Origin of the sequence: Asticcacaulis sp. AC460, from assembly GCF_000495795.1 — a bacterium.
GTDB lineage: Bacteria > Pseudomonadota > Alphaproteobacteria > Caulobacterales > Caulobacteraceae > Asticcacaulis.
Window position 1 is genome coordinate 1 of record NZ_AWGD01000008.1, and the last position, 57,671, is coordinate 57,671.

Below are 57,671 nucleotides of genomic sequence, written 5' to 3' on the forward strand. Positions count from 1 at the left end.
CTTCAGGATGTGTCTGAGCAGCCCGCGCTGCTGAATCTGCTAACTAATGCCGCCAAGCGGCGGGTTCAGATCGATCCTGAAGTTCGTGTCTGTTCGTGTGGTTCGTGGTGAATCCCTATTCCACCTCAGCCAGGGCCGCGCGCAGGGTTTCGACGATCCGGTCGATATGCGCCTTTTCAAGAATTAGCGGCGGCGACAGGGCGATGATGTCGCCTGTGACGCGGATCATCAGGCCCTTTTCGAAACAGCGGTCGAAGGCCTCGAAAGCCCGCGCGGTCGCCGCACCCGGCCGCGACGCCAGCTCGATCCCGCCGACCAAGCCCAGGTTGCGGATATCGATGACGTGCCGGGCATCGCGGAGGGAATGGATCGCCTCTTCCCAATAGGGCGCCAGCGAGGCCGCCCGGGCGAACAGGTCTTCTTCGCGATAGACCTCAAGCGTTGCCAGGCCGGCGGCGCAGGCGAGCGGATGGCCGGAATAGGTATAGCCGTGGAAGAACTCGATCGGCGTATCGGCCATCTGCATGAAGGTGTCGTAGATCCGCGTCGACACAGCCACGGCGCCCATGGGGACGGTAGCGTTGGTGATGCCCTTGGCCAGGCACATGATGTCCGGCCGCACGCCGAAATAATCCGCCCCGAAGGCTGCGCCGAGACGGCCGAAGCCGGTGATGACCTCGTCGAAGATCAGCAGGATATCGTGTTTGTCGCAGATGGCGCGCAGGCGCTGAAGGTAGCCCTTGGGCGGCGCCAGCACGCCGGTCGATCCGGCCACAGGCTCGACGATGACAGCAGCGATCGTGCTGGCGTCGTGCAGGGTGACGATGCGTTCCAGCGTATCGGCCAGGTCTGCGCCGTGTTCGGGCTGGCCCTTGGTGAAGAGGTTGCCTTCGACGCCGTGGGTGTGGGGCAGGTGGTCGACACCCGACAGCAGGCTGCCGAAATACATGCGATTGCGGACGATTCCGCCGACCGAAATGCCGCCGAAGCCGACGCCGTGATAGGCGCGTTCACGTCCGATCAGCCGGGTGCGGGCGCCATGGCCGCGGACTCTTTGATAGGCGAGGGCGATCTTCAGCGCCGTGTCGGCCGATTCGGAGCCGGAATTGGTGTAGAAGACGCGCTTTAAGTCATAGGGCAGGATCTTCGACAGCTCGTGGGCGAACTCAAAGGCCAGGGGATGCGCCATGTTGAAAGTCGGCGCGAAATCCATTTCCGCCGCCTGTTTCTGGATGGCGGCCGTGATCTTTTCGCGGCCGTGGCCGGCATTGACGCACCATAGGGCGGAGGCCCCGTCCAGGATCTCACGGCCGTCGGCGTCGGTATAAAACATCCCCTTCGCGGAGGTGAGCAGTTTCGGCTTTGCCTTGAACACCTTATTGGGCGTAAATGGCATCCAGAAATTATCTAAGACGGGGGCGTTCATAGTGGTTCTCTTATCGGCGAAAGCGCGTATATTGTGATCACATCGACGCCGCCGATACAAGAGGCAGGACGAAGGAAATGAGTGTAGTCAGTCTGGACACGGCGGGCGGGGACGGAAAGGTCCACGACCAGGTCTATGACGCCCTGGCCGACGCCCTGATCAAGGGGCAGATACCGCCGCTAAATCCTGTGTCGCTGCGGACCCTGGCGGCAAACCTGGGTGTATCGCCCATGCCGGTGCGGGAAGCTGTGCGGCGGTTGATTGCGGAAAAGGCCTTGGAACTTCAAGCGTCTAACAAACGTTTACGGGTACCGGACCTGACCGAGAAACGCGTTTTGCAGTTGATGAAGGCGCGCGAATGGGTCGAACCGGAACTGGCCGCCTTGGCGACGCCGCGTATGACCAAGGACGCTATTCGGCGACTTCGCGACGATGACGCCAAGCTGATGAAGGCGCTGTCAAGCGGCGATGTCGGCGGCTACATGCAAGCCAACCAGGATTTTCACTTCTGCATCTATGCTCAGGCCGATGCCGATCTCTTCTACGACCTGGCGCGGACCCTGTGGTTGCAGGTCGGGCCGTTCATGCGCGTGGTGTTTGGTCGATTGGGGACGGTGCAACTGCCCAAGGACCATCACCAGGATATGATCGCGGCTTTCGAAAGTGGTGACCCCGAAGCGGTGCGCGTCTCGATGCAGGCGGACGTTCGCGAAGGCATGGAGATGATGCTGGACGTCATCCGATCACGCGCTGAACCTGAACCCAAGCGCCGGCGGGCCCAGTCAAAGTAAAAAGCAGGACCATAAACTCTGCGTGTGCGGCTTGACTTTGCCGTGGTCCACAGTGTGTAAAGTGTGATCACAAGCTAAGGATTTTGCCATGCCTGTTTCCGCGCCGCAACCTATTGCCGAATCGCTCGATGGCGTTCTCGCGGCTGTCGCCGCCATCGCCAAGCCGGACAAGGCGCTGATCGAAGGGCAGGAAACGGCCTCGGCGTCTGGGCGGACCTTTGATAATCGCTCGTCGCGCGACGGTACGCTGATCAACAAGATCGCCGCGTGCGACGGTACCGATGTCGATCGCGCCGTGGTGTCGGCGCGGACGGCGTTCGAGGACGGCCGCTGGCGCAAGCTGGCGCCCAAGGTCAGGAAAAAGATCCTGCATCGCCTGGCCGACCTTATGGCGGAGCATGCTGAAAACCTGGCGTTGCTGGAAAGCCTGGATACTGGCAAGCCGATCTCCGATGCTCGCAATGTCGATATCCCCCTGGCCATCCAGAGCACGCGCTATTACGCAGAGGCCATCGACAAGGTCTATGGCGAGGTCGCGCCGACGCCTTCCGACCGCCTGTCCTATGTCGTGCATGAGCCTCTGGGGGTGATCGGCGCCATCGTGCCGTGGAACTTCCCGCTGCATATGGCGATGTGGAAGGTCGCGCCGGCCCTGGCCATGGGCAACAGCGTGGTGCTGAAACCGGCGGAACTGTCGTCGATGACCGCGCTCTATACGGCGCAACTGGCTTTGGAAGCCGGGGTGCCGCCCGGTGTTTGGAATGTGGTCACCGGCCTGGGCCACGAAGCCGGCCAGGCCCTGGCATTGCATATGGATGTGGACATGATTGCGTTCACCGGTTCGGGGCCGGTGGGGCGGACTTTGATGCGGGCCTCGGCCGACAGCAATCTGAAGCGCGTGTCGCTGGAACTGGGCGGCAAGTCGCCCCAGATCGTTTTTGCCGATTGCGATGACCTGGATGCGGCGGCATCGAATGCCGCCTGGGGCGTCTTTTATAACCAGGGTCAGGTGTGCACCGCGGCGTCGCGGTTGCTGGTCGAAGAGAGCATCAAGGACGCGTTTGTCGCTAAGGTCGCGGCGGTCGCCAAGTCGATCCGCGTCGGCGATCCCTTTGATCCGAAAACACAATTCGGCGCCATGATCTCGTCGCGCCAGATGCATACAGCGCTGGAATATATCGAACGCGGTCAGGCCGAAGGTGGGCGGCTGGTCATGGGCGGGCATCAAATCCATGCCGACAGCGGTGGCTACTATGTCGAGCCGTCGCTGATCGACGGCATCACCCCGGCCAATGTCCTGGCTCAGGAAGAGGTGTTTGGCCCGGTCCTGTCGGTGTTGACGTTCAAGGATGAGGCCGAGGCCTATAAAATCGCCAATGACACGGTGTTTGGGCTGGCGTCCGGGGTGTGGACTGCCAATATAAACAAGGCCATGCGGGCGGCGAGTGCGCTGAAAGCCGGGTTGGTCTGGGTCAATGGCTGGGATGCCTGCGACATCACCTCTCCGTTCGGGGGCGTGAAGCAGTCCGGTTTCGGCCGCGACCGGTCGCTGCATGCGCTTTACAAATATGCCGACCTCAAGGCGGTCAGCATCAGCTTCAAGGCCTGATCATGCAACTGACTGATAAACAACGCGATCTTCTGGGCGATCTGATTTTTATGGAGCAGGCGGCCGACCGTTTCGCCGTGCTCAATCCGGCGACCTGCAAGCCTCTGTGCTATGTGAAGGCGCAGGGCGGCGACGAAACCCGGGCAGCGATCGACGCCGCGGAAGCGGCATTTCCGGCGTGGTCAAAACAGCCTGCAAAGGCGCGTTCAACACTTCTCAAAAACTGGAACAGTCTGGTTTTGGCGCATCAGGAGGAACTGGCCCTGCTGGTCACCCTGGAGCAGGGGCGGGTGCTGAAGGAGACGCGCGGCGAGGTCGCCTACGGCGCGTCTTTTATCGAGTGGTTCGCCGAAGAGGCGAAGCGCGCCTATGGCCGTACCATCCCGGCGACGCTGCCGGGCAAGCACCTCCAGACCATCCGCCAGCCTGTGGGTGTCTGCGCGGCGATTACGCCGTGGAACTTCCCGATCTCGATGATCACCCGTAAGGTGGCGCCGGCTTTGGCGGCAGGATGTACGGTTGTCATCAAGCCGTCGGAAGAGACGCCGCTGTCGGCTTTGGCCTTGCTGGTCCTGGCGAAACAGGCCGGTATTCCGGATGGCGTGATTTCGATGATCACCTCGGTCAAGGCCAAGGAGGTCGGCGAGGTCATGACGTCCGATCCGCGCGTCAAGAAGCTGAGCTTTACGGGTTCGACCCCGGTGGGCAAGCTGCTCTATGCCGCCTGTGCACCGACGATGAAGAAGGTGTCGATGGAACTGGGCGGCAATGCGCCGTTCCTGGTGTTCGACGACGCCGATCTCGATGCGGCCATTGAAGGCGTGCTGGCGTCGAAATACCGCAATTCCGGCCAGACCTGTGTCTGCGCCAACCGTATCCTGGTCCAGGCCGGCATCTATGACCGGTTTGCCGCGGCCTTGGTCACCAAGGTCAAGGCGATGAAGCTGGAGCCTGGCTGGCAGGATGACGCCACGCTGGGGCCGCTGATCAATCAGAGAGCCATCGACAAGGTGCAGCAGTTGGTTGACGACGCTGTGGCCAAGGGCGCCAGGATCGAGACCGGCGGCAAGGCGCACGACCTGTTCTATGAGGGCAGCGTGTTGACCGACGTGACGCGCGACATGGAGATTTTCGACGTCGAGATCTTCGGGCCGGTGGCGCCTTTGTTCAAGTTCGACACCGAGGACGAAGCCATCCGCCTGGCCAATGACACGCCGTTCGGGTTGGCGGCCTATGCCTATACCCGCGATATCGGCCGCGCCATGCGCGTGGCAGCGCATCTCGACTACGGCATGGTGGGGATGAACGACGGTATTATCTCGACCGAGGTTACGCCGTTCGGCGGTGTCAAGGAGTCCGGCATCGGCCGCGAAGGCGCCATCGAGGGCATGGAAGAATATCTCAATATCAAATACATCTCCTACGGCGGTTTGGGGGACATTTGACGCTTCAGGATTTCATTTCGCAACAACGCGAAGTGTTTGCGTTGGCGCACCCACAGTCCAAAGCCTTGTCCGAAAAGGCTTCGGCGTGGCGCGGAGGCGTGCCCATGCACTGGATGCGGGACTGGGCGTCAACGTTTCCCATATATGCGAAGTGTGCTTCCGGCGCCACTTTGACGGATGTCGACGGCATTGCGTACGACGATTTTTGTTTAGGTGACACACCGTCGATGTTCGGCCATGCCCGGGCCGAGCTGGCGGCCGCCGTCGCTGACCAGGCAGGGCAGGGCGTTGGCTATATGCTGCCCATGCCGTTGAGCAATGTTGTCGGTGACCTGTTGTGTGAGCGCTTCGGCATGGATCAATGGCAGGTGGCGACGACAGCGTCGGACGCCAACCGTGCCGTCATCCGCTGGGCTCGCGCCATTACCGGGCGCGAGCGGATCCTGGTGTTCGACGGCTGCTATCACGGCATGGTCGAGGACTGTTTCGTCGCGCTGTATGACGGCGTGCCGTCGAACAAGACCGGCCTGATCGGGCAGGTCCACGACCAGACGCAGACCACGACGGTCATTGCGTTCAATGACCTGGCGGCTTTGGAAGCGGCCCTGGCGACAGGTAATATCGCCGCTGTCCTGGCCGAGCCGGTGATGACCAACTGCGGCATGATCCGGCCGGATGATGGGTTTTTGCAGGCGTTGCGCGATCTGTGCACGGCGCATGGCACGCTTCTGGTCATGGATGAGACCCATACCCTGTCGTCCGATCCGCGCGGCTATTGCGTCGCGCACGGCCTGAAGCCCGACATGTTTGTCGTCGGCAAGGCCATCGCCGGTGGTATTCCGGCCGCGGTGTGGGGTGTGACGGCCGAGGTCGCTGCGCGCATGGACGAGGCTCAGGCGCGGATCGGGCCCGGTCAGTCGGGCATCGGCACGACCTTGTCCGGCAATGCCTTGGTGATGCGTGCCATCCACACGGTCCTGACGCAGATCGCCACCCAGCCGGCCTATGATCATATGCTGGCGGGCGCCGAATATCTGGTTGCGGGGCTGGATCGGGTCATTGCCGGGCTGCCGTGGTGCACGGTCCATGTCGGCGCCCGGGTGGAGCTGGTTTTTGCGCCGGAACCGCCGCGCAATGCCGAAGAGATGCGCCGCTATCTCGACCACGACCTGCTCGACGCCTTTCATCTGTTTCTGATCAACCGCGGCGTGCTGATTGCGCCGTTCCACAATATGATGCTCATCTCGCCGCAAACGCAGACTCAGGCTATCGATCGGCTGGTCGACGCCGTCGCCGCTTTTGCGCACCATTACAGGGAATTTTCATGAGCCTGCCGCCGCACCCCATGGTCGCTACCGTTGATGAGGCCAAGGCCTTCCTCGATGCCCATCCGCATATCGTCTATTTCGAGATCCTGTTCACCTCGATGACCGGCGTGCCGCGCGGCAAGCGCCTGCGCCGGCATGAACTGCTGCCGATCTACGAATATGGTCGTTTCCTGCCGGGCTCGATCCTGGTGGTCGATACCCTGGGCGCCGACTGCGAAGACACCGGCCTGGTCTGGGAAGACGGCGACGCCGACCGTGTGGCGCGGCCGGTGCCGGGCACGCTGGTGCCGGCGCCGTGGCTGGGCGACGATGTCGGCCAGGTCATGTTGTCGCTGTACGAACTGGACGGCACGCCCAACGACCTCGACCCGCGCCATGTGTTGCAGCGCGTGCTGGACCGCTACAAGGCCGATGGCCTGACGCCGGTGGTGGCGTGCGAGCTGGAATATTATCTGGTCGATATCGAGCGCGGTCATGACGGCGAACTGTTGCCGGCGACCAGCTTCACCACGGGGGAGACGCCCAAGGGCATCCAGGTCTACGGCCTGCCCGAGATCGAGGCCCACGGCGACTTTTTCCGGCAATTGTGGGAAACCGCCGACATCCAGAACATCCCGCTGGAAGGGGCTATTTCCGAATTCGCGCCTGGCCAGGTCGAACTGACCCTGAAGCACAAGCCTGATGCCTTAAGAGCTGCCGACGACGCGGTGATGTACAAGCGCCTGGCCAAGGGTGTGGCCTTGTCGCTGGGGATCGAAGCGACCTTCATGGCCAAGCCATGGGCGGACCGCGCCGGTTCGGGCTTCCACGTCCATATCAGCGTCGCCGACAAGGACGGAGCGAACCTGTGCGCCGACGCCGATCCGCAGGGCTCGCCGTTGCTGCTGAACATGATCGGCGGGATGAAGGATCACTTGGCCGACGTCATGGGTATCCTGGCACCCGGCGCCAACAGCTACAAGCGTTTCAAGGCCAATTCCTATGCCCCGGTCGGCCTGACCTGGGGGGTGAATAACCGCACGGTGTCATTGCGCGTCACCGCCGGCCCGGCCCATACCCGCCACGTCGAACACCGGGTCGCCGGCGCCGACGGCAATCCGTACCTGGTCCTGGCCGCCATCCTGGCCTGCGCCCATTACGGCATCACGCAAAAGACCGATCCCGGTCCGGCGGTGGTCGGCAACGGCTATGCCGTGGCCGCCGAAACCGGCGCGACGCTTCCGACCAACTGGTTCGCGGCTGTGGACTATCTCGACAAGTCGGCCGTTCTGCGCGACTATCTCGGCGACCGCTTTGTCGACATGTATGTCAAGGTCAAGCGCACCGAACAGGCGCGCTTCTATGAGGAGATTACATCGCTCGACTACGACTGGTATCTGCGCAACGCGTAGTGAGCAGGCAAGGGGAGGGGACTGTGACATCGCGACGTTCCATACTGGCCGGCCTGGGCGCCGCGGCCGTCGGCTTCATCCTGTCCGGCGGGGCGCAAGCCGCCGGCAAGAAGCTGAACTTTCTCAACTGGGACACCTATATCGGCGACACCACCCTCAAGGACTTTCGGCGTGAAACCGGCGTTGAGGTCGACATGTACTTTTTTCAGACCAACGACGAGCTGTTCGCCAGGATGAAAGGCGGCGATTCGGGTTTCGATGTCATTGTCCCGTCGGACGACAATCTGAGCCATATGATCGCCGCCAATCTCTTGCAGCCGCTCGATCATCAACGCCTGCCCAACTTCGCCAATATAGATCCGGCGTTTCGCAATCCGCCTTACGATCCCGGCTGCCGTTATGCCATGCCGTTCAGCTGGCTGATGCTGGGGATCGGCTATCGCAAGTCGATCATGCGCGCAGGCGCCGTGCCCGACTCGTGGGGCTGGCTGTTTGACAGCAACATCTATGACGGCAATGTCGCCCTGGTGGGCGATCCCTTGCCTCTGTTTACGGCAGCGTCCCTGTATCTCGGTCATGGCGCAGACGGCCTGACGCCTCAGGTGATCAGCGACATCGAAGCCCTGCTGAAGCGGCGCAACGCGACCTATCACCAGGATGACGGCCAGGATCGTTTGCTGGCGGGCGAGGTTGAGCTGGTGATGGAGTATAACGGTGACATCGCGCAGGTGATTTCGATCGAAGCGAGCGTTCTCGCCGACGGTGACCTTGGGTTCGTTGTGCCGAAGGAGGGCGGGTTACTGGCGGCCGATAGCTGGGCCATTCCGGCCAATGCGCCCAATCCCGAGGCAGCCCACGCCTTTCTGAACTTCATGCTGAGTGTCGAAGGCGGCCGCGACATCATCAAGACCATCATGTATCCCACGCCGAACGCCGCCGTGCGCGCAGCCATGCCGCAAAGCTATCGCGATAGTCCCGTCCTGTTTCCGCCGTTGGGCGCGTCGGCTTTCGCGAAGCGGCCGGGCGACGATATTGTCGCCCTGGTCGAGGCGGCGTGGAGTCGCGTTATGGACGAGGCCGAATGAGCACGCAGGTGCGAGAAAACAGCGTTTCGTCCGTGTTGTGATCACATTAGGGGATTGACAGGTTGTTAATCCCGTATTCCTCTGGCGTCGGATATTTGCTGCAGCTTCACAAGGAGACCGGGTCCATGGGTGCCAATCGCTTTGATATGTCGCGTCGTTCCATCCTGGCCGCCACGGGCGCCGCCGCGGTGGGGATCACCTTCACCGGCCTGGCGGGCTGCGATGCGCAAAAGCCCAAGAAAAAGCTGAACTTCTACAACTGGGACACCTATATCGGCGAAACCACGCTGAAGGATTTCCAAACCGCGACCGGTACCGAAGTCAACATGACCCTGTTCGCGGACAACAACGAACTGTTCGCCAAGCTGAGCGCCGGCAATCCCGGCTATGACGTGATCGTGCCGTCGAACGACTTCGTCACCCGCATGGGCCAGGCCGGCATGCTGACGCCGCTGGACCACACCAAGATCCCGAACCTGAAGAACATCGACGCCGCCTTCATGAATCCGGACTACGATCCGGGCCGCAAGTTCTCGGTGCCCTATACCTGGCTGGTGCTGGGCCTGGGCTACAACACCAAGACCATGCGCGACGGCAAGGTGCCGGATTCGTGGAAGTGGGTGTTCGAATCCGATGCCTACAAGAAGAAGATCGCGTGGCTGGGCGAACCCGGCGACCTGATCCGTCTGGGGGCCAAATATCTCGGCTACAGCGTCAATGCCATCGACGACAAGGTTCTGGCCGAGGTCGAGGCCCTGCTGACCAAGCAGGTCAAGCGCGGCAATATCCTGAAGTTCCACAGCGACGATGGTCAGGACCTGCTGACCGGCGGCGAGGTCGACATCGTCATCGAATACAATGGCGACATCGCCCAGGCGAAGAAGGACTTCCCTGACGTCGATTTCGTCATTCCGAACGAAGGTTCGCAGCTCAACTCCGACTGCCTGTGTATCCCCAAGGGCGCACCGCTGCCGGAAGAGGCCCATGCCTTTATCAACTACATCCTGGACGCACAGGCCGGCGCCAATATCTCCAAGAAGATCCTGTATCCGACGCCGAACGCAGCCGCCAAGGCGCTGATGCCCGACGATTACAAGAACAACCCCATCATCTTCCCGCCGGCCGACAAGCTGGCCAAGTGCGAATACGCTACCTTCAAGGCCGAGTTGGCGCCGAAGTTCGACGAAATCATTACCCGCGTGCGTGCCGCTGCGGGCATGCCGGCGGAAGAAGAAGCCTGATTAACACCAACACGGAAGGGGAGCGGTCATGGAACAATCCTGGCGCCAGGCGAAGAGTATCTTCTTCACCCTGCTCAGCGCACCGCTGGTCTGGCTGGTCCTCTTCTTCATGGTGCCGCTGGGCATTGTCTGGCTGTACAGTTTCGGTCAGAACGAAGGCCTGGTCGGGATTGCCTTTACCGGCACCTGGGCGAACTATCAGAACGCCTTTTCGCCGCTGTATCTGAACATCTTCCTGAAGTCGTTCTTCATTGCCGGCATCACCACCCTGCTGTGCCTGATTATCGGGTTCCCGGTGGCCATGGCCATCACGTTTGCGCCTGAACGATGGAAGCCGTGGCTGCTGCTGCTGATCATGCTGCCATTCTGGACCAATCTGCTGATCCGGACCTATGCCCTGATCGCGGTCCTGAGGACCAAGGGCTTCGTCAATATGGGGCTGGAGACGATTCACAACGGGCTGAATGCCGTCACAGGCGGCGCCATGGGGACGTTCGAGCCCCTGATGCTGCTCAACAACAATTTCGCCGTCGTCTTCGGCCTGGTCTTTGTCAACCTGCCGTTCATGGTGCTGCCGCTTTATTCAGCCCTGGACCGCCTGGACCGGTCGCTGCTGGAAGCGTCGCTGGATTTGGGCGCCGGTCATATCCGCACCCTGTTCAATGTGATCGTACCGATGGCCGGGGCGGGGATCGCTTCGGGCGTGCTGATTACCTTCATCCCGGCCCTGGGTTCCTATCTGACGCCGGATCTGCTGGGCGGGCCGGATTCGCAGATGATCGCCAACGTCATTGAATCGCAGTTCAAACGCGCCAACAACTGGCCGTTCGGGGCGGCGCTCAGCTTCCTGCTGGTCTATCTCACCTTTATCGCCATCGCCATCCAGGGCGTGTTCGAAGCCCGCGCACGCAGGAGGACGGCATGACGGACGCTGTCGTGAATTCCCCGGCTGTGAAACCGCGCAAGATGCCGCCGGGGCCGCTGGAATACCTCAAGCGCTGGCCGATCCAGGCGTGGCTGGTGGTGGTCACCATCTTCCTGTACGCGCCGCTGATCAGCATGATGGTGTTCAGCTTCAATTCGACGCGGTCGACGACCGTGTGGAAGGGCTTCTCGCTGAAATATTACGAGCAGGCGCTGCACAATGACAGCCTGCTGGTCGCCTTCGGCAACTCCCTGACCATCGCCCTGTTTTCGACCATCCTGTCGGTGGTTGTCGGCGCCATGGCGGCCATTGTCCTGTGGCGCTTCCGCTTTGCCGGCAAGACCCTGTTCGACGGCGCGCTGGCCGTGCCGATCGTCGTGCCGGAAATCTGCATGGGCGTCGGCATGCTGGTCTTCTTCGCCAAGGTCCTGCCCTGGCCGGTCGGTCTGCCGTGGCCGTTCAACCTGGGCGCCATTATCATCGCCCACGTCTCGTTCAGCTTCCCGTTTGTCGCCGTGGTGGTGCGAGCCCGCCTGGGCAGTTTCAACCGCGAACTGGAGGAGGCGGCCAAGGACCTGGGGGCGTCGGAGTTCCGCGCCCTGATGGATGTGGTCATTCCGCATATCCAGCCGTCGCTTATCGCCGGGGCGCTGCTGGCCTTCACCCTGTCGCTGGATGACTTCGTCATCACCTTCTTTACGGCGGGACCGGATACGGTGACCTTCCCGGTCAAGGTCTATTCAATGGTGCGGTTCTCGGTGACGCCCGAAGTCAATGCCGCCTCGACCATACTGATCGTCGTGACGGTCCTGCTGACCTTCCTTGCCCTCAAATTCCAGGGCTCCAGCGCCCTGACCGCCGGCCATGACGGCGGCGCCGGAGAAAAGAAATGACAGTTGTCCTAACGCTCCGCTCCTTGAGGACGAAATGACTAAACCGATCATTCAGTTCGAGAATGTCTCCAAACGCTTCGGCAAGGTGTCGGCGGTCGACAATGTCTCGCTGACCATCAATGAAGGCGAGTTCTTCTCGCTGCTGGGGCCGTCGGGCTGCGGCAAGACGACGCTTTTGCGCATGCTGGCCGGGTTCGAGATGCCGACCGAAGGCCGGGTCATGATCGACGGCAAGGACATGTCGACCACGGCGCCCAACCTGCGCCCCGTCAACATGGTGTTCCAGTCCTACGCCGTCTTCCCGCATATGACCGTGCTGGATAATGTCGCCTACGGCCTGAAGATGGATGGCGTGCCCGGCGATGAGCGCCGCCGCCGCGCCGAAGAGGCGCTGGACCTGGTCAAGCTGGGCGGGTTCGGGCCGCGCAAACCCGACCAGATGTCGGGCGGCCAGCGGCAACGGGTCGCGCTGGCGCGGGCTCTGGTGAAGAAGCCGCGCGTGCTGTTGCTGGATGAACCGTTGTCGGCGCTGGACGCCAAGCTGCGCGATCAGATGCGCACCGAATTGGCGCTTCTGCAGGAGAAGGTCGGCATCACCTTCATCATGGTCACCCACGATCAGGATGAAGCCCTGGCCATGGCCACGCGTTGCGCCGTCATGAACCGCGGAATCCTGCAGCAGGTGGCGACGCCGTCGGACCTGTACGAATTCCCCAATTCGCGCTTCGTTGCGGACTTCATCGGCAGCGTCAACATGTTCGAAGGCACGCTGGATGTCGACGAGCCCGACCACGCCATCGTCAACACCAAGGATGTCGGGCCGATCTATCTCGACCACGGTGTGACCGGGGCGACGGGCACGACGGTATGGGCCGCCGTGCGTCCGGAAAAGATCGAGATGCACAAGCGTACCGACAAGCCGCCCAAGGTCGATGATGCGCCTGAGGGGTATAATGTCATTGCCGGGGTGGTGAAGCACCTTGTGTATCTGGGCAGCGAGACCATCTTCGAGATCGAGATCAATGGTGGCAGTCTGGTCAAGGTGGTGCGGCCCAACCTGACGCGTTGGGACCAGGAGGATTTCACCTGGGATGAAAAGGTGTGGTTGAGCTTCCATGCCTGCTCGCCGGCGGTGTTGTTGAGCTGATTGAGCCGACAGTAAGATACCCCTCCACCGCTTCGCGGTCCCCCTCCCCACTTCGTAGGGAGGAGGGAGCTTGGACATTCCATCGGGTTTCAAACGTCTGACCGGGACAGCATCATGGAAGCAATTGTCGTACGGCCGTGGCGACCGGAAGATGGGCCGGCGGCGGCGGAGTTGATCCGCGGTATTCTGAATGAGGAGTTTGGTTTTGCGACCACGCGCGCCGATCTGGGCGATGTCGAGCACAATGCCTATGGTGACGGGCTGTGGGTGGCGGAGGACGATGGCTGCATCGTCGGTACTATAGCACTGCTGGTTTATGGCGAAACGCACGGCGCGCTGCGGCGGATGTTCGTTGCGCCCGATCGGAGGGGGGCAGGCCTGGGTATCGGTCAGGCCCTTATGGAATCCTTACTTGCGCAGGCGCGGCTGCGCGATCTGGATGATGTCAGTCTGGGCACGCTTGCGAAATTTGACCGGGCACTCGGCTTTTACGCGAAAAATGGCTATGTCCAAATCCCCCGTAATGCGTTACCATCCGGTTTTCCAGCCATGCCGCTGGAAGATATTTTTTGCCGCCTGGACCTGAGAGCATGACGGACAAGCCTGTCATCGGCATCATGGCCTGCAACCGCACCGTCGGTGTGGAGAACGCCCATGCGGTGATGGAGCGTTATGTCCGCGCGGCCACCGTCTATGGCGACTGTCACGCCCTGTTGATCCCGCCGATCGGCGAGGGGGTATCGCGAACCCTGACCAGCCGCTTGGACGGGTTGATGCTGACGGGCTCGCCGTCCAACCTGCAACCGCATCTTTACGGCAGCGATTCCTGCGCCGGACCGTTCGATACCGGTCGCGATTCGGTGTCGCTGGCCATGATCGAATGCATGATCACAATCGGCAAGCCGGTCTTCGGCATCTGCCGTGGATTCCAGGAAATCAATGTCGTCCTGGGTGGCACCTTGCGCACCGATGTCGGGCGCGGCGAGCATGGCCTCCTGGCCCATCATGCGCCCGATGAGGTGTCGTTTGACGCCATGTTCGACCACGGCCATGACGTCAGCCTGACGCCGGGCGGGATTTTGCAAGGCGTTTACGGCGCCAGCAGCATGTGGGTCAATTCCGTGCATTATCAGGGCGTTGATCGTCTGGGCGAAGGTTTGGCCGTCGAGGCCGTTGCGCCGGACGGCCTGATCGAAGCGGTCAGCGCCAATATCGGTGGCTGTCAGCTTTTGGCCGTCCAATGGCATCCGGAATGGCAGGTTGAGCGCCATCTACAGAGCCAGCAATTCTTCCGGCTGATGGGACGCGCCCTGCGCGGTTTGTCCATCGCTGCGCCGGTGGCTGAACACGCATAATTGTGATCACAATATTGACTTCTGGGGCGTTTTGCAACAGATTGGCGCTCAGTCTAGAATGAGTGCGCCATGACCCTGCCTGTACAAAAACCGATCCGCAATTACGACGTCGAGGAACTGCGTCGTCTCGACCTGGCGCACCATCTGCCGGCCCAGTCGGATTACAAACTTCAGCGCGAACTGGGCGGATCGCGTATGATAACCCGCGCCGAGGGCTGCACCATTACCGACGCCGAGGGCAAGTCGCTTCTGGACGGCATGGCCGGGCTGTGGTGCGTTAATGTCGGCTATGGCCGGGACGAACTGGCTCGCGTCGCCTACGAGCAGATGCTGGAATTGCCCTACTACAACACCTTCTTCAAGACGGCGACGCCGCCGCCGGTGCGACTGGCCGCCAAGATCGCCGAGAAGATGCAGGCCTCCAATCCGGCCCTGACCCACGTCTTCTTCAACTCTTCGGGTTCCGAAGCTAATGACACCATCTTCCGTCTGGTCCGCCACTATTGGGCGCTAAAGGGTGAGCCGAAACGCAAGATTTTCATTTCGCGCAAGAATGCCTATCACGGCTCGACCGTGGCCGGCGCTTCGCTGGGTGGCATGACCTTCATGCATGAGCAGGGTGACCTGCCGATTCCCGGCGTTGAACATGTGTTGCAACCCTACCATTTCGGCGAAGGTTTCGGCGAGGATCCGGATGCTTTTGCGACCCGTGTCGCCGATTCCATTGAAGAACGAATCCTCAGTGTCGGGCCTGAAAATGTCGCCGCCTTTATCGGTGAGCCGGTGCAGGGCGCCGGTGGAGTGATCATTCCGCCCGACAGCTACTGGCCCAAGGTTGAGGCCATCTGTCGCAAATACGGCATCCTGCTGATCTGTGACGAGGTTATCTGCGGCTTCGGCCGGTTGGGGCATTGGTTCGGCCATGAGCATTGGGGCGTCAAGCCCGACCTGATCGCCATGGCCAAGGGCCTGTCGTCCGGCTATCTGCCGATTTCGGCTGTGGGCGTGTCGCAGGAGATCGTCGATACCCTGGTCGAAAAGGGCGGCGATTTCGTTCACGGTTACACCTATAGCGGCCATCCGACCTGCGCCGCTGTGGCGCTGGCCAATATCGAAATCCTGGAAAACGAGAGCCTGATCGAGCGGACACGCGATGTCACCGGGCCTTATCTCGCCAAGGCTTTGAAACGCCTGGAAAACCATCCGCTGGTCGGGCAGGCGCGTTCGCTGGGCCTGATCGGGGCTGTGGAAATCGTGTCGGAACCCGGTACAAACAAGCGTTTTACCGGAGCGGAAGGTACGGCCGGACCGATCGTGCGCGACCTGTGCATCAAGAATGGCCTTATGGTGCGCGGTATCCGTGACAGCCTGGTCATGTGTCCGCCGCTGATCATCACCGAGGCCGAGATCGACCGGATTGTTGATATCATGGTGCAGTCGCTGAATGAGGCGGAGCCGGTGTTGAGGGCGTTGTAGGGGGTATCGGGGAAAGCTCAGCGGAGGCTGAGCGTTCCTATACCCCTCCACCCCTTCGGGGTCCCCCTCCCCACTTCGTAGGGAGGAGGGAGATCGGAATTTCGTATGTTCTGGTTCTGCAAACTCTTGCGTACGGTTGGCCGGCAAGGCATTTATCGGGTATGAAAAACCAAATCAGCTGGCTGTTTATCGGCCTGCTCGCGGCCTTTGCCGGGGCAGGCTTTCTTCTTGCCGTTCTGCCCACCCTGCCGATCCTGACCTTCACCTTCGTTCTGCTGGGCTGGATCGTCAGCCTGTGCCTGCACGAATACGCCCATGCGGTGACGGCTTTGAAGTTCGGCGACTACACCATCAAGGACACGGGCTATCTGACCCTGGATCCGCGCCACTATTTCAACGGACCGACGTCGATCGTCCTGCCGATCCTGGCTCTTGTCATGGGCGGGATTGGTCTGCCGGGTGGGGCGGTCATGATCCGTACCGGCCTGATCCGCAAGAAGTGGCAACAATCGGCTGTGTCCCTGGCCGGGCCGGCGGCGACCCTGGTGTGTGCCGCCCTGGTTTATGCCATAGCCATCGCGTTCAATGGCTTGCCGGAACTGTACATCGGCCTGATGGTGCTGTTCTTCTTCCTGTTGACCGCCTTCATTCTCAACATGTTGCCCATCCCGGGCCTGGACGGTTTCGGCGCGCTGGCGCCTTATCTGCCGGCCAAGGTGCGCGACGCCGTTCCGCCGCAATTGGCGGGCCTGGTCACGGTAGGGTTGCTGCTTCTGGTCTTTTTCTTCGGCGGTTTCATCATCATGCCGATCATGTTCGGCATCACGGCGGCGCTGGGGATCGACCTCTATCCGGTTCTTGTCGGTCTGCAACGGTTCAAGCTCTGGTAAATCCACACCTTACGATGTTTGTCATTTGAACCCCGGACGGGAAGCGCCGAAGGATAACGGCGTTTCATTCAGGGATGTTCCATGACCCGTTTTTCGAATTCCGTCTCCCGCCGTGCCGCCCTGATGGGCGTGGCCGGCACTGCGTTTATGGCCGCCGCGCCGGCCTTTGCCGCCAAGAAGGACAAGGCGCCTTCGTCGGTCACCATCGGATCGGCGGCCGACGGGCTGGCCCACGCCGACAGCCTGTTGACGCGGTACGGCAAGCTGGCCATTCCGGCCGGCGGGCGGGTTTTGCCGTTCTTCCAGGTCGAACTGGTCGAGGAGGCCGGTGAGCGGGTCGAAGACCGCAAATATCACGCCAATGCGACGGCGGATTCGACCTTCCAGGTGGCGGGAATTCCCCAGGCCGAGGTCCAGGCGGCTGTTGACCGGCTATATGTTCAATATATCGAAGGCCTTAAGGCGGCCGGCTATGTCGTGTTGACGCAGGCGGATGCCGAGGCCAGCGAACATTGGCGGCAGTTGAAGCCCGGCCTGAAGCCGTCGCCCTTTGCCGCGGAGACCGGCAAGCGCGGCAAGTCGACCTTCTATGGGCCGGGCAGCGAGGGCATCTACCTGGCCGCCGGAGATTTGCGCCTGTTCGGCGGCGGGAACGTGCTGAGCGGCTTCGCCAATGTCGGAGGCGCCATGGAGCAGGGAACCAGCGAGTATTATGTTCCGACCGAGCTTCAGGCGGCGATGCTGGGCATCGAACTGGCGGTAGGGTTCGTCGATATCAAGGGCGAAGGCGGCGGCAAGTATTCCAACATCTTCGGCGACGGCGCGGTCAATATCAAGGGTAACGCCGCGATGACCGTCATACCCGAGCGGTCTCGGCTGTGGTTTATCCAATATCCCGGCTCTGACAAGGGGCGGCAGGAGCTGGTGCTGAGCAAGACGGTGCTGCCGGCGGTCAATCCGATCACCGGCACGACCGACGTCACCAGCAAAGGACAGAAGCTGGGTGACGCAGCCGGCACGGTGATCGGCATGTTTACCGGCACAGGCGGCGCCTATTCGACCAAGACCTATCGCATCGATATCGACGCGGCGGCTTTTCCCGGCGCTTTGGAGGGCAGCCTCGGCGGCGTTTCCGCCGCCATGGTCCAGCGGTTAACCGGCTTGCCGTCGGCGCCGGCGGGCGGCAAGCGTTAAACCGGCTTCTGCAGGATGATGCCGTACCAGCCGAGACCGGCATAGGTCTCGTAACCCGGCGTCTTGTGGAAGGCGATCATGGTGCCGTGGGGGTCGCTGTAGTGGCCGGACAGCTTGCCTTCGGTGTGCAGGCGGACATGTTCGGTCAGCAGGCCCTTGCCGTCGGATGAAGCGATAACCAGGCCCTGGGCGTCGACCATCAGCACGCGGGTGCGGGCCTTTTCCTCGTCGGACAGGCGCACGCCCTTGGTGATGCTGGCAGCCTGGGGCTGCCAGTCGAAATGGATGCCCAGTATGCCGACCAGTTCGCCATTGACGTCGCCATTGCGGCGGACGCCGGTGGCGTAGGTGGCGATCTGGGCGTTGCCCAGCAAGGGTTCGGTGGTGATGTCGGCCACCGCGAAATCGCTGCCCGAGCGTAGGGTAGCGGCGCGCGAGAACCACAGCCGGTCATGGACATTGCGGCCGATGATATGGTGGCGGTCCGGCCGGCCGTTGGCGATGACATTGCCGTTCAGGTCGCACAGCCACAGGTCGATATAGACGGTGTAGGAGTCGAGGATGACGCCCAAGCGCTGACAGGCATAGGCGCGGCTTTCCGCCGTCGGGATGACGGCGTGGTTGACCAGGGCCGAGTCCGTCGCCCACCAGCGCACATCGCAGGTCCGTTCGTACAGGTTGCGGTCGATCAGCTCGATGGCGTTCAGCGCCAGGTCGGTCAGGCGGGCCCCCTGGCTCTGTCGCGCCAGGGACTGGGTGAGGGCGTCCAGGGTGACGATTTCGTCGCCCAGATCCTTGGCCAGGCCTTCGACCTCGCCGGAAATGCTGCGGACTTCGTCGGCGACGACGGAAAATCCCGCGCCCTTGTCGCCGGCATGTTTGGCCTCGATCAGGGCATTCAGGGCCAGGATACGCAGTTTCGACGTGACCTGGCGGATGTCGCGGACCTTTTGCCCGGTCACCGTCTTGGCGCGGGCGGTTTGGGTGATGATGTCGGCCAGGGAAATATTCTGGGATACGCTACTGTTTACGCTACTGGCATGTACGGGGGAGGACATGACAAGCTCCTTTTGCGCTGCAACATGTCCATGGATCGGCGGCGCAAGCTTAACGCGCGGTTAAAAATTTCCGCTGCGGAAACTATTCCATAGGTGGAATTGGTATTATCGGGCGCGAGTGTCACGCAAATGTCGCGCAAGGTTTAAACCGCAACCATTTACTGGCTTTGCGGCGGTCAGGCGGGCTTCTGCACGATGACGCCGTACCAGCCCAATCCCTTATAGGTTTCGTAGCCCGGCGTGCGGTGGAAGGCGGTGACCGTGCCGTCGTGGTCGGTGTAGTGGCCGTGGTCGCGGCCTTCGGTCTTCAGGTTCAGGGTCTCGTTGAGCGACGCCTTGCCGTGGCAATCGGCGATTATGCGGCCGCGGGCGTCGGTCAGCATGACGCGGGAACGTTTCCGATCGTCGGCGGAAAGCCGCGCCCCCTGGGTGATGGCCAGGGCCTGGGGCGCCCAGTCGAAGTGGATGCCCAGAACGCCCAGCAGCTTGCCGTCGGCGTCGCCGTTCTCACGGACACCGGTGGCGTAGGTGGCGACCTGGGCGCCCCCGAGCCACGGATTGGCGGTGACGTCATCGACGGCGAAATCGTTGCCCGTTGCCAGATTTCGTGATTTCTGGAACCATGGTGCATTGGCGACGCTGCGGCCGGCGACGTCGTAGGTTGAGGGCCGGCCGTTGGCGATGACGTGGCCGTCGAGGTCGCAAAGCCACAGGTCGAGATAGACGGTGTAGGCGTCGAGGATGACGCCCAGCCGTTTTGAAGCGTGGCGGCAGGCCGACTTGTCGTGGCTTTGGGCGGCGTCGACAAAGGCCGAGTCGGTCGCCCACCAGCGCACGTCGCAGGTCCGTTCATAGAGGTTGCGGTCGATCAGCTCGATGGCGTTGTGCGCGAGGTCGGTCAGCCGATCGCCCTGGCTGGCCTGGGCCATGGCCTGGGTCAGCGTCTCCAGGGCGTTGATCTCGCCCAGCAGTTCGACGGCGAGGTCCCTGGACAGGACTTCGACGCGGCCGGAGATGGCCTTGACCTCGTCGGCGACGACGCCGAAGCCGGCGCCCATGTCGCCGGCGCGGCGGGCTTCGATCAGGGCGTTGAGCGCCAGCATCCGCAGCATGGAGGTGACCGAGCGGATGTCGTTGACCTTGCCCGACATTATGGTGCGCGCCCGGGACGAGTGGGCGATGATTTCGTTCAGACTAACGCTGGACTCTTGCACAGTACCTCCCCAAACGATTGCACCGCACAATAGGTAGGTTTTCGAAGGTTAAGAGAATCTTAAATACGGTATTATGTGCAACCGATTTTGGCCATTGGGCCGTCCATTGCCTAAAGCCTGTCGCGCAGCGCGTAGTAGCTCAACCCTGCCACGAGGGCGGGCCAGCGCAGCATGCGGCCGCCAAAGAAGGCCGGGGTGGGAAGACGGCTCAACAGGTCGAGATCGCGCGAATCACCCGTGATGGCGCGGGCCAGCAGCTTGCCGAAGTAGGGCGCCAGGACGACGCCCTGGCCGCTGTAGCCGGCGCTGACGAAGACGTCGGGCGCCAGTTGCCGGACAAAGGGGGCGCGGGTCATGGTGATGGCCAGGGTGCCGCCCCAGCCATGGGTGATCTGTAGGTCGACGAGTTGCGGGTAGATTTTCAGCATGTTGCGGCGGACTAAGGCTTTGATGTCCTTCGGGAACCACGGGGTGTAGTTCTCGCCGCCGCCGAACAGCAGCCGGTTGTCCGGCGTGCGGCGCCAGTAGTTGACGACGAAACGCGAGTCCGAGGCGGCGAAGTTGCTGCGCAGGATGGTGTGGTCGGGCAGGGGGGCGGTGACCAGGATGAAATTGTTGATCGGCATCACCCGGGCGTCGATCTGTTCGCTCAGGCCTTCCATATAGCCATTGCCGCAGATGAGGAGGCGTTTGGCTTTGATGCGGCGGCCATTGGACAGGGTGAGGTTGGTGCCGTCGTAGCGGAGGACGCGGCTGTTCTCGTAGAGTTTGGTGCCGTGGGATTGGGCGGCGCGGGCCATGCCGAGCGCCAGCTTAAGCGGGTGAAGGTGGCCGCCGCCGCCATCGAAAATGCCACCGTGATAGACGTCGGTGCCCAGTTCTGTGGCGGTTTCGGCTTGGGTCAGGAAAGCGAGTTTGTCGTAGCCGTAGCGTTTTTGCACGAAGTCGGCATAGGCGCGGTCGTCGGCTTCGAAGCGCGGCTTGTGCCAGGCATGGACCAGGCCGGGTTTGAAGTCGCAGTCGATATTGAGCGCGTCGAGGTGGGCGCGGGCGTCCATGGCCATGTCCCAGAACTGGCGCGCCATGTCCTCACCGAACATGCCCTCCAGGGTTTCGGGATCCAGGCGCTGGCCGGTATGGACCTGGCCGCCGTTGCGGCCCGACGCGCCGGAGCCGATGCGGCCGCCTTCGAGGACGGTGCAGTCTATGCCCTGGCGCGACAGCTCCAGGGCGGCGCCCAGGCCGGTATAGCCGCCGCCGATGATGGCGACATCGGTTTCGATATCGCCTTCGACGGTGGGGAAGGCGGGGATGTCGGCCGTGTCGGCGTACCAGGACTCGACCGGGTGACCGGTATTGCTCGTCATTACACGTTCAGCAGCAGGAATTCACGTTCCCAGGGGCTGATGGTCTGCATGAAGGTCTCGTATTCGAAGAGTTTGACGCGCGAATAGGCGGTGACGAACTGCGGGCCCAGGATGTCGATGATGGGTTGGGCGCGCTCCAGCTTGATGATGGCCTGGACCAGCGAGTAGGGCAGGTCGCCCTGGGGGAGGGTCGAGGCGTCGTGGCTGACCGGATCGGCGGGCTTGAGCTTATCGACCATGCCGAGATAGCCCGAGGCCAGGACGGCGGCGATGGCCAGGTACGGGTTGGCGTCCGACGACGGAATACGATTTTCCAGGCGGCGGTTGGCCGGGTCGGCCGGCGGCACGCGCAGGCCGGCGGTGCGGTTGTCGTAGCCCCACTGGGTGTTGACCGGGGCGCCCGAGCCGCGCGAGAGGCGGCGGTAGGAGTTGACATAGGGCGCCAGCAGCGAGGTGATGGCCGGCATGTATTTCTGCTGGCCGGCGATGAAGGAGAAGAAGGCCTCGGTCGGCTCGCCGGTCTTGGGGTCCGAGAACAGGTTCTGGCCGGTCTTGGCGTCGACGATCGACTGGTGGATGTGCATGGCCGAGCCCGGCTCCTGAGCCATCGGCTTGGCCATGAAGGTGGCGTAGATGTCGTGTTCCAGCGCTGTTTCCTTGATGGTGCGCTTGAACATCAGCACCTGGTCGGCCAGTTCCAACGGGTCACCGTGGCGCAGGTTGATTTCCATCTGGGCGACGCCGGATTCGTGGATCAGGGTGTCGATTTCCAGGCCCTGGCTTTCCGAGTATTCGTACATGTCCTCGAACAGGGCGTCGAACTCGTTGACCGCCGAGATGGAATAGCCCTGGCGGCCGGTTTCCGGACGGCCTGAGCGGCCGATCGGCGGTTTGAGGGGGTAGTCGGGGTCGACGTTCTTTTCGACGAGGTAGAATTCGAGTTCCGGGGCGATGACCGGTTTCCAGCCTTTGGCGGTGTAATAGCTGAGGACGCGGCGCAGGACCTGGCGCGGGCTTTCCTCGACCGGGCGGCCGTCGGGATGGAAGGCGTCGTGGATGACCTGGGCCGTCGGGTCGTGGGCCCACGGCACGGCGGCCAGGGTGTTGAAGTCGGGCTTCAGGAAGATGTCGGTGTCGGACTGGACGGTGCCGACGACGCCTTCAAGGTCAGGGTAGTCGCCGGTGATGGTTTGATAGAAGACGGCCAGGGGCAGGTTCATATAGGGGGCGCTGAGGAACTTCTTCGACGGCATGATCTTGCCGCGCGCCACCCCGGCCAGGTCGGGGATCAGGCACTCGATCTCCTCGATATTCTGGTTCTGCAGCCAGCCGCGGGCTTCTTCGAGATCGCGGGCGCCGCGTTTGGCAAACGACAACTTGTGGCGTTTGTTCTTGGATTTCATATAGCTGTCGTGCGACATTTTCATCTCGGGACTCAGGATTGCTGATCATGACACTCAACCGAGCATTTGGAAAATCAACCAAATGCGACCCGTGGTCCGCGGTGTAACCGCCGGAGCGTCGTGAAAATTGTGATCACAATATGCCAGAGTAAAGAGAGGCAGGCAAGCCGTGGCCGACATCATTTCCATCACAGACCCGTCAGACGACCGGTTACGGCTGTATCGCGACGTCAAGGACCGCGACCTAACGGGCAGGGATGGGTTGTTCATGGCCGAGGGCAAGGTGGTGATCGAACGGCTGTTCCGCTCGCCATGGTGCTTTTGTATCAGTGTACTAACGACGTCGGAGCGGTTGAAAACGCTGGATATTTCACAGGCGGGTGACGTGCCGGTCTATGTTGTCGAACAGGCCGTCATGGATCAGGTGGCGGGTTTTGCGATCCATCGCGGTTATCTGGCTTTGGGCCGGTATGCCGGCCCGGCGGGTTTGGGAGAGGTCTTGAAGCCGGGCCGGGCGCGGGTGTTGGCACTGTCGGCGATTGCCAATACAGACAATATGGGCGGGTTGATGCGCAATGCCGCCGCGTTCGGGGTCGATGCGGTGGTGCTGGATGTAGCCTGCTGCGATCCGCTGTACCGCAAGGCCATCCGAGTCAGCGTCGGTGGGGTGTTCCAGGTGCCGCATGTGCGGGTGCCGAACCTGATCGAGGCCCTGGCAGAGCAGGGATTGTCGCCGTATGCGCTGAGCCCGTCGGGAACGGTTGCGTTGGATGAGGTCGTGCCGGGGATGCGGTCAGCGTTCCTGTTCGGGGCGGAAGGGCCAGGTTTAACGGCCGAAGTCATGGCTGCCTGTACGACGGTGCGAATCGCTATGCATGGCGGGTTTGACAGCCTGAATGTGGCGACGACCAGTGGGATCGTGCTGTATCATATGTGCCGGTAGGAGGGAGTTACTCTGAAAAAGGGGGGCACCCTGTATTGACACTGTTGCGAGATTTAATTTACGCAATTGACAACCTGTCCCCGAAATTCCTATATCCTTATACCAGTGTAAATATACTTTTTACTTCGCTTTTTCTAGCTCACCCCTGGTATAACGTAAGGGTGGAGTTTTGGGGACAGGTTGTCAAATATCAAAATAATGGCAGGCTGTCGTTCTTTTGCTCCGACTTGACCTTTGGTTTAGGGCCGCGTTTTTGGGGTGAGAGCTTTTTGCCTGACGCCTGCTCCAGGTGCTCGATCCATGCCCTGCTCCCGACCGGCCGGCCCGTATGTTCGGACATCAAAACCTCAGACCACAAAGCATGATCCTCAGGCACATCCGCAAGGAATGCGGAAAAATCGCCAATGCGATCCAGCCCTGGAGCGACCGTGACGTGACCCGAATCCATGCCCGCGATGTGCGCTTGTGCACTCGACCATGGCCACGCCTCAGCCTTGGCGGTTAGCTTCGCCTTGACCGGATTGAGCGCGACATACCGAAACGCCGCCATCAGATGATCTTCGTCCATGGCGACGGAACCGAAGCGCGCCTGGAAAAGGTGCCCGCTCCACCGCCCCCGTGTGCCGACAAAGGCCGTGTAACGGCGATGGGCCTCACCGACCGCCCGCGCCAATCCGCCTTCGTCGGACGGCGTCAGGATAAGGTGGACATGGTTCAGCATCAGGCAATAGGCCCAGCACTCGACGGCGTGTCGCCGCAGTTGCGCGCTCATGAGATCGAGATAGATCTGTTCGTCGCCCGCTTCGAAGAATATCCGCTCGCGGCGATTGCCACGCTGCGTCACATGGTGAGGAACGCCAGGAATGACCATAGGGCAAGACGAGCCACCGGTTCAGCTCCGGTTGCTGAGGCCGCCACACTAACACGCGAGGTAAGTTAGGCAATTGACAACCTGTCCCCGAAATCTCCCTTATGGTCCCTCCTCCTCGATAGGTAACAGTCAAAACGGCCGCCACCGATACGTAGGAAGGATAAATCAATTACGCCATGTCCCCGAAATCCTGTCCCCGAAACCTCCCGAAATCCGTTTTCATCTTTAGTCTTTCGGTTGTTCGCCCAAAATTCCTATTTATCGATTATTGAACTGAGAACGCATCCAGAATAAGCATCTACCTCAACCAAACGCCTCCCACCGAGCGACGGACTTGAATAGAAATCCGCCGGATAGGCTTCCAAACGCCACTTCCGCCCCACAAGTTTCGCCTCAAAAGGTCCCAGATCGTTCAAATCATCATCACCCGGGAATGAGCGGTAAAACTGCATGGCTGCCTCTATGGCTTCGTCAGCACTAATAATGTGGTCCAGGCTCCTTACATCATCGTGCAAGCAGCTGTACCCGTATATTACGCCGCTTTCTTCCGAAGCTATGTCCCCCGACGTCATCATGGCAAATATTACAGCAAATTCAACTAACAATGTTTGCCTCCAACTACAGATTTATACCAATTTTTTCGAGCTGTTGTATAGCTGTGGTTTCGGGAATACGTGTCGCCGAAATTCAAATTCAGGATTTATGTGCTAATTTCCTGAATATTCGGTCCCGCGCAACTAACGATTCTGTGCCTTCTTTTCTCTTTGCAAAGCTCCTCCAATCAAAAATCCGATAATGGAAACGACTAAAATAACAAAACTCACATATATGTGCTCCCTCTTGGCGTTAACCAGCTGAGGAAAATGGTTTATAGTCAAGATCCAAAATATATTCACGATGAAGAGAGATATGGAGGCTCCTCTTATAATGTTACCAGGTCGTCCATCGCCTCCAATTTTTTGTTTTTCGGGCCATATATTTAATATAAATATAAGAATGATTGCTGTTGCCCAGAGTATATATTTAAGTTTTCCGCTTGAATATTTTTCATCATAGGCCGGCAGGGCGAAGGCCAGCCACAAAAAGACGCCTTGCACCGACCATAGGAACGACCGCATCACTTTTCCCGCTTTAACAGTTTATCAAAACGAGCATATTCTTTTCGGCAAGTCCAGCGTGCATTTTTGATGCCGATCTCGTCGAGTACGGTGCCAAAATGTTCCCGTCCGTCGATGCGCAGCCCTCAGCCGCCCGCCCGGCGCCGACGACTTCGAGCGGCACGGCGGTATGACCGTCATGTCGGACACCTGGCGGGGACGTGAACCCCTCAGTTATGCTATCGCTTCCGGGTATGGCCTTCCGCCGACTCACCTTCGCCGAGGATTTCCGCATGATCACCTCCCGTAGACACCTGCTTGCGGCCGGGGCCGCCGCGTCCATGACGCTGGGGCTGTCGGCCGCTCCGGGGCAGGCGTCGAATGCGGCGCGTTTTTCGCTCGCCTTCGCCCCCCATGAAGGCAGCTTCGCCAGCCGCGGCGGTCTCATCGAGCAGATCGCCTATGCCGCCGACCAGGGCTTCACCGCCTGGGAGGACAATACGGCGCGCGACCGCCCCGTCGCGCAGCAGGAGCAGATGGCCAAGGCGCTGGCGCAGCGCAACATGACCATGGGCGTGTTTGTCGCCAGCATGCCCAAATGGGGGCAATCACGCCCGTGGCTAGGCAGCGATGACGGCAGCGAACGCGAAGCCTTCCTGGCCGATATAGCTGCGTCGGTCGAGGTCGCCAAACGTCTCAATGCGACCTGTATCACCGTCGTGCCCGGCTTTCTGGCTCCCAAGGTCCCGGTCGATATCCAGACCGCCCGCATTATCGACCTGATGCGGCGCGCCGGCGACATCGCGGCGCCGCACAACCTGGTTCTGGTGATAGAGCCGTTGAATACGCTGACCGACCATCCGGGTGTGTACCTGCAAACCATCGCCCAGGGCTATGCCGTGGCGCGCGGGGTCAACAGCCCGGCGGTCAAGATCCTCGCCGACCTGTATCACGCCCAGATCCAGGCGGGGAACCTGATCCCGACGCTGGAGGCCTGCTGGAGCGAGATCGCCTATCTCCAGTTCGGGGACAATCCGGGCCGCAAGGAACCGACCTCGGGCGAGATCAACTACCACACCATCGTCAGGTGGCTGCGTGCGCACAGCTTCACTGGGGTCATCGGAATGGAGCACGGCAATTCGCTAAGCGGACGTGAGGGCGAAGAGCGCCTGGTGGCGGCCTATCGCGAGATCGACCGCAGTTAAGTAAGGTCGAGTCGCAGGTCGGTCGCCGGGGACGCATGACGATGCCCGGGGGCGGGCGGATGGGGTGGGCGCTGCGATTTTTTCTGATGTCGATGCGGCATTTGGGCAACAGGCCATGCGTCCTGGGGCCTCGGGTCTCGCCGCCTCAGTCCTGTGAGGCCGACCCGACTTCCTTTTGTTATATAAAACTATTTGCCATTAATGAAAATTGAAATCGATTTGTTCGGGCATGCCCCAGGCCGGGTCGTGCCTGTCTGTCTTTGCGTGAAATTTAAATTCTATAATTTGAACCACTTGACATTTTTGTTTCATTTTGATCATTTCCATATGTGAAACCAGCTTTCATTATGCAGCCGGGCGTGATGCCCGTCTCCGCCTGGAAGCTGGCCATGACCAAAAATTTTCTCAGGTCCACACGCCTGACCGTGACGGGTTGAGGTGGTCGGAATTCAAAAAATGGAAGGAAGCAGTTCGTGCCTTTAGATAATATCCCGAGCAACCCGGCACACCGTGCAAAGGCCTGGAAACTGGCGCTGTTGGGCGGGTCCATGCTCATCGCCGGTCTTCACACGGTCGCCCACGCCCAGGACGCGGCGCCGTCGCCAGCGGCCGATGAGGTCGTCGTCGTGACCGGCTTCAAGAAAAGCTATGCCGACGCCGTCCGTTCGAAAAAGCAGAACATCGAAATCACCGATGGTATTTCCTCCGACGGTCTGGGCCGCTTCCCGGACCTGAATGTCGGCGAAGCTTTGCAACGCATTCCCGGCGTCCAGATCAACCGCGAAGCCGAAGGGCGCAACGCCACCATCAACCTGCGCGGCATGCCGGGCTCCTACGCCCGGACGACGCTGAACGGTGTCGCCTTCGCGGCGCCGCCATCGCTGGCCAACGACCAGGGCTCGCCGCTGGGCGCCTTCAACTCGGACATCTTCTCGGCCTTTGTCATCGAGAAATCGCCCATGGCCAATGCCCAGTCGGGCGGCCTCAGCGGCAATGTCGACATGCAGATCGCGCCCGCGCTGTCGCGCACCGAAGGCGGCATGGTCAAGGTATCGGCCGAATATAACGAACTGGGCGGCAGCGTGGCGCCGGCCATGACGATCGGCTACAACAAGCGTCTCAGCAGCGACCTGGCCGTGTTTGCCACCTTGGCCTACAAGAAGGAAGACTTCCGCCGCGACACGCTGCGTTACAACGGCTACAGCCGTCTGACGCCGGGCCTGACGGGGCTTAGCAAGGCCGATTTCGCCACGACCTATGGCCAGTATTATTCGGCCTCGCCGTGCCCGTCGTCGGGCTCGTTCTGCCGCTCGCTGGCGGACGTGCTGGGTACGTCGGCTTATAATTCCAGCGCGACAGGCACCAAGGGCAATACCGGCGTCTACGCGCTGGACGCCATCCGCCAGTATACCCGCGAGAACAAGGGCGATCTGGTGACGGCGACCGCAGGACTCGAATGGAAGCCCAACGATAATACCAAGATGGGGATTATCGGGTACTATTCGGACCGCGACCTGCCCAAGACGACCCAGTATTTCCTGATCAATGCCGTGTGGGACGGCGCCGGCACGATCACGCCGTCGGGCACACCCGCCCAGATGTCGGATGGCCGCTGGCTTTATGAAACGGCGACCTACAACAACTTCCCGGCCAAGTCGTCGACGCGCCTCTATTCGCAGCATCAGCAGGCCCAGGGCTTCGTGGCCAATCTGGACTGGAGCAACGACCTGTGGAAGGTCAATTTCGTCGTCGCCGGCTCCAAGGGCTCAAACTCATCGCTGGAAACGGAACTGGATCTCCAGACCAACCCGGTTTCGGGCGGGAGCAATGGCATTTCGGGGACGCTGACCACCGGCTTCGGCGAACTGGACGGCTTTGCCTATTCGGTCACGCCGACGCCGCAGAACCAGGTGTTCAACAACGGCTGGACGTGGCAGGGGGCCAATGGCGATCCGGAAGGCTATCTGCGGTCGAACGGCCTTTACTACCTCAACATCTCCGGTTCCGAGAGCTTCGCCGACCAGACGGTCACCTCCGCCCAGGTCGATATCGAACGCACGCTCGACTTCGGTCCGGTCACCGCGATCAAGGGCGGCCTGCGGCTGGAAAAGAACCAGTTCGAGTCGCATGGCTTCCGCAACATGGCCTACGGCGCGCAACTTCAGAACATCACCAGCGACATGCTGCATACGCCGTCGTTCGTCGGCGATTTCATGAACGGTGACGCCCGGATCAGCCAGAACTGGCAGGTGATCGACGCCGAACGCTTCATCGACGCCGTGACGCCGGTCGACGTCTATCAGGGGGGCGGGCTGACGACGCGCGGCTTCAACATCCTGTACCGCGACGGCGCCTTCGCCGACAACAATTACGAAACGCAGAACGCGCTGAGCCAGGCCTATATCCAGGTCAAGTACGACACCGAAGTGCTGGGGCACCGTTTGCGCGGTAATATCGGCACGCGCTACGAAGCCACGGACAATACGATCGATTCGCTGGACGTGATCCGGCCGTTCACCGGAGTCGCCGGTTCGTTGTCGGACTTCAAATGGCAGCGCATCGAGAACAAATATCACTACTGGCTGCCGTCGGCGATCTTCGCGCTGGATCTGAAAGACGACCTGATGCTGCGCGGGGCCTACTACAAGACCTATGTCCGGCCGCAGGACCGCCAGTTCTCGCCCGTCACCCGCATCGGTGAGCGCCTGATCAACTCGCAGCAGACGACCCCGAACATGTCGGTCTATGATGCGTCGGTCCGCATCGGCAATAACAAGCTGCAGCCGTACCTGGCCGACTCGGTCGATGTCTCGCTGGAATGGTACAACCGACCCGGCGGCCTGCTGGCCCTGGCCTATTTCCGCAAGGTGATCACCGGCCGCATCGTCGGCACGTCCGACCCCGCCATCCTGTGCCCGTCCGATGGATCGACCTGGGGCTTCGGTCCGCTGTCGTGGGACGGTCAATATTGTACCGCGACCAGCCTGGGCACATCGACCAGCACCACGCGGATCTACGCGTCGGGCAACTACAACCTGGACCGCGAAACCACAGTCGAAGGGTGGGAGTTCAACATCCAGCAGAACCTGGACTTCCTGCCCGGCTTCTGGAAGAACTTCGGCGGCAATTTCAACTATGCCTATACGGACTCCAAGAGCCCGGCGATTGCGCCTTTCCCCGGTATTTCCAAGCACACCGCCAACCTGATCGGTTACTACGAAACGCCGAAGTTCGGCATCCGGGCGGTTTACAACTACCGGACCGACTACCCGCTGAACGCCAACGGGACCTATACCGGCGGCGCCCGGTCCGTGAAGGCGCGTGGACAGCTCGACCTGTCGGCCTCATACAACCTCACCGACCGCTTCGCCCTGTCGCTGGACGCCTACAACGTCACGAACGAGAAGCGTTACGAGTATGAGAATGACCTGCGCGTCGTCCGCTGGATCGACTACGACGGCCGCAGCGTCACCCTGACGCTCAGAGGTACCTTCTGACGCCTGCTCCCTCGGCGGGCGCTACCCCGGCACCCGCCTTTCCCCACGTCGCGACGGGCCAGGCAAGAACGTACACTCTCCTGTGGCGCCTATCCCCTGATCCGCCGGACGTGCGACTTGGCCTGACAATCGCCCATTGTCAGGCCACTTTTTTCATCGCGGAGACACCCGGATGGCGCAACACCCCGGCAAGGCGGTTCGCAAAGTGGTCATCGCCGGCGGCGGCACGGCCGGATGGATGTGCGCGGCCTGGTTTTCGAAGATCCTGCGCGACGACATAGACGAGATCATCCTGGTCGAGAGCGAGGAGATCGGCACTGTGGGCGTCGGCGAAGCCACGACCCCGTATATCCGCGTTTTCAATCATCATCTCGGCATCGACGAGGATGCCTTCATCCGGGCGACCCAGGGCACTTTCAAGCTCGGTATCGAGTTCGTGGACTGGGGGCGGCGCGGTCACACCTATCATCACCCGTTCGGCGCCACCGGCCGCGAGTTCGGCTCTTTGCCCTTCCATGCCATCTGGCTGAGGGACGTCCTGGAGCGCGGTGGTTCTGACGATCTGGGGCTGTATAACCTCCAGGCGATGGCGGCGCGGCGCGGCCGGTTCATGCGGCCGCAGGGGCAGAACTCGCCCCTGGCGGGGATCGACTATGCCTTTCACTTCGATGCGGGACTGTATGCGCAGACCCTGCGCCAGTTTGCCGAGGCCCGGGGTGTGCGCCGTATCGAAGGCCGGATCGAGACGGTCGAACTGACTGATATGGGCAATATCCGCGCGCTTCAGCTCAATGAGGGGCGCCGGGTCGAGGGCGATCTGTTTATCGACTGCACGGGATTTCGGTCGTTGTTGCTGGGGGAGGCGCTGCAGACCGGCTTCGAGGACTGGAGCCATTGGCTGCCGTGCGACCGGGCCTATGCCGCCCCGACGCGCCGGGCGGGAGCGCCGGCCCCCTTTACGCGTTCGACGGCGATGACCGCGGGCTGGCAATGGCGCATCCCGCTGCAGCACCGCGACGGAAACGGCCTGGTCTTCGCCAGCCCTTTCCTGTCCGAAGCGGAGGCGCTCGATGGTTTTCTGGCCAGGCTGCCGGATGGCCGCTTGAGCGACCCGAAGCTTATTCGCTTCAGGACGGGGCGGCGCAAGGTGTTCTGGCATAAGAACTGCGTTGCGATCGGGCTGGCGGCCGGGTTCCTGGAGCCGCTGGAATCGACGTCGATCATGCTGATCCAGAACGGTATTGCGCGGCTGCAGTACTACTTTCCGGACACCGGGTTCGATCCGGCCGATATCGCCGCCTATAACCGGGCGATGAGCCGGGAATATGACGACATCCGGGACTTCCTGATCCTGCATTACCATGTGGGTGAGCGCGATGACTCGGAATTCTGGCGTTACTGCACGGGCATGCCGGTACCGGACAGCCTGGCGCACCGCTTGGAGCTGTTCCGCAGCCGGGGGCGGATACCGGAAGAACGCGGTGAACAATTCCGGCTGAACAGCTGGCTGGCGGTCATGTGGGGGCAGGGGCTGCGGCCAAGGTCGCCGGATCCGTTGACGCTGAGTCTGGACGGTGACGGGTTGTCACAGTGGCTGGGGGATGTCCGCGAGGTTATCGCCCGGTGCTGCGATATCATGCCGGCGCATGAGGACTTCATTTTGCGGAACTGCCGCGCTGCGGTGATCCAACGGCAATAGCTGGACATACTCTACCGAATTGGTAGAGAATGGCGTGTTGATGCTGAAAGGACCGTCGGATGCGTTGGATGGCAATCATTATGGCTGTCGGTTTGATGGCCGGCCTTGCGGGCTGCGACCAGAAGCCGGCCGCGCCGACGGAACTGGCCGCCGTGGGCGTGGAGATCGCCTGGCGCGAAGGCGATGTCGATGACGCGTTGGCCGAGGCCAAAGAGAGCCACAAGCCGGTGTTGCTGTATTGGGGCGCCAAATGGTGCCCGCCGTGCAACCAGCTCAAGACCACCCTGTTCAAGGACCGCGCCTTTATCGCCCAGACGCAGAAGTTCGTGCCCGTCTATCTCGATGGCGACACCCAGGGCGCCCAGCAGTGGGGCGAGCGGTTCGGCATCAGCGGCTATCCCACCATCATCGTGCTGCGGGCCGACGGGTCCGAGATCACGCGGCTGTCGACGGCCGCGAAGCTGGCCGAGGTGTTGAAGGTCGCGGCCGGGCGGACGACCTCGATCGAGGCCTTGTTCGAGACGGCCGAAAAGACGCCCGAGGCACTGTCGAAGGATGACTGGGACTTGCTGGCCGCCTTCGACTGGCAAAACGATCCCAAGCACTTCGGCGATCGGGCGCGGACGGCGGCGCTGCTGGAGCGGTTGGCCGGAGCGGCGCCGAAGGGGCCGTTGCAGCGGCGATTTGCTTTGTTGGCGCTGGCGGTCGCGACGCAGAAGGGGGCGGACGGTACATATGCCCTGAGTGCGCAACAGCAGGCGCGGATCGAAGCGGTCGTGCCGGCAATCCTGAAGACGCCGCGCGAGGTCGTCGCCAATCGCCGGGAGTTGAGCGGCTCCATTGCGGCCCTGGTCGCGGCGCTGCCGGATGCGCCGTCGCGCGGGAAGATCGGCGCGGCCCTGATCAAGGCGCTGGACCGGGTTTATGGCGACAAGAGTTTGCCCATTTCCGACCGGCTGGACACGACCTATGCCGATATCGCGCTGGATAAGGCGGGGGAGGAGGCGGTTTCGCAGCCCGTCCTGGAGAAGGTGCGGGCACGGGCGGCCTGGGCGGATGAGACGGCCAAGGATGCCATGGTGCGCCAGTCGGTGATCTCGACCGCGGCTGATTTGCTGCATGAGGCGGGGGATGCCGCCGGGGCGAAGCGTTTGCTGGAGGCCGAGCTGAAGCGGTCGGCGTCGCCGTACTATTATATGCTCGATCTGGCCAGCCTGGCCGAGGATGCCAAGGACAGTCCGGCGGCGATCGGCTGGGCGCGTCAGGCGTATGAGACATCGCACGGTTCGGCGACGCGGGTGCAGTGGGCGATCGAATATTCCAAGACGGTGCTGCGTCAGGCGCCCGACGACAAGGCGGCGGTGGAGGCCAGCGCCCAGGCAGTGATCGATGAGCTGGGGCAGAATTCCGGCAGCTATTATCAGCGCACGCGGGTCAAGGTCGGGGCGTGGGGTGGTTTGCTGCGCGACTGGAGCCAGGCGCACGACGGTGGCGCCGTGCTGGCACGGCTGGATAAGCGGATGGCCGGGGTGTGCGAAAAGCAGGGCGAGGCGGCGCAGACGTGCCGCAAGTGGGGACAGGCGGGGTAGGGTTGCAGATCCGGATGGCGTCGTGTAGCCCCTGTTGTTCCAGGAGGACGATATGGTGCGCGCAATTGCCTTGGTTCTGATGTTGTTTGTCGCCACGGGGGCGGAAGCCGGCGACTATCAGAGTTCTCCTCCGCGCCGGCCCGCGGTCGAAAAGGACTGGGGGCAGTGGCTGGGGCCCTATCGCGCCGGCATCGTCGCCAAGATGGGCGAGGATTTCGGCGAGCAGTATATCTATGCCGGTCAGAACGCCGCCCTGGCTGCGCCGGCTGTGGGTGAACAGCGGGTGGTGTTTATCGGCGACTCGATCACCGATCGCTGGAACCTGGCGGCGTTTTTCCCCGGCAAGTCGTACGTCAATCGCGGGATCGGCGGGCAGGTCACGCCGCAGATGCTGGTGCGGTTTCATGCCGATGTCGTCGCCTTGAAGCCCGAGGCCGTGGTGATCCTCGCCGGGGTCAATGACATCCATGGCGCGCTTCAGGTGGAGAGCGACGCGCAGATCGTCGCCAACTATCGCGCCATGGCCGAGATCGCCGATGCCAACGGGATAAGGCCGGTTTTTGCCTTGATCCTGCCGTTGAACAATTACACGCCCAATGCTGCCGGTATGCTGGAAGAACGTAGTCCGGAGCGGATTGCCTGGCTGAATGCGTGGTTGTCGCAGTTCTGCCGGGAACGGGGTTACGGATTGATCGATTACGGGCCGGTCTTGCGCGACGGGAAGGGCTTGCTGAAGGCCGAGTATACGACGGATGGAATTCATCCGAATGATCAGGCCTATGGCGTGATGGCGGACGTGGCTGAGCGGGTGATTGAAGAGACGATGAGGAAGAAGGTCAGTCGCCGCACCACTACGCCATGAAACGGTAGGGTATCAGGATTGCCTGTTTAGGCAATTGCGTCAGGCGAAAGACGCGTCATTCTACGTGTTGTGGCTAACGGAGGCATAGAGTCTCATGGACAGGCGTAAACTGGGGGCCGGCATGGCCGCAATCCTGCTCGCGGCCTGCGCCGGAAGTGCTCTGGCGGACGACAGACTGCCGGCGGGCGCCTATGTCCTGACCTATGACGGCCAGGCGATCGCCATCGAGCTGGGCGAGCAGGGCGAAGCCCGGGTGTTCGTTGTGGAGGTCGAGGAGGTGGCGACGCCGTTGAAGGTGGCGCTGACTTTCGACGGCAAGGGCGGCGTTAGCGGCAGCGGTCCGTTCAGCGGTGGGGTGTGGACGTGGAGCGGAACCTTCGACGGCCAGAAGATCAGCGGGACGACCACCTTTACCTACAGGAGCGCCAGCACAGCGGCGGCTTTCGAGATTTTCCCGCGAAACCAGTACGGGAAGGCGTTGGGATTGGGGCAGGGCGGCCGGAAGGCCAAGGCCCCCAGAAGCCGAAAGGCATAGGCAGGCAAGATGAGCATCCGGACATTTCTCACCTATTCGCTTCCGCTTATGGCGGTGATGGCCGCCGGACCGGTCATGGCTGGGACGCCCACGGCGGAGGCAGCGGCAGCGGCTTTGCCTATGACCGTGACAGCCGGACCGAAGGGCAAGGCCAGCGAGCCTGAGCGGCACAATGTCACGCAAGGTACGATCGGTAACGGGATCAGCCTGATGGCCCAGGCCGGGGCGCAATATTCCATCATCAACGATCCGGAAAAGATGGACACCACGGGCGTCAGTATCGAGGTGCAACTTATCACCGTGGAAATGGCGCAGATGACCGCCCTGCCGCCGGGGACCGTGCCGACCCAGACCAGCGATTCGCCCAATGGTTGTCATGACAGGGTCGAGCAGGTCGCCGGCGGCATGATCGCAGAACACTGGTGCGACACCGAGGTGCCTTCGGCGGAATATGTCCTTCGCGGCGGCACGGTTTACGTCACGGTCCATGTCAGCAATGGTTCGCGCGCAGACGCCCGGCGCATCGCCGAGGGTGTGCATGCCACGGCCAGCGGGCAAGGATCGTAAGTATAGGCTCGTAATTTGGATAGTTTCTTCCAAAAACCGTCTTGCCGGTTTTCCCGTGTGGTATAACTATGCTGGTCCGTTCATAGGGCCGGGGAGCATATGGGCCGCATCCTTCTGATCGATGATCATCCGTTGTTTTGCGACGGCTTCAGCGCGACCTGCGGTGCCCTGCGGCCGCAGTTCGAGATTGCCTGCGCCGCCTCCATCGGCCAGGCCATTACGGTGCTGGACCGGGAAGGGCCACCGAACTGCATCCTGGTCGACCTTGCGCTGCCGGACGGGTCCGGGTTCGATGCGCTGGGGATACTGGCGCGGCGCGACCCGCTGACGCCGCGGGTCATCATCTCGGGGCGGGACGATCCCGCCGCACGGGCGCGGGCCCTGAGCCTGGGGGCGTCGGGTTTCATCTCAAAAAGCCAGAGCCCGCAGGCCATCATGGCGGCGCTGGATATCATCCTGTCGGGCGGGCTCTATTTCGATGAGCCGCCGGTCGGCGATGCCTTGACGCTGCGCCAGCTGGAGGTGCTGGAACTGCTGGCGGAAGGGTGCGCCAACAAGGAGATCGAGACGCGGCTGGGGCTGGCCGAACGGACGGTGCGGGCCCACCTGACGGAAATCTTCCGCGCCCTGGGCGTGACCGGCCGGGTCAAGGCGGTGATGGCGGCGCGGGCGCGCGGGTTGGTGCCATGACGGGCGCCGGGCCGGACCCGATCTCGGCGGAAGCCATCCGCACCCTGTACCGGCAGGTGCCCAACTCCTTTGCGGCCGCCCTGGTGGTGACGGTCTTCATGGCCTTTACCGCCTGGCCGTACAGCCAACCCGTGGCGGTGATCGGGTGGCTGGTGGTGCAGGGGCTGAGCCAGGTGCTGCGGCTGGTGCTGTTCCTGGCCTACCGGCGGCGCAATCCGGCCGAGGGGGAGCTGGCGGTCTGGGCCGGACTCTATACGGCCTATATGGCGCTGGCCGGGATCATCTGGGGCGCCACCATCTTTCTGTTCGTGCATCCGGCCGAGCCGATCACCCTGGCCCTGACCCTGTGCGGACTGTACGGGATATCGGCCGGCAGTGTGCCCGGCAATGCTTATAACCTGCCGGGGTGTTATGCCTTTGTCGGGACCATCTTCGCCGTGGTGTTGGTGCGGATGGTGATGCTGGGCGATTTCGGCCATGTCGTGCTGGGCCTGGCCTCAGCGCTGTTCGCCGTCATCATGATCCTGTTCGGCCGGGTGCAGAACCGGACCCTGCGCGACGGTTTCGCCATCCGTTTCGAGAATGTGCAACTGCTGGCCGAAGCGCGCGCGGCGCAGGGGCGAGCGGAGGCGGCCAGCCTGGCCAAGTCGCAGTTCCTGGCGGCCGCCAGCCATGACCTGCGTCAACCGTTATATGCGCTGAGCCTGTTTTCCGGCTCGCTGACCTCGATCGCGCTGGACGCCGACGGCAAGGCTCTGGTCGGGCGGATCCAGGACAATATCGCGGCGATGGAAACCCTGTTCAATGGGTTGCTGGACCTGTCGCGGCTGGATGCCGGCGCGGTGACCACCGATGTCCAGCCGTTCGCGGTCCAGCCCCTGTTCGACCGGCTGGAGCGCATCTTTGCCCCGGCGGCACGGGCCCAGAGCCTGACCCTGAGCTTTGCTCCGACGCGGGCGTGGGCGTTGGGGGATGCCGTGCTGAGCGAGCAGATCCTGATGAACCTGGTCGCCAATGCTCTGAGGTACACACCGGTTGGCGGGGTGGCGGTGGGCGTGCGCCGCAGGGACGCGGGGCTGGAATTTCAGGTGGCGGACACCGGCCGTGGCATTGCGGCGGAGGACCAGGCGCGGATCTTCGACGAGTTCGTACAACTGGGCAATGTCGAGCGCGACCGTAGCAAGGGGCTGGGGCTGGGGCTGGCCATTGCGGCGCGGACAGCGCGGCTGATGGATAGCCGCATTACCCTGGCGTCGCGCCCCGGCAAGGGATCGCGGTTCGGATTTTGCCTGCCGCGCGCGGTTGCCGTCCCTGGCGGCGTAGCGGGGCAGGTTGGGGGCGAAAAGCCGGTGCAGGCGATCAGGGTGCTCGTGATCGACGATGACGAGGCCATCCGCCATGCCCTGGGGTTGCTGTTCCAGCAGTGGCAGGTGGCCTGCGTGTTGACGGCGGATGTGGCGGCGGCGCGCGGCGCGCTCAGCGACGGTGGTTTCGATGCCGTGCTGTGCGATCACCGGTTGCGCGAAGGCCATGCCGGGCTGGACTTCCTGCTGGAGCTGAAGGCGGAGGGACGCGGTGGGCTGTGCCTGGTGACCGGCGATGTCGATCCCCAGGTTATCCGCCGCGCCCATGAGGCCGGGGTGTTCTTAGTCCAGAAGCCGGTCGATCCGGCGCGACTGCGGGCGCTGCTCAACCACCTGACGGCGGTTACGGCTTGAACACGAAGCTGTGGTTACCGCCCTGGGTGAATTCGATCCGCGCCACCTTGGTGCCCTTAGGGACATAGACGGCCAGGACCACGGTCTGCTTGTCGCCGTCCTGGCCGGCGCCGGCAAAGCCCGGCTGGACGGAGGTCAGTTCCTCGGTCAGGGCCTGACCGCTGTACCAGGACTGGCCGTTGACGTCATAGACATAGACGGAGGCCTGGGCGGGCCAGGCGCGCTGGCCCAGGGCGCCGTTGCGGACCTGCCAAGTGGTGACGAGGTATTCGTAGTTGTCGCCGGGTGCTTCGCCGTCGACCGGATCGCGCGAGACGCGGACATCGGCCAGGTTGATGTCGACCACGCCGGCCGGATACCATTCGCCCGCTACGGCCGGTACCTTGTCGGGGAAGGCGATGCCGTCGGCCGACAGGTGGCCAGGGAGCAGCGTCACGGGCGCGGTTTTCAGGTTGTAGACGTTCTCGCCCGAGGCGTTGGCGATGCGCAGTTCCTGCACCGGATAGGCGGCGGACATGAGGTTGACCGTCTCGAAGGCGATGGTCTCACCGGGCAGGATGCCGACCTCGGACTCGTTGCGGTCTTCGGCGCGGTAGCTGGCTTCGCTTTGGCGGATGCCGCCCTTGGCGTCGCGCGCCGTCGCCGTGAAATAGTGGTAGGGCAGGCGGATTTCGTGGTCGCTGACGTTGGTGACGTCGAAGGTGGCGATCAGCAGTTTCTGGCCCTGGCCGGGGACGATTTCGCTCGACGAGCTTTCCGCTTCGGTGACGGCGTAGCGTTCGGCGGAGTAGCGCACGCCGGTCAGGGTGAGGGCCAGGTTGCGTTCGGCGTCGACATAGTAGGTTTCGTCCATGACGGCGGCGGTCGAGGCGGGCTGGATGGCGTCGGGATCGACGGGCGGCCGGGGTTTGTCGTCTGCGGGTGGGGGCTCGTCGTTGGTGGTGTCGCCGGGCTTGGGCAGGACATAGCTCAGGCTGGGGGTGTCGGCGCTGAGGGTCAGGCCGGGACGAACCGCATGAGCGCCGCCGGCCGCCAGGGCGGTGTTGATGCGGACCGGCCAGGCGGCGGCAAAGTGCAGGGTGAGGCTGGGGGTGTCGGTTTGATTGGCGGCCAGCAGGGTGATGTCGAGCGGCACGAAGGTTTCGGGGTTGTTGGGGACGTAGCCGGCCGTCGCCATCTGCTTCTTGCCCCAGTCGAGGATGTCGCCCGGCGCCGTCAGCGAGCCTGCGTAATGCTCAAAGGTCATGGGGGCGGCGGTGATGGTGAAGCGGCGGCCGGGTTCGCGGTCAGGGGCGTAGGCGACGGACACCTTGGGGCGCGAGGTGATGGCCTGGATCTGCGGCTGTTTGAGGCCGGTTGCGATCAGGCGGAAACTGCCCTGAGGCATGCGTTTCGCCACGCGGTTGGGTAGGGTGCCCGATGCTGTCGAGTCTTCGAGGCTGAGGGGTGTCAGGGTGATGTGGAAGGTCGCGTCCTGTTTGCCGCCGGCGTCCAGTTGCGGAAATTCGATGGCAATATCGTGGGTGACGATGCGGGTCGCCGACTGGATCTGAAAATTGGTGTTGCTCTGGAGGAGGACGAGATCGGGATAGAAGGCGCGTCCGGCGATCATGTCGGAGAATTCCGGCGCGGCCAGCAGGAACTCGCTGGCGTTCATGTCGAATTCCAGCGGCGTGTAGCTGGTGGCCTTGCCGGTCGCACGGATCTGGTCGCCGCCGGAGACATTGGCGATGCGCAGGGTTTTTCCGTTCAACTGGATCGCCACGGCGCCGTCAACGCCGCGGTTCTTGACCAGGGCCGCGCTGACCGGGTTCACTCCGATGACGGCGAGCAGGCAGATGAGGGCAAGAGCGATGAAAGGGCGCATCCCGTTTCTCCATTTATATGGAAAACACGGTTACCAGAGGTGATCGGGCGCTCCTATTGCCTATACAGGCATGTCCGGTTGGCCAAGGTGAGAGAATGGGATACAGTGCGTCCAGCAATGGGGGCGGGGATGACTGAAGACACACCAAAACATTTCGCCGGGTTCTGGCCACGGGTCGGGGCATGGCTCGTCGACGCGATCGTCCTCGGGCTGATTGGCTACGCCATCGGCTGGGCCGCGTTCGACTATGTCTCGCCCTTGGGGGCGAATGCACGGTTTATCGGTTTGGGGATCGGTGTTCTGTATCACGGCATTTTGGGCAGCAGCCTCGCCGGCGGCCGCACGTTGGGCAAGCGGTTGCTGGGGCTGAAGGTGGTGAGCCTGAACGGCAAGCCGCTCAATCTGTTCGTGGCGCTGTGGCGGGCGATCTTCCTGGTCGGGCCGGCCATACTCAATGGCTGGTTCTTCTATATCGCCGACCCGGTTTTGTTTCAGGTTCTGAGCGTCGTCGCCATCACCGCCGTGTTCGGTGTCGGCCTGGCGCAGATCTATCTGGTGCTGTTCGGCGGGCCGGCGCGCCGGCTGTTTCACGACCTGCTGTCGGGATCGGTGGTGGTTTATGCCGCGACGCGTGAGGTTCCAAAGCCCAAGGGCGCTGTCCATGCCGCGGTGGCCGCGGTGCTGGTTTTGGGGGCGGCGGGCCTGGCGGTCGTCGGGCCTGGCCTGGTCGCGGCGTGGTTTCCAAGCGCGGTCGTGTCATATCCTGCGGAACAGGCGGTCGCAGACGCCGTCGGCAAGCTGCCCGAAGTCGGTGAGGTCGGGGTTACGAACAATACCCACACCTACTATTCCGACGGCAAGGCGACAACGACAAGCACGCTGATCGTCACCGCCAGGACCGGCCGGTGGGCGGCGGATACCAATCCGCTGCTGGCGAAGATCGGCGCTGAAACGGTGAAGGTTTACAAGTTCGCGCCGGGGCAGGAACTGACGGTCAAGGTCGTCAACGGCTTCGACCTGGGGATCGCCAGCCTGACCAGCGCCAGGAGTGTACCCTACAGGACGGACTGCACGGCTGCGGACACGACCTGTCTGATGGAGTGACGCCGCACATGGCGGGTCATGGAAATCGACTGTTTAGAAGGACGTACATGGTACGCGCGATCGTCTTGGTTCTGATACTGTGCGCCGCCAGCGGGGATACGGGCTGATCGACTACGGGCCGGTGCTGCGGGACGGGAAGGGGCTGTTGAAGGCCGAGTATACCAGCGATGGGATACATCCGAATGATCAGGCTAATGCGGTGATGGCGGGTGGCTTATCGGATGATTGAGGCGACGTTGGCGCGGTAGGAGGCGGAAACACCTGCGGGCCAAATCCCCCACCGTCTCATTTGCTTCCAGCAAATGATCCACCTCCCCGCATAGCGGGGAGGTATAAGTTATTAAAAATTATGGTTTTTTTGCGGTGGCGCGGGTTTAGCTGCAGGTGCAGGTAGGTCCGCACGAGCAGGTTTCACCGCAGCCCTGCGCCTGGATGGCAGGGGCGCCGCAGGTGCAGTTCGGGCCACAGGCGCAGGTTTTGCCGCATTGGCAGTTCGGGTTGGTGTTCATGTTCGTCTCCTTGATATGAAGTCCGCAGTATTGCGGGACGTCGGCTGTTTAGACCTTTGGGAGCGGAGACACTTGAACGAAGGGGCTAAACTTCAGGCCGGCGACAGGGCCGAGGGGACGATGCCGAACATGCGCCGGCAGGTGCGCGTCAGGTGGGCCTGGTCGGCGAAGTTGGCGCCCATGGCGGCTTGAGTCCAGGACGTACCGCTGAAACCCAGTTCGATGGCGCGTTTGACACGGGCCCACAGCACGAACGGCCGGAAGGCTACGCCCGTTTCGGTGACAAACAGGTGGCGCAGGCGGCTTTCGCTCAGGCGGATGTGGGCGGCGGCTGCGGGCAAGGTGAGCTGTTCGTCGATATGGGCGTGGATCCAGTCGATCAGGCGAAGGATACGCGGATCGGTCGGGTGCGTCGGTGTGCGGAGGCCGGCCAGGTCGGCGAAGATATTTTGCGTTTCGTGAGTCAGGGCTTCGTCGGGGGCGTCTTCGCGGAAGAGGCGGACGAGGTTTTCGGTCAGGTGCTGCGTGGTGGGGGAGATGGGGTTTGGGAAACGTTCGAGGAGGCTGCGGCCGAGGTGTGATTCCGGCTCCAGGAAGAGGTTGGCGACCAGGTTGCCCGACGCCAGGTATTCGTGGGCGACGTCCGGCCGGATGATGGCGCCGGTATGTGGTGTCCAGGTCTCGTTGGTGTCGGTTCTGAGGCTGATCGGAGCGTCGATGCCGAACGCGATCTGAATCGCGTGGTGGGCGTGCAGGTCGGAACCGCCTTGCGCACGGCCCATCCACAGGCTCCCGCCCGGCCAGAAGATGATGCGTCCCGTTCCCCTGAGTTTCATAGGGGCAGGATGGACCGAGGGAGGGGATTTGGCAAGAAGGGGGCGGGAAGGAAGTAAGAAAGATACCCCTCCGTCGGCTTCGCCGACACCTCCCCACTTCGTGGAGAGGAGGGCGTTTTCGGCATCATTTGATGTGGTTCTGAGGGATCAAATCTCTTGGTTGTAGGCGCCGATTTCCGGGTAGGCGGCCAGGCGAGGCTTTACTTCCTTGCGGAACAGATCGCGCATGTCGTCTTCCGAGCGCAGGGATTCGACCACGACCACCAGTTCCGGCTTGTTCGACGAGGCGCGGACCAGGACCCACGAACCGTCTTCCAGATGCACGCGGGCGCCGTTGACCGTAATCACTTCCTTGATCTTGCGGCCGAGGATCTCGCCACCGGCAGCGCCCAGGGCTTCGTATTCCTTCACGATGCGTTCCAGGACCTCGTACTTGAGCTCATCGTCGCAGTGCGGCGACATGGTCAGGGATGTAAAGGCCTGGGGCAGGGCGTCCTTGAGCTCCGACAGGGTCTTGTCCGGGTTGCGGTCCAGCATCGACAGCACCGCTTCGGCGGCGACCAGGCCGTCGTCGTAGCCGCGGCCGATGGGATTGGCCAGGAAGAAGTGACCCGACTTTTCGAAGCCGGCCAGGGCCTTCAGTTCGGAGGTCTTGCGCTTGATGTAGCTGTGGCCGGTCTTCCAGTAGACCGTGGTGGCGCCGTTGGCCTTCAGCACCTCGTCCGTCGCGTAGAGGCCGGTCGACTTCACGTCGACGACGAAGGTGGCGTCCTTGTAGATGGCCGACAGGTCGCGGGCCAGCATCAGGCCGATCTTGTCGGCGAAGATTTCCTGGCCGGTGTTGTCGACCACGCCGCAGCGGTCGCCGTCACCGTCGAAGCCGAGCGCCAGGTCGGCGCCGTGTTCCTTGACGGCCTTGGCCATCTCATGGAGCATTTCGTGGTCTTCGGGGTTGGGATTGTATTTCGGGAAGGTCGAGTCGAGATTGCAGTCCATCTCGATGACTTCTGCTCCCATCGCACGAAGCGTTTGCGGCGCGAAGGCGCCGGCCGTGCCGTTGCCGCAGGCGCAGACGACCTTCAGCTTGCGCTTGAGTTTCAGCTTGGAGGCAACGTCGTCCATGTAGCGTTGTTGCACGCCGTCGACCTGCTTCAGCGAGCCTCCGGGACGTTCGACGCCGAGACCGCCCAGGACGATGTCCTTCAGGCGGGTCATTTCTTCCGGGCCGAAGGTCAGGGGCGCCTGGGCCCCCATCTTGACGCCGGTCCAGCCGTTGTCGTTGTGCGAGGCGGTGACCATCGCGACGCAGGGAATGTCGAGGTCGAACTGGGCGAAATAGGCGATCGGCGACAGGCACAGGCCGATATCGACAACCTCGATGCCGGCCTGGACCAGACCCAGGATCAGGGCGTTCTTGATGTTGATCGAGTAGGAACGGTAGTCGTGGCCGGTGACCAGTTTCGGCGCGACGCCGCGTTCGTGGATGTAGGTGCCCAGACCCAGGCCCAGGGCCTGGATGCCCAGCAGGTTGATCTCTTTGCCGAACAGCCAGCGGGCGTCGTATTCACGGAAGCCGGTCGCCTTGACCAGCGGGATGGTTTCGAATTCGAAGGTGTTTTCGGCAATGGCGGGGAGGGGCTTCACGGACATGGTCTATCTCTCACAAACAAATGGAGGTTGAGGCAACAAGGTCAGACGGGTGTTTCGTCCCGGCAGGTTTGTATTCACCTGCTCCTAAGATGCTCTACGAAAAATAAGGGGACAAGGCGGCGCGCGCGGCTTCGCCCAGGTCGGTACGCTTTAACGCCAAGGCGACATTGGCTCGTAAGAGGCCGATCTTGTCGCCGCAGTCATAGGTCGTACCATCATATTCCAGCGCGTGGAAGCTTTGGGTTTCCATCAGGCGGAACATCGAGTCGGTAAGCTGGATCTCGCCGCCGGCGCCGCGGCCCTGGGTCGAGAGCAGTTCGAAGATTTCCGGTTGCAGGACGTAGCGGCCGGAGACGATCAGGTTGGACGGCGCCGTGCCCTGGGGCGGCTTCTCGACCATGCCGGTCATCTTGTTCAGGCGGCCGTCTTGTTTCTCGAGCGCGACGACGCCGTATTGATGTGTCTGGTCGTGGGGGACGGCTTCGACGACGATGATGTTGCCGCCGACCTGATCATAGGCCTGGATGGCTTGTTTCAGGGCCGGGACCTGCGCGTCCATAACCATGTCGGGGAGGATGACGGCGAAGGGTTCGTCGCCGATGATGTCGCGGCCGCACCAGACGGCGTGGCCCAGGCCCTTGGGCTGCATCTGGCGCACGAAGCTCATCTCGCCTTCCCTGGGCAGTTCGGCCAGGAGCTCGTCCAGGATGGCGGTCTTGTTCTTGTCGCGCAGTTGCGATTCGAGTTCGACCTGGTGGTCGAAATAGTCCTCGATGGCGCCCTTGGAGCGGCCGGTGACGAAGACGAAATGTTCGATGCCGGCGGCGCGGGCTTCGGCCACGACATAGGACAGGATGGGACGGTCGACGACGTTCAGCAGTTCCTTGGGTACCACCTTGGTGCCGGGAAGGACGCGGGTACCCAGGCCGGCGACGGGTACGACCGCCTTGCGAACGCGTTTATGTGACACGTGAACCCCTTAAATCAGTGTGGCAAATCCGCCTATACGGCGTGAAATTATGAACAGCGGCGGCACGTTAGTGTGCAGACGGCAAAACGGCAACCACCGTCATGAAAAATTCTTGCGAACGCGAAATAAGCCAAAAAATTACCTCCCGGGTGAGGCCGGGAGGTGAAAGTCGTGTTGGGAGGATTCCTGCAACAGGAAACAACGACCGGAAAAAGCCGTTACCTGCTGGATATCATGTCAGACAAATAACGCAAACAAATTATGCAATTTAAAATATTTAATTTTTGAAACTTGTCAGCCGGGATATTGTCATATTTATTCTGGGTAAAAGCAGGCCCCGGCAAGGGGATTCAGGGAGATATGAGATGACGGGATTACGCATGACCGTGGCCGTGGCCGCGATGGTGGCGGGCTTGGCGGCGACGGGTGTGGCGTCGGCGCATGAGACGCTGGATTTGACCGCGCCCAAGCCGAACCTGGCGGCGACGCCACCCATGGGATGGAATTCGTGGAACAAGTTCGCCTGCAATATCGACGAAGGCAAGGTGCGGGCCGTGGCCGACGCCATGGCGTCGACCGGCATGAAGGATGCGGGTTATCAGTATATCGTCATCGATGATTGCTGGCAGACCGAGCGCGCGGCCGATGGCACCATCCAGGCCGATCCGGTCAAGTTCCCGTCGGGGATCAAGGCCCTGGCCGACTATGTCCATTCGAAGGGGTTGAAGTTCGGTCTGTATTCAGATGCGGGCGTGAAGACCTGCGGCGGCCGGCCGGGCAGCGCCGGTTATGAGTTCCATGATGCCCGGACCTATGCGTCATGGGGCGTCGATTTTCTCAAGTATGACTGGTGCTATACCGGGCCGCGCAATGCAGAAGCCGCCTATACCATCATGGCCAAGGCGCTGCGGGCTTCGGGGCGGGATATCCTGCTGAGCATCTGCGAGTGGGGCGATAACAAGCCGCGCGACTGGGCCGCCAAGGCCGGACATCAGTGGCGGACGACGGGCGATATCCGCGATTCGTGGGATATCGATGAGGGGTATAGCCATTCGTTCACCTGGATTTTGGACCGCCAGGCCGACCTGTGGAAGGATTCGGGACCTAACCAGTGGAATGACCCGGACATGCTGGAGGTCGGCAACGGCGGCATGACGGCGATCGAGTACAAGGCGCATTTTTCTTTGTGGGCGATGCTGGCGGCGCCGTTGATTGCAGGGAATGATCTGTCGGCTATGGACCAGGAGACGCATGACATCCTGACCAATAAGGATGTCATCGCCGTCGACCAGGATGTGTTGGGGCAGCAGGGGCGTCGGTTGATCGATGACGGCGATTTCGAGGTCTGGGTGCGGCCGTTGGCCGGTGGTGACCGGGCTGTGGTGTTGTTCAACCGGTCGGCGGCCGCCAAGGTGATGTCGGTCGATTGGGAGACCTTGCAGTTGCCGGCGGAGATGAAGGCGACCGTCAAGGATCTGTGGAGCAAGCAGGTTACCAAGAAGGTCAAGGGCCGCTATTCGGCCGAGGTGCCTTCGCATGGCGCGGTGATGGTGCGGATTACGCCGACGGTATAATCGGGAGGGTTGGCGGATGGGGTATCGATCGTATACCCCTCCGTCGGCTTCGCCGACACCTCCCCACTTCGTGGAGAGGAGGAGGACTCTAAAACTGACAATGCCTGTCTTTAGTGGAAGAGGGTTTGCAGGCCCTTGAAATCGGCGTCAGGAGAGGTGACCTGGTAGGCCGGGACCGCGCTCAGGTAGTCGCCGATGCGGCCGTCCTTGCGGAACTCACGGCCGAAACGGTCCTTGTCGACAAAGTCCGACAGCATCTCGATCAGTTGCCCCGACAGGTACACTCCGCCGCGGGCGCCCGTCGTCAGCACAAAGTCTGCCGAGGCCCGGGCCAGCCAGTCCAGGCACATGGTAATCGCCGCCTTCGCCCGGGCATGGCCGCCATGGGCCAGGTGGACAATGTCTTCGACAGATAAGGCTGGAGACGGAACGCCTTCGAGGTCGCTCAGGGCCTGGAAGGTGTCGCACAAACCGCCGATCGACACGGCGCGCTCAATCGAAACGTGACCGTAGCGGGCCTTCAGGTATTTGAAGACGGCGAACTGTTCGTCGCTGGCCGCGGGCAGGTCCATATGGCCGCCGGCGCCGGCAAAGGCCGTCCACTGGTCGTCGGCGTCCTTCATGACGATGGCCAGGCCGAGGCCTGGGCCGGTGCCGATCACGCAGCGCGAGGCGTCGATATATTCCGACAGGTCGTCGCCGGGGCTCAGGGTGACATAGTCCTTGGGCGTCAGGTTCGGAATGGCCATGGCGCGGGCGACCGTCGGGTTGACGATATGCAGGCGCTTGACGTTGAAGACGCGGCGCAGGCGCTCGCGTTCGATGTCGTAGCCGTGGTTGGGCATGTGCTGGATGCCGTCCTGCTCCCAGCCGGGGGCGGAGATGGCGGCGGCGGTCAGGAAAGGCGCGCCGTTCTCGTCAAGGAAGTCATTGACCGCGTTCTCAAACCCCGGCGCGTCGCCGGCGGCGAATTCGCCCGACGTCAGGATGCCGTCACGTTCGTTGATCAGGGCAAGCCGGGCTGAGCCCTTGATGGCCAGGTTGCATAACAGAATAGCGTTCGACATGTCTCAGGTCCGCTGTGTCGCTCCCCCGGCGGCGGTAGCGCGGGGATAGTACCCATCGATCGGTGAACAAGGAGATAACGCTGTAATGAGGCGATTTGATGCCTTCGGAGGACGAGGCGGGGGAGGGGAAGAGTACTGCGGGCCAAATCCCCCACCGTCTTATGAGCTGACGCTCATAATCCACCTCCCCGTATAACGGGGAGGAATAAGTTATTGTAAATTAGGCTTTCTTTCTCACTCGACCAAATGGAGATCGTTCGCGCTACTTGACGGTCTCTATGAGCTTGAGTGAGTCGCGTAAAATGGCTTCGGAGGCCTGTTTGGCGGCGTCGGCATCGCCGTGTTCGATCGCCACCAGGACGGCTTCGTGGGCGGCAATGCTGGCGGTATGGCCGGAAATCTGGTTGGTCAGCTGGATCGACAGCTGCAGGGCGTTGTTGATCAGCGGCTTCAGCCGCCAGAAGAAGGGGTTGCCCGAGGCCTTCAGGATGGCGACATGGAAGTCGATATCGGCCTGAAGGCCCGCCTCCTGGTCGCCGGAGGTCGCGATCATGGCTTCCAGGCCGTCGCGGATCTGGGCGATCGCACGCTTGTCCTGGACCTCGGCGGCCAGGGCGGCAGCGGTCGGTTCAATGGCCAGGCGCATCTGGGCGAATTCACGGAAAATCTTGTTCGAGAAGGGCCGCTCCATCAGCCAGCGCAGCACGTCCGGATCGAGCAGGTTCCAGTTGTCGACGGGCTCGATGCGCGTGCCCTGGCGCTGACGCGACGACAGCAGGCCCTTGGCCGACAGCATCTTGACGGCTTCGCGCATGACGGTACGCGAGGCGCCGTAGTGCTGGCAAAGTTCCGCTTCGGTCGGGAAGGTCTTGCCGTCGAATTCGCCGGTGACGATCGATTGACCCAGCGTCTTCAAAAGACCGTAAGCCAGGCTGACGCCGTGTTCGGAACGCATTATAATTTTCCATCGGGTTGCGCAGATTCGCGCACCTGCGGGCGAAACTGACAAAAAACCGGTCATAACACAAGTTGCGTCGATTGGACTTGCCGGATCGGTGGCAATTTTATATGACAAATTTCACACGTGATAAAAACTGCATATATGGAAAGAGCCGGTGAAAACCTGGTTTTTCCCGTAATCTGCGAAACGGCCTTAATGGGCGAACGGATAGGGAGCTTCGGGTGAGACAATCAACAGCCAAGCGAATCGGCGGCGTGGTGTTAGCGTTATCAATGGTTTTAGCCGCGCCGATGGCGCAGGCCGCGGCCAAAAAGGCCGCTCCCGTGAAGCCGATTCCGGCGCTGGTGCAGAAGGATGGCAAGTTCGCGCTGATGGTCGATGGCGCGCCGTTCCTGATCCTGGGCGGCCAGGCCAACAATTCCAGCAACTATCCGGCCGCGTTGAAAGACGTCTGGCCGGCGATCAAGGATCTGAACGCCAATACCCTGGTCATGCCGGTGGCGTGGGAGCAGGTCGAGCCCGTCGAAGGGACGTTCGATTTCAGCTTTGTCGACGCGCTGATCAAGGAAGCGCGGCAGAACAATGTCCGCCTGGTCATCCTGTGGTTCGGTACCTGGAAGAATACCGGTCCCAGCTATACGCCGTCGTGGGTCAAGGGCGACAATAAGCGTTTCCCCCGCCTGACCAACAAGGATGGCACGCTGTCCTATGCCCTGTCGCCGCTGTATGAGACGACGCGCGAGGCCGACAAGCGGGCCTATGTCAAGTTGATTGAGCATATCAAGGCGATCGACAGCGGCCAGCGCACCGTCATCATGTTGCAGCCGCAGAACGAGGTCGGGGTCTATGGCGCGGCGCGTGACCATTCCGCCAAGGCCAATGCCATCATGGCCCAGCCGGTGCCGGAGGCGTTGCTGCGCAAGTTCAACAAGCCGGCTGGGAATTGGAACGAAGTCTTCGGCAAGGATGCCGACGAGTTCTTCCATGCCTGGTCGATCGCGTCCTATGTCGACAATATCGCCGCGGCCGGCAAGGCCGTCTATCCGCTGCCGACCTATATGAACGCGGCTTTGAAGGATCCGTTGAATCCGGAGCAGGCGCCGGGTTCCTATGCATCCGGCGGGCCGACCTACAATGTCATTGACGTCTACAAGGCGGCTGCACCGCATATCGACCTGCTGGCGCCGGACCTCTATTCGCCGGGCTCGCAGAGCTATGAGGCGACCTTGAACTTCTATGCCCGCAAGGACAATGCCCTGTTCGTCGCCGAAAGCGGGAACCGGCCGACCTATGCGCGGTTTATCTTTTCGACCCTGGGACGTCAGGGCATCGGTTTCGATCCGTTCGGCTTCGACTATACCGGCTATTCGAACTTCCCGCTGGGGTCGACCCAAAGCGGTCCCGAGATGGTCAAGCCGTTCGGCGATCTTTACGAGCTGTTCCGTCCGCTGGAGCGGGTGTGGCCCAAGCTGTCGCTCGAAAGCCAGGTCTGGGGCGTGTCCGAGCCCGACGATCATTCGGCCCAGACTCTGGATCTGGGACCGAATTGGAACGCCAAGGTCACTTACCGTCAGTGGCAGTTCGGCATGCCGGAATGGGACCCGGAGAACAAGAACGGCTATCCGGAAGGTTCGGAGATTCCCAGTGGTGGGGTTGCCGTGGCGAAGCTGTCGGATAATGAGTTTTTGGTGGCAGGCTACCATGCCCGGATTTCGTTCGGGGCCGGGTCGGCGAATGCCGCGAAGGGATTTATCCTCGACCGCGTCGAAGAAGGTCACTACGATGCCAAGGGTAATTGGGTATTCGAGCGCGTGTGGAACGGGGACCAGACGGATTACGGTTTGAACTTCGCGCAGCCGCGGTTGTTTAAGGTAAGATTGGCGACGTTCGAAAAGTAAGAAAGATACCCCTCCGCCGGCTTCGCCGGCACCTCCCCATCAAGATGGAGAGGAGGGAGCGAGCTTTGGCGCCGACCTGTGGAGGCGCCCACAAAAATCAGGGAGTTGAGATGATGAAGATGAAGGTTCTGGCATCGGTTTCGGCCTTGGCCATGATGGTCTGTGCGGGCTCGGCCTGGGCGGGCACGTTCGAGAAAACCGCCACCGGCGTGATCGTGCGCCCCGACAGCGGCGCCGAAAAGGAAATCGTTCTCGAGGTCATCCGCGACGACATCATTCATGTCGTCGGGCTGGACGATCCCAAGCGGGCGCAGATCCCGTCGCTGATGTCCGTCGTCGAAGGCCAGAAGGGTGGCTTTACCGTTACCGAAGAGGGCGGGGCGGTTGTGCTGAAGGCCGGCAAGTCGTCGGCCAAGGTGTCGCTGAGCGACGGCAACCTGACCTTCTACAATGCCGCCGGCGAGGCCGTGCTGACGGAAGCCAAGAGCAGCATCACCCCGGTCACCGTCGAGGGTCAGCCTTACGTCGCTACCCAGGCGCAGTTCAACCGTGGTACCGGTGAGGCCTTCTACGGCCTGGGCCAGCACCAGAACGCCCAGATGAACCTGAACGGCGAAGACGTCGAAATCCGCCAGCACAATATGGATATCGGCATCCCGTTCGTGGTGTCGGACAAGAATTACGGCCTGTTGTGGGACAACAACTCGGTCACCCGCTTCGGCGATCCGAAGCGTTACGGCCATCTGGGCCGTGACCTGAAGCTTTCGGATGTTAAGGGCAAGGCCGGCGCGCTGACCGCCAAATACTATGTCGACGGCAAACTGATCCTGACGCGCCGTGAAGCCGTCATCGACTATCAGTTCCTGTCGGACGTCGCCAAGAACTGGCCCAAGGACAAGGCGCTGACCACCCAGGCGACCCAGGGCAAGCAGGTCAAGGTGGTGTGGGAAGGCACGCTGTCGACCGACAAGACCGGCCGTCACAAGTTCCGCCTCTATTCGTCCGACTATGCCGACCTGACGCTGGACGGCAAGAAGACCCTGAGCGTGTGGCGCCAGAACTGGAACCCGTGGTACCACAATTTCGAAGTCGACATGACCGCCGGCAAGCCGGTCCAGTTCCAGCTGGAATGGAAGCCATCCGGCGGCATGGTCGCGGTCGTCCATAATGATCCGCTGCCCGATCAGGACCGTCACTCGCTGACCCTGACCTCGGAAGTGGGCACGGGGCTGAACTATTACTTCATCTCGTCCGACAGCCTGGACGGGGTGATCGGCGGTTATCGCCACGTCACCGGCCAGGCGCCACTGATGCCGAAATGGGCCTATGGCTTCTGGCAGTCGCGTCAGCGCTATGAAACGTCGGAACAGGCCCTGGGTGTGCTTAAGGAATACCGCGCCCGCGGCTGGCCGATCGACAACATCGTCCAGGACTGGTTCTACTGGCCGGAAGACCAGTGGGGCTCGCACGATTTCGACAAGACGCGCTTCCCCGATCCGAAGGGCTATGTCGACGAGGTCCACAAGCTGAACGCCCGGATCATGATCTCGATCTGGGGCAAGTTCTATGCGAACACCGCCAACTTCAAGGAGTATGAGGCCAAGGGCTATATGTGGATGGGCAACGTCAAGGACGGCGCCCGCGACTGGGTTGGCCCGGGTTACCTGAACTCGCACTATTCGCCCTATAATCAGGAAGCGCGCGACATCTATTATCGCCAGCTCAAGGACAAGCTGATCGACCTGGGCTTCGACGCCTGGTGGATGGACAATACCGAGCCGGACGTGCGCTCCAACACCAGCCCGGAAGAGTTCGCCAAGCTGATCACCCCGACCCAGATGGGGCCGGGCGCCGTGGTGCACAACGCCTATGCGCTGATGAACACCAAGGCGATGTATGACGGGCTGAAGCGTGATCAGCCGGACGAGCGCCAGTTCATCCTGACGCGGTCGGGCTTTGCCGGCGTCCAGCGTAACGCGGCGGCGGTGTGGTCGGGCGATACGGTCGGCCGGTGGAACAACCTGCACGACCAGATCTCGGCCGGGGTTCAGACTGGCTTCTCGGGCGTGCCGAACTGGACGCATGATATCGGCGGCTATGCCCAGGAGGCGCGCTATCAGGGCGCAGATGTCGGCGGCTTGCAGGAAAACCGTTCGACTGCGGCGGCCCAGATCAAGCCGGAGGATTTGAAGGAATGGCACGAGTTGAACCTGCGCTGGTTCCAGTTCGGCGCCTTCTCGCCGCTGTTCCGGTCGCACGGGGAAGGCGTCAAGCGCGAGATCCATATCATCTCGCCCGAAGGCTCGGACATGCGCGACAGCATGGTGTGGTACGACAAGCTGCGTTACCGCCTGATGCCGTACATCTATGCCAATGCGTCGGATATCTATTTCAACTCGGGTACGCTGATGCGCGGCCTGGCCATGGACTTCCCGGGCGACGCCAACGGCAAGAACATCAATGACGAGTACATGTTCGGCAAGGCCATCCTGGTCGCGCCGGTGTCGGAATACGGTGCCCGGTCGCGCAAGGTCTATCTGCCGGCGGGGACCGACTGGTACGACTTCTATTCCGGCGCCAAGGCCAGCGGTGGGCAGACCCTGGAGGTCAATGCTCCGGTTACCCAGATGCCGCTGTTCGTTCGGGCCGGCGCGATCATACCGTTCGGGCCGACCATCCAGTATGTTGACGAAAAGCCCGATGCGCCGCTGGTCTTCCACGTCTATACCGGCAAGGACGGTTCGTTCAGCCTGTACGAGGATGACGGCGTGTCGAACGCCTACGTCAAGGGCGGTTATTCGCGGATTCCGCTGACCTATAACGAGGCGACGGGCGAGTTGATCATCGGTGACCGCACCGGCAGCTTCAAGGGCATGGTTGAGAACCGGACGTTCCGGGTGCGCTTCATCACGCCGGGTGTGTCGACTTCGGCGGCGATGGACGATTACTCGGTCGAGGTCGCCTATACCGGTAAGGCGATCACCGTGAAGAAGTAGGCTTTACGGATTGGATTGACAGGAACCGCACGCGTCGAAAGGCGCGTGCGGTTTTTTGTGAAAGATTACGGCGGGCCCAATCCTCCACCGTCTCATTTGCTACCGCAAATGATCCACCTCCCCGTATCACGGGGAGGGATTATATTATTGAGATTCACACTCCTCAGTTTGGACTGATTGTCGCTGCGAAGTAGGAATATTGGCTAAGCCTTCGCGCCTTCGCGTCTTCGCGTGAAATCAATTCAAGGGCAGCAAGAGGTCGCACGCGAAGACGCGAAGGCGCGAAGGAGAGTTATAGCGTCAGCAGGCGTTCGGCGTAGCGGCGGCCGAAGGCGCGTTGCCCGGCGGCGTCGAAATGGACCGGGTCGCCCGGCTTGCACGTCAAACCCGCGCTCGACACCCAGCCGGAACGGGGCAGGTGCCGATCGATGTTGTGCAGGTAGTCCAGGAACAGCCGCATCTGCTCCGGATCGAGCTTCTGCAGGGCTTTGCCCTCGCGCGCCAGGTATTGCGGCGTCAGCTCACCAGCTACGATCGGGGCGTCGGCGGCGCCGGTGATCTCGGCGCGCAGGGCCTGCATCAGTTCGACATGCGCCGCCGCGTAGCCGGCCATGGCGTGCGCGCCGATGTCACTTTCGCCCTGGTGCCACAGAATGCCGCCGAAGGCCACCGGCCCGGAGGCCTGTGCCGCGCGGATGGCGGCGTTGGCACGGGCGACGGCCCTGCGGTAGAGGTCGCCGCCGACCGCGCGGTCCTGGGTCCGCAACCAGCGCTGGCCGTAGTTGGGGACCTGTTCGAAGAAGCCCGTACCGCCCCAGGCCGCGCCGACCAGCAACAGCCGGCCGCCTTTTGCGGCGTGCCAGGCCTTGGCGAAGGACATGCCCGGGCCGATGGCGGTTGGCTTGGCGCCGCGTTCGGGGTGCGGGATCGGGTCGGTCGCCGGAATGATGCCGGCGTCGGGATCCCACATGAATATATCGGGTGAGGGGAGGCCGTCGGCATCCATCGGCTTGGGGATGACACCGCGCCCGGCCATGTTCGACTGGCCGGCCAGCAGGAAGACCTGCCAGGCAGCGGAGCCGGTGACCTGGGGCGTGGCCCCGAGCCCGAGGGCGGCGGCTCCGGCCATGGCGGTACGTCGGTCGATCATCGGATGTGCCCCGCTGGTGTCCAGGTTCAGCCGCAACTATAGGGCAAATCGGCCAGAAAGGGGCAAGTCTTGTCGCGCCTGGGTATCAGATAGACGTGTCGTACTTATGGGGTCCCCAGGGCGGCGTTGACGAAACTGTCCATCAGGCTGTTGACGGCGCCGGATACCCTTGATTTGTAAAGCCCGGGATCGGTGAGATGAGCGGCGATATTGATGTGTTTGGCGCCGCCGAGGAGGAAGCCGGTCAGGCGCTGGCCCGAGGTTTCGCCGGAATCGCTCAGGGTGAACAGGTCCGAACCGAGGAAGATCGGGTTTCCAACCGCGACAACGACATCGCCATCTTTGGGCGGCGCCATGTGGGTGGCCGGAATCTGCCGGACACTTTCGCCCTTGCGGTTGGTGCTACCGGGAAGCCGGAACGACAGCCGGGATTGTTCCTCGCGGATACGCACATGGCTGGAGGCATTGGCCGTGTGCTCGGCCCGGTCCAGCGTGCCACCACCACCGCCAAAACCCCAGCGGTTGGCGCCGGCTTCGACCTTGCCGAAATCGACCACCTGCCAGGCCTTGACGACAACCGCATCCAGCGCCTTGGCCAGGTCGATTTCCCATCCCGGAAGCTGATAGGGTTTCAGCCGTTTCATCATGGTCGGCGGATTGGGGGCGCCGCCGTCGCTTTTGCCATTGTACAATTCAAAATTGCCCGTTTCCGGACCATAGCTCTGAAACGGCGCGAGGCCGGTCGCCGCGACCAGTACGGCCTTGCCGTCGCCGTTTCCCCAGTAGGCCGGGCTGCCGAATCCCGTCGCCGTCTGGATGGTTCGGTAGGCCGGTTGCGACGCCAGGACCGATGTGTCCAGAACCTCGATGCCGTGTGAGATAAAATCCGCCTTTAACCGGGCATAACCGGCGTCGGTAATCTCCTGCATGAGGCCGACGTCGAAATTTTCCCAGGCGTTCGACGCTGCCGTCTCGGCCTTGTTGAACCGTGTGGCCTCGCGAAAGTCGCTGGCTTCGGTCTGGAAGGCGATGACGTAGTTGGCAATGACGACGCGCTTTATCCCGGAGAGCGCCGCCGCATTGGCATTGGGAAAGAATATGTCGCTGTTGGGCGCCTCAGCCGTCTTGTCCTTTTTACCGAAGGCCAGGGCTTCCTGGCTGCCCAGGGTCGCGATCAGCCCAAGGGCGCCGGCTGACAGCATGAGATTGCGGCGTGACGGGTGTGATATGGACATGGTGTCATTCGCTTCCTTGATGGACACAGTCGAATTCGGTTGAAATCCGGTATTGCGTCTTCATCTGTTGGGGGGGGGGGGAGGTGTCGCCGGACGGTGACCGTCCGTTGACTGACGATATTTTCGCCTCAGGAGGGTTCGTCGGCCTTGCCGCATACGGCCCTGGCTCTGGCCATGGCCTCATCGACCTGGCTCTGGATTTCCTGGAGATCTATCGTGGTCCTGACACCGGCCGACGCCAGGATGGCGCCCGAAAGCTCGTCCCGGGCATAGGTGTAATAGCGGCAGGCATCGTGATACTTGCCTTCTTTTTCGTATTCCAGGGCGGCGATCATATGGTCGTACCCCGCCAGGGCGCGCTTCTTGATGGTTGCCTCATCCTGGGCATGGGCGGCAAGCGGAAGAAACGATACAGCTATGGCAACCGCCGCGCTTACGATGGCAGACCTGGTCGTCATGTGAACGTTCCTTCTAAAGGATGATGAGGCAGCATCGTCGCGTGCCCCGTCATCGCCCGAACCGGTGGCCAGGTCTTCACCCGTTCAGGGGATAGCGGTTTGGCGTTTCACCGGTATCGTGGCGTCGGGAATGCTGATCCGAACTCCAGACCAGCCTGTGACCTGACAACCGAGGTAAGCCATGACGCCGTTCATCCGTAGACACCGTAAGGTGTTCCTTGCCGTATTGGCGTTGTCGGGGGCCGCATGTCCCGTCATCGCAGAGGACTACAGTACGATGGTCGACCAGGCGGTCAACGCCTATAACGAAGGTATCGATGCCGAAGAAAACGGCAGATACGCCGATGCCTGCAGTCGTTACAGATATGCCGCAGATCGGTTTGAAAGCGCCATCTATTCCCTGGTCGGACAGCCCATGCAAACCGAGGAGCAGCGCGAAGGCGTAAAGGCGTACGCCGAACATTTGCAAGAGAATGTCGATAGCGCCAAGGCAAATGCCCGCGAAGTTTGTGGCAAGTCATGATCATCGGGGATCGTCTTCGCGCGATGGCCGCCGTCGGTTTTATGGCCCTGGGTTTTTGCGCTTGTTCGCAGGACGGATCGCATGCGCAGGGTGTTGAGCCCGGGGCGGCCGCGCAGAGCTGGACGATCGTGCCGACCGGACCGGACGCCAAGGTGGTGCAGGCAACGCGCACCGTGGCGCTGCAGGGCGGTGGGGAACTGGATCTGCGCCTCAGTTGCGACTTCCGGCCCAGTTCCGATCCCATCATGAACGGGTACTGGCTGAAACTGGAAGGCAGCTTCAAGGGCGCCGACGGGACGCAACTGGGTATTGGCGACAGCGCCCTACGTGATGGCCTGGCGATGTTCGTGGTGGTGCGTTCG

General features: G+C 62.0%; 47 protein-coding genes (1 of these 47 running past the window's edge). 31 read left to right on the top strand and 16 right to left on the bottom strand.

The features are described 5' to 3' along the window. Nucleotides 1–115 precede the first annotated feature (115 nt). Complete coding sequence (locus ABAC460_RS28460; RefSeq protein ID WP_023451998.1) at nt 116–1,426, bottom strand: aspartate aminotransferase family protein; 1,311 nt, start codon at nt 1,424–1,426, stop codon at nt 116–118. 77 nt (nt 1,427–1,503) lie between these two features. On the opposite strand from ABAC460_RS28460, the gene ABAC460_RS28465 reads away from it, so the two are divergent. The 15 genes from ABAC460_RS28465 (at nt 1,504) to ABAC460_RS28535 (ending at nt 18,196) form a co-directional block, all read left to right on the top strand. Continuing rightward, the gene (locus ABAC460_RS28465; protein ID WP_023451999.1) at nt 1,504–2,217 is read left to right on the top strand and encodes a GntR family transcriptional regulator; all 714 of its coding nucleotides are present in this window, start codon (nt 1,504–1,506) and stop codon (nt 2,215–2,217) included. Between the two features lie 88 nt (nt 2,218–2,305). Beyond that, nucleotides 2,306–3,826 carry an aldehyde dehydrogenase gene (locus ABAC460_RS28470; protein WP_023452000.1) on the top strand — a complete coding sequence of 507 codons (1,521 nt, stop codon included), beginning with the start codon at nt 2,306–2,308 and terminating at the stop codon, nt 3,824–3,826. A 2-nt stretch (nt 3,827–3,828) separates the two neighbouring features. Beyond that, nucleotides 3,829–5,271, top strand: a complete 1,443-nt coding sequence (locus ABAC460_RS28475; protein ID WP_023452001.1) for an NAD-dependent succinate-semialdehyde dehydrogenase — start codon at nt 3,829–3,831, stop codon at nt 5,269–5,271. Then, on the top strand, nt 5,268–6,599 hold the full coding sequence (locus ABAC460_RS28480; protein ID WP_031236367.1) for a transaminase: 1,332 nt from the start codon (nt 5,268–5,270) through the stop codon (nt 6,597–6,599). Before ABAC460_RS28475 ends, ABAC460_RS28480 begins: the two co-directional genes overlap by 4 nt. 17 nt (nt 6,600–6,616) lie before the next feature. Next, nucleotides 6,617–7,990, top strand: coding sequence for a glutamine synthetase family protein (locus ABAC460_RS28485; protein WP_035425909.1), 1,374 nt, complete (start codon nt 6,617–6,619; stop codon nt 7,988–7,990). 23 nt (nt 7,991–8,013) lie between these two features. Further along, nucleotides 8,014–9,075, top strand: a complete 1,062-nt coding sequence (locus ABAC460_RS28490; protein ID WP_023452004.1) for an ABC transporter substrate-binding protein — start codon at nt 8,014–8,016, stop codon at nt 9,073–9,075. A gap of 125 nt (nt 9,076–9,200) precedes the next feature. Beyond that, complete coding sequence (locus ABAC460_RS28495; protein ID WP_023452005.1) at nt 9,201–10,316, top strand: ABC transporter substrate-binding protein; 1,116 nt, start codon at nt 9,201–9,203, stop codon at nt 10,314–10,316. 28 nt (nt 10,317–10,344) lie between these two features. Beyond that, on the top strand, nt 10,345–11,241 hold the full coding sequence (locus ABAC460_RS28500; RefSeq protein ID WP_023452006.1) for an ABC transporter permease: 897 nt from the start codon (nt 10,345–10,347) through the stop codon (nt 11,239–11,241). After that, entirely contained in the window at nt 11,238–12,134 is an 897-nt protein-coding gene (locus ABAC460_RS28505; protein ID WP_023452007.1) for an ABC transporter permease, read from the top strand. The genes ABAC460_RS28500 and ABAC460_RS28505 overlap by 4 nt, the downstream gene beginning before the upstream one ends. Before the next feature lie 34 nt (nt 12,135–12,168). Continuing rightward, nucleotides 12,169–13,281: an ABC transporter ATP-binding protein gene (locus tag ABAC460_RS28510; protein WP_023452008.1), complete on the top strand. Its 1,113-nt coding sequence runs from the start codon at nt 12,169–12,171 to the stop codon at nt 13,279–13,281. A gap of 114 nt (nt 13,282–13,395) precedes the next feature. Beyond that, nucleotides 13,396–13,875 (top strand): GNAT family N-acetyltransferase, encoded by a 480-nt coding sequence (locus tag ABAC460_RS28515; protein ID WP_023452009.1) that lies wholly within the window; start codon nt 13,396–13,398, stop codon nt 13,873–13,875. Beyond that, complete coding sequence (locus ABAC460_RS28520) at nt 13,872–14,636, top strand: gamma-glutamyl-gamma-aminobutyrate hydrolase family protein (RefSeq protein ID WP_023452010.1); 765 nt, start codon at nt 13,872–13,874, stop codon at nt 14,634–14,636. The genes ABAC460_RS28515 and ABAC460_RS28520 overlap by 4 nt, the downstream gene beginning before the upstream one ends. Before the next feature lie 69 nt (nt 14,637–14,705). Beyond that, entirely contained in the window at nt 14,706–16,112 is a 1,407-nt protein-coding gene (locus ABAC460_RS28525) for an aspartate aminotransferase family protein (RefSeq protein ID WP_023452011.1), read from the top strand. Nucleotides 16,113–16,273: 161 nt separating this feature from the next. Further along, nucleotides 16,274–17,002 (top strand): site-2 protease family protein, encoded by a 729-nt coding sequence (locus ABAC460_RS28530; protein WP_023452012.1) that lies wholly within the window; start codon nt 16,274–16,276, stop codon nt 17,000–17,002. Between the two features lie 81 nt (nt 17,003–17,083). Next, complete coding sequence (locus ABAC460_RS28535; RefSeq protein ID WP_023452013.1) at nt 17,084–18,196, top strand: hypothetical protein; 1,113 nt, start codon at nt 17,084–17,086, stop codon at nt 18,194–18,196. On the opposite strand, the gene ABAC460_RS28540 is transcribed toward ABAC460_RS28535, so the two are convergent. The 4 genes from ABAC460_RS28540 to ABAC460_RS28555 form a co-directional block, all read right to left on the bottom strand. Then, complete coding sequence (locus ABAC460_RS28540; RefSeq protein WP_023452014.1) at nt 18,193–19,254, bottom strand: methyl-accepting chemotaxis protein; 1,062 nt, start codon at nt 19,252–19,254, stop codon at nt 18,193–18,195. The genes ABAC460_RS28535 and ABAC460_RS28540 overlap by 4 nt on opposite strands. Nucleotides 19,255–19,430: 176 nt before the next feature. Continuing rightward, entirely contained in the window at nt 19,431–20,468 is a 1,038-nt protein-coding gene (locus tag ABAC460_RS28545; RefSeq protein ID WP_052012717.1) for a methyl-accepting chemotaxis protein, read from the bottom strand. Nucleotides 20,469–20,578: 110 nt separating this feature from the next. Next, the gene (locus ABAC460_RS28550; protein WP_023452016.1) at nt 20,579–21,835 is read right to left on the bottom strand and encodes an NAD(P)/FAD-dependent oxidoreductase; all 1,257 of its coding nucleotides are present in this window, start codon (nt 21,833–21,835) and stop codon (nt 20,579–20,581) included. Continuing rightward, complete coding sequence (locus ABAC460_RS28555; protein WP_031236371.1) at nt 21,835–23,238, bottom strand: glutamine synthetase family protein; 1,404 nt, start codon at nt 23,236–23,238, stop codon at nt 21,835–21,837. The genes ABAC460_RS28550 and ABAC460_RS28555 overlap by 1 nt, the downstream gene beginning before the upstream one ends. A gap of 169 nt (nt 23,239–23,407) precedes the next feature. Here ABAC460_RS28555 and ABAC460_RS28560 point away from each other — a divergent pair, with 169 nt between their 5' ends. Continuing rightward, nucleotides 23,408–24,181: a TrmH family RNA methyltransferase gene (locus tag ABAC460_RS28560; protein ID WP_023452018.1), complete on the top strand. Its 774-nt coding sequence runs from the start codon at nt 23,408–23,410 to the stop codon at nt 24,179–24,181. Nucleotides 24,182–24,371: 190 nt separating this feature from the next. Here ABAC460_RS28560 and ABAC460_RS28565 read toward each other — a convergent pair whose 3' ends face one another. Then, a complete protein-coding gene (locus ABAC460_RS28565; RefSeq protein WP_235075756.1) occupies nt 24,372–25,025 on the bottom strand; it encodes a transposase in 654 nt (217 codons plus the stop codon). A gap of 764 nt (nt 25,026–25,789) precedes the next feature. Beyond that, nucleotides 25,790–26,173 (bottom strand): hypothetical protein, encoded by a 384-nt coding sequence (locus tag ABAC460_RS28575; protein WP_155914566.1) that lies wholly within the window; start codon nt 26,171–26,173, stop codon nt 25,790–25,792. Nucleotides 26,174–26,442: 269 nt separating this feature from the next. Between ABAC460_RS28575 and ABAC460_RS28580 the strand changes: the two genes are divergently transcribed. The 9 genes from ABAC460_RS28580 (at nt 26,443) to ABAC460_RS28620 (ending at nt 38,511) form a co-directional block, all read left to right on the top strand. After that, entirely contained in the window at nt 26,443–27,354 is a 912-nt protein-coding gene (locus ABAC460_RS28580; RefSeq protein WP_031236373.1) for a hydroxypyruvate isomerase family protein, read from the top strand. A gap of 473 nt (nt 27,355–27,827) precedes the next feature. Continuing rightward, nucleotides 27,828–30,851, top strand: a complete 3,024-nt coding sequence (locus ABAC460_RS28585; RefSeq protein ID WP_155914567.1) for a TonB-dependent receptor — start codon at nt 27,828–27,830, stop codon at nt 30,849–30,851. Between the two features lie 172 nt (nt 30,852–31,023). Then, nucleotides 31,024–32,550 carry a tryptophan halogenase family protein gene (locus ABAC460_RS28590; protein WP_023452025.1) on the top strand — a complete coding sequence of 509 codons (1,527 nt, stop codon included), beginning with the start codon at nt 31,024–31,026 and terminating at the stop codon, nt 32,548–32,550. A gap of 68 nt (nt 32,551–32,618) precedes the next feature. Continuing rightward, nucleotides 32,619–34,139 carry a thioredoxin family protein gene (locus ABAC460_RS28595; protein ID WP_200863655.1) on the top strand — a complete coding sequence of 507 codons (1,521 nt, stop codon included), beginning with the start codon at nt 32,619–32,621 and terminating at the stop codon, nt 34,137–34,139. Nucleotides 34,140–34,191: 52 nt separating this feature from the next. Then, nucleotides 34,192–35,001 carry a GDSL-type esterase/lipase family protein gene (locus ABAC460_RS28600; protein ID WP_023452027.1) on the top strand — a complete coding sequence of 270 codons (810 nt, stop codon included), beginning with the start codon at nt 34,192–34,194 and terminating at the stop codon, nt 34,999–35,001. Between the two features lie 94 nt (nt 35,002–35,095). Beyond that, nucleotides 35,096–35,536, top strand: coding sequence for a hypothetical protein (locus ABAC460_RS28605; protein WP_023452028.1), 441 nt, complete (start codon nt 35,096–35,098; stop codon nt 35,534–35,536). A 9-nt stretch (nt 35,537–35,545) separates the two neighbouring features. After that, nucleotides 35,546–36,103, top strand: a complete 558-nt coding sequence (locus ABAC460_RS28610) for a hypothetical protein (RefSeq protein WP_023452029.1) — start codon at nt 35,546–35,548, stop codon at nt 36,101–36,103. Between the two features lie 99 nt (nt 36,104–36,202). After that, on the top strand, nt 36,203–36,793 hold the full coding sequence (locus tag ABAC460_RS28615) for a response regulator transcription factor (protein WP_023452030.1): 591 nt from the start codon (nt 36,203–36,205) through the stop codon (nt 36,791–36,793). Continuing rightward, complete coding sequence (locus ABAC460_RS28620; protein ID WP_023452031.1) at nt 36,790–38,511, top strand: ATP-binding response regulator; 1,722 nt, start codon at nt 36,790–36,792, stop codon at nt 38,509–38,511. Before ABAC460_RS28615 ends, ABAC460_RS28620 begins: the two co-directional genes overlap by 4 nt. Here the strand turns inward: ABAC460_RS28620 and ABAC460_RS28625 are convergent. Then, on the bottom strand, nt 38,501–40,378 hold the full coding sequence (locus ABAC460_RS28625; protein ID WP_023452032.1) for a hypothetical protein: 1,878 nt from the start codon (nt 40,376–40,378) through the stop codon (nt 38,501–38,503). The two genes, ABAC460_RS28620 and ABAC460_RS28625, sit on opposite strands and share 11 nt — an antisense overlap. Before the next feature lie 129 nt (nt 40,379–40,507). Here ABAC460_RS28625 and ABAC460_RS48075 point away from each other — a divergent pair, with 129 nt between their 5' ends. Next, a complete protein-coding gene (locus ABAC460_RS48075; protein ID WP_023452033.1) occupies nt 40,508–41,482 on the top strand; it encodes an RDD family protein in 975 nt (324 codons plus the stop codon). Between the two features lie 601 nt (nt 41,483–42,083). On the opposite strand, the gene ABAC460_RS28630 is transcribed toward ABAC460_RS48075, so the two are convergent. From ABAC460_RS28630 to galU, 3 genes are all read right to left on the bottom strand, one after another. Beyond that, complete coding sequence (locus ABAC460_RS28630; RefSeq protein WP_023452034.1) at nt 42,084–42,773, bottom strand: AraC family transcriptional regulator; 690 nt, start codon at nt 42,771–42,773, stop codon at nt 42,084–42,086. Nucleotides 42,774–42,974: 201 nt separating this feature from the next. Next, entirely contained in the window at nt 42,975–44,477 is a 1,503-nt protein-coding gene (locus ABAC460_RS28635) for a phosphomannomutase/phosphoglucomutase (RefSeq protein WP_023452035.1), read from the bottom strand. Nucleotides 44,478–44,571: 94 nt separating this feature from the next. Continuing rightward, nucleotides 44,572–45,447: a UTP--glucose-1-phosphate uridylyltransferase GalU gene (gene galU / locus ABAC460_RS28640; protein WP_023452036.1), complete on the bottom strand. Its 876-nt coding sequence runs from the start codon at nt 45,445–45,447 to the stop codon at nt 44,572–44,574. A gap of 365 nt (nt 45,448–45,812) precedes the next feature. On the opposite strand from galU, the gene ABAC460_RS28645 reads away from it, so the two are divergent. Next, nucleotides 45,813–47,021 (top strand): glycoside hydrolase family 27 protein, encoded by a 1,209-nt coding sequence (locus ABAC460_RS28645; RefSeq protein ID WP_031236378.1) that lies wholly within the window; start codon nt 45,813–45,815, stop codon nt 47,019–47,021. 110 nt (nt 47,022–47,131) lie between these two features. Here the strand turns inward: ABAC460_RS28645 and ABAC460_RS28650 are convergent, their stop codons facing one another. Together ABAC460_RS28650 and ABAC460_RS28655 are read right to left on the bottom strand one after the other, a co-directional pair. Then, complete coding sequence (locus ABAC460_RS28650) at nt 47,132–48,088, bottom strand: glucokinase (protein ID WP_023452038.1); 957 nt, start codon at nt 48,086–48,088, stop codon at nt 47,132–47,134. A gap of 262 nt (nt 48,089–48,350) precedes the next feature. Then, entirely contained in the window at nt 48,351–49,043 is a 693-nt protein-coding gene (locus tag ABAC460_RS28655) for a FadR/GntR family transcriptional regulator (protein WP_023452039.1), read from the bottom strand. A gap of 278 nt (nt 49,044–49,321) precedes the next feature. Here ABAC460_RS28655 and ABAC460_RS28660 point away from each other — a divergent pair, with 278 nt between their 5' ends. Both ABAC460_RS28660 and ABAC460_RS28665 read left to right on the top strand, forming a co-directional pair. Further along, nucleotides 49,322–50,947 (top strand): DUF5597 domain-containing protein, encoded by a 1,626-nt coding sequence (locus ABAC460_RS28660; RefSeq protein ID WP_023452040.1) that lies wholly within the window; start codon nt 49,322–49,324, stop codon nt 50,945–50,947. Between the two features lie 110 nt (nt 50,948–51,057). Next, nucleotides 51,058–53,943 carry a glycoside hydrolase family 31 protein gene (locus ABAC460_RS28665; protein WP_023452041.1) on the top strand — a complete coding sequence of 962 codons (2,886 nt, stop codon included), beginning with the start codon at nt 51,058–51,060 and terminating at the stop codon, nt 53,941–53,943. Between the two features lie 292 nt (nt 53,944–54,235). Here ABAC460_RS28665 and ABAC460_RS28670 read toward each other — a convergent pair whose 3' ends face one another. The 3 genes from ABAC460_RS28670 to ABAC460_RS28680 form a co-directional block, all read right to left on the bottom strand. Continuing rightward, nucleotides 54,236–55,093 carry a sialate O-acetylesterase gene (locus tag ABAC460_RS28670; protein WP_023452042.1) on the bottom strand — a complete coding sequence of 286 codons (858 nt, stop codon included), beginning with the start codon at nt 55,091–55,093 and terminating at the stop codon, nt 54,236–54,238. 104 nt (nt 55,094–55,197) lie between these two features. Beyond that, nucleotides 55,198–56,328, bottom strand: a complete 1,131-nt coding sequence (locus ABAC460_RS28675) for a hypothetical protein (protein ID WP_155914569.1) — start codon at nt 56,326–56,328, stop codon at nt 55,198–55,200. 128 nt (nt 56,329–56,456) lie between these two features. Beyond that, nucleotides 56,457–56,786, bottom strand: coding sequence for a hypothetical protein (locus tag ABAC460_RS28680; protein ID WP_023452044.1), 330 nt, complete (start codon nt 56,784–56,786; stop codon nt 56,457–56,459). A 181-nt stretch (nt 56,787–56,967) separates the two neighbouring features. On the opposite strand from ABAC460_RS28680, the gene ABAC460_RS28685 reads away from it, so the two are divergent. Both ABAC460_RS28685 and ABAC460_RS28690 read left to right on the top strand, forming a co-directional pair. After that, nucleotides 56,968–57,309: a hypothetical protein gene (locus ABAC460_RS28685; RefSeq protein ID WP_155914570.1), complete on the top strand. Its 342-nt coding sequence runs from the start codon at nt 56,968–56,970 to the stop codon at nt 57,307–57,309. Then, nucleotides 57,306–57,671, top strand: the 5' portion of a protein-coding gene (locus ABAC460_RS28690) for a hypothetical protein (RefSeq protein WP_023452046.1). It continues 249 nt past the right edge of the window; only the first 366 of its 615 coding nucleotides appear in the window; it begins with the start codon at nt 57,306–57,308; the stop codon falls past the right edge of the window. Before ABAC460_RS28685 ends, ABAC460_RS28690 begins: the two co-directional genes overlap by 4 nt.

Bases quoted from the DNA above. Each gene is read 5' to 3' on its own strand.
- ABAC460_RS28460 (WP_023451998.1), bottom strand. From the start codon at position 1,426: ATGAACGCCCCCGTCTTAGATAATTTCTGGATGCCATTTACGCCCAAT.
- ABAC460_RS28465 (WP_023451999.1), top strand. From the start codon at position 1,504: ATGAGTGTAGTCAGTCTGGACACGGCGGGCGGGGACGGAAAGGTCCAC.
- ABAC460_RS28470 (WP_023452000.1), top strand. From the start codon at position 2,306: ATGCCTGTTTCCGCGCCGCAACCTATTGCCGAATCGCTCGATGGCGTT.
- ABAC460_RS28475 (WP_023452001.1), top strand. From the start codon at position 3,829: ATGCAACTGACTGATAAACAACGCGATCTTCTGGGCGATCTGATTTTT.
- ABAC460_RS28485 (WP_035425909.1), top strand. From the start codon at position 6,617: ATGGTCGCTACCGTTGATGAGGCCAAGGCCTTCCTCGATGCCCATCCG.
- ABAC460_RS28495 (WP_023452005.1), top strand. From the start codon at position 9,201: ATGGGTGCCAATCGCTTTGATATGTCGCGTCGTTCCATCCTGGCCGCC.
- ABAC460_RS28500 (WP_023452006.1), top strand. From the start codon at position 10,345: ATGGAACAATCCTGGCGCCAGGCGAAGAGTATCTTCTTCACCCTGCTC.
- ABAC460_RS28505 (WP_023452007.1), top strand. From the start codon at position 11,238: ATGACGGACGCTGTCGTGAATTCCCCGGCTGTGAAACCGCGCAAGATG.
- ABAC460_RS28510 (WP_023452008.1), top strand. From the start codon at position 12,169: ATGACTAAACCGATCATTCAGTTCGAGAATGTCTCCAAACGCTTCGGC.
- ABAC460_RS28515 (WP_023452009.1), top strand. From the start codon at position 13,396: ATGGAAGCAATTGTCGTACGGCCGTGGCGACCGGAAGATGGGCCGGCG.
- ABAC460_RS28520 (WP_023452010.1), top strand. From the start codon at position 13,872: ATGACGGACAAGCCTGTCATCGGCATCATGGCCTGCAACCGCACCGTC.
- ABAC460_RS28525 (WP_023452011.1), top strand. From the start codon at position 14,706: ATGACCCTGCCTGTACAAAAACCGATCCGCAATTACGACGTCGAGGAA.
- ABAC460_RS28530 (WP_023452012.1), top strand. From the start codon at position 16,274: ATGAAAAACCAAATCAGCTGGCTGTTTATCGGCCTGCTCGCGGCCTTT.
- ABAC460_RS28535 (WP_023452013.1), top strand. From the start codon at position 17,084: ATGACCCGTTTTTCGAATTCCGTCTCCCGCCGTGCCGCCCTGATGGGC.
- ABAC460_RS28540 (WP_023452014.1), bottom strand. From the start codon at position 19,254: ATGTCCTCCCCCGTACATGCCAGTAGCGTAAACAGTAGCGTATCCCAG.
- ABAC460_RS28550 (WP_023452016.1), bottom strand. From the start codon at position 21,835: ATGACGAGCAATACCGGTCACCCGGTCGAGTCCTGGTACGCCGACACG.
- ABAC460_RS28555 (WP_031236371.1), bottom strand. From the start codon at position 23,238: ATGAAATCCAAGAACAAACGCCACAAGTTGTCGTTTGCCAAACGCGGC.
- ABAC460_RS28580 (WP_031236373.1), top strand. From the start codon at position 26,443: ATGATCACCTCCCGTAGACACCTGCTTGCGGCCGGGGCCGCCGCGTCC.
- ABAC460_RS28590 (WP_023452025.1), top strand. From the start codon at position 31,024: ATGGCGCAACACCCCGGCAAGGCGGTTCGCAAAGTGGTCATCGCCGGC.
- ABAC460_RS28595 (WP_200863655.1), top strand. From the start codon at position 32,619: ATGGCAATCATTATGGCTGTCGGTTTGATGGCCGGCCTTGCGGGCTGC.
- ABAC460_RS28600 (WP_023452027.1), top strand. From the start codon at position 34,192: ATGGTGCGCGCAATTGCCTTGGTTCTGATGTTGTTTGTCGCCACGGGG.
- ABAC460_RS28605 (WP_023452028.1), top strand. From the start codon at position 35,096: ATGGACAGGCGTAAACTGGGGGCCGGCATGGCCGCAATCCTGCTCGCG.
- ABAC460_RS28610 (WP_023452029.1), top strand. From the start codon at position 35,546: ATGAGCATCCGGACATTTCTCACCTATTCGCTTCCGCTTATGGCGGTG.
- ABAC460_RS28615 (WP_023452030.1), top strand. From the start codon at position 36,203: ATGGGCCGCATCCTTCTGATCGATGATCATCCGTTGTTTTGCGACGGC.
- ABAC460_RS28620 (WP_023452031.1), top strand. From the start codon at position 36,790: ATGACGGGCGCCGGGCCGGACCCGATCTCGGCGGAAGCCATCCGCACC.
- ABAC460_RS28625 (WP_023452032.1), bottom strand. From the start codon at position 40,378: ATGCGCCCTTTCATCGCTCTTGCCCTCATCTGCCTGCTCGCCGTCATC.
- ABAC460_RS48075 (WP_023452033.1), top strand. From the start codon at position 40,508: ATGACTGAAGACACACCAAAACATTTCGCCGGGTTCTGGCCACGGGTC.
- ABAC460_RS28630 (WP_023452034.1), bottom strand. From the start codon at position 42,773: ATGGGCCGTGCGCAAGGCGGTTCCGACCTGCACGCCCACCACGCGATT.
- ABAC460_RS28635 (WP_023452035.1), bottom strand. From the start codon at position 44,477: ATGTCCGTGAAGCCCCTCCCCGCCATTGCCGAAAACACCTTCGAATTC.
- ABAC460_RS28645 (WP_031236378.1), top strand. From the start codon at position 45,813: ATGACGGGATTACGCATGACCGTGGCCGTGGCCGCGATGGTGGCGGGC.
- ABAC460_RS28650 (WP_023452038.1), bottom strand. From the start codon at position 48,088: ATGTCGAACGCTATTCTGTTATGCAACCTGGCCATCAAGGGCTCAGCC.
- ABAC460_RS28655 (WP_023452039.1), bottom strand. From the start codon at position 49,043: ATGCGTTCCGAACACGGCGTCAGCCTGGCTTACGGTCTTTTGAAGACG.
- ABAC460_RS28660 (WP_023452040.1), top strand. From the start codon at position 49,322: ATGGTTTTAGCCGCGCCGATGGCGCAGGCCGCGGCCAAAAAGGCCGCT.
- ABAC460_RS28665 (WP_023452041.1), top strand. From the start codon at position 51,058: ATGATGAAGATGAAGGTTCTGGCATCGGTTTCGGCCTTGGCCATGATG.
- ABAC460_RS28670 (WP_023452042.1), bottom strand. From the start codon at position 55,093: ATGATCGACCGACGTACCGCCATGGCCGGAGCCGCCGCCCTCGGGCTC.
- ABAC460_RS28675 (WP_155914569.1), bottom strand. From the start codon at position 56,328: ATGTCCATATCACACCCGTCACGCCGCAATCTCATGCTGTCAGCCGGC.
- ABAC460_RS28680 (WP_023452044.1), bottom strand. From the start codon at position 56,786: ATGACGACCAGGTCTGCCATCGTAAGCGCGGCGGTTGCCATAGCTGTA.
- ABAC460_RS28685 (WP_155914570.1), top strand. From the start codon at position 56,968: ATGACGCCGTTCATCCGTAGACACCGTAAGGTGTTCCTTGCCGTATTG.